The organism is Thermodesulfovibrio sp. TK110 (genome assembly GCF_054658355.1).
Genome location: NZ_BAAHNB010000002.1, coordinates 1 through 54046, shown reverse-complemented (window position 1 = coordinate 54046; position 54046 = coordinate 1). Strand labels below are relative to the sequence as shown.

At 33.1% G+C, this 54046-nt stretch carries 64 protein-coding genes and 1 pseudogene; 36 read left to right on the top strand and 29 right to left on the bottom strand.

Features of this window, described 5'->3' with window-relative positions; genetic code table 11:
- Positions 1 to 141 precede the first annotated feature (141 nt).
- The 3 genes from ACYQ3X_RS10365 to ACYQ3X_RS10355 all read left to right on the top strand — a co-directional run bounded on the left by ACYQ3X_RS10365 (position 142) and on the right by ACYQ3X_RS10355 (position 2581).
- Positions 142 to 1194, top strand: a complete 1053-nt coding sequence (locus ACYQ3X_RS10365) for a tyrosine-type recombinase/integrase (protein ID WP_460179815.1) — start codon at positions 142 to 144, stop codon at positions 1192 to 1194.
- 261 nt (positions 1195 to 1455) lie between these two features.
- On the top strand, positions 1456 to 2088 hold the full coding sequence (locus ACYQ3X_RS10360) for a hypothetical protein (RefSeq protein WP_460179814.1): 633 nt from the start codon (positions 1456 to 1458) through the stop codon (positions 2086 to 2088).
- Positions 2051 to 2581, top strand: a complete 531-nt coding sequence (locus ACYQ3X_RS10355; protein WP_460179813.1) for an SMC-Scp complex subunit ScpB — start codon at positions 2051 to 2053, stop codon at positions 2579 to 2581. The genes ACYQ3X_RS10360 and ACYQ3X_RS10355 overlap by 38 nt, the downstream gene beginning before the upstream one ends.
- Positions 2582 to 2630: 49 nt before the next feature.
- Here the strand turns inward: ACYQ3X_RS10355 and ACYQ3X_RS10350 are convergent, their stop codons facing one another.
- Together ACYQ3X_RS10350 and ACYQ3X_RS10345 are read right to left on the bottom strand one after the other, a co-directional pair.
- The gene (locus ACYQ3X_RS10350) at positions 2631 to 3128 is read right to left on the bottom strand and encodes a hypothetical protein (protein WP_460179812.1); all 498 of its coding nucleotides are present in this window, start codon (positions 3126 to 3128) and stop codon (positions 2631 to 2633) included.
- Positions 3129 to 3298: 170 nt separating this feature from the next.
- Positions 3299 to 3505 carry a hypothetical protein gene (locus ACYQ3X_RS10345; protein ID WP_460179811.1) on the bottom strand — a complete coding sequence of 69 codons (207 nt, stop codon included), beginning with the start codon at positions 3503 to 3505 and terminating at the stop codon, positions 3299 to 3301.
- Between the two features lie 208 nt (positions 3506 to 3713).
- Here ACYQ3X_RS10345 and ACYQ3X_RS10340 point away from each other — a divergent pair, with 208 nt between their 5' ends.
- Positions 3714 to 3878 carry a hypothetical protein gene (locus tag ACYQ3X_RS10340; protein WP_460179810.1) on the top strand — a complete coding sequence of 55 codons (165 nt, stop codon included), beginning with the start codon at positions 3714 to 3716 and terminating at the stop codon, positions 3876 to 3878.
- 44 nt (positions 3879 to 3922) lie between these two features.
- Here ACYQ3X_RS10340 and ACYQ3X_RS10335 read toward each other — a convergent pair whose 3' ends face one another.
- The 26 genes and pseudogenes from ACYQ3X_RS10335 to ACYQ3X_RS10210 form a co-directional block, all read right to left on the bottom strand.
- Positions 3923 to 4120: a hypothetical protein gene (locus tag ACYQ3X_RS10335; protein WP_460179809.1), complete on the bottom strand. Its 198-nt coding sequence runs from the start codon at positions 4118 to 4120 to the stop codon at positions 3923 to 3925.
- Positions 4121 to 4531, bottom strand: a complete 411-nt coding sequence (locus ACYQ3X_RS10330) for a GNAT family N-acetyltransferase (RefSeq protein ID WP_460179808.1) — start codon at positions 4529 to 4531, stop codon at positions 4121 to 4123.
- Positions 4503 to 5639 (bottom strand): class II glutamine amidotransferase, encoded by a 1137-nt coding sequence (locus ACYQ3X_RS10325; protein WP_460179807.1) that lies wholly within the window; start codon positions 5637 to 5639, stop codon positions 4503 to 4505. Before ACYQ3X_RS10325 ends, ACYQ3X_RS10330 begins: the two co-directional genes overlap by 29 nt.
- A gap of 50 nt (positions 5640 to 5689) precedes the next feature.
- Complete coding sequence (locus ACYQ3X_RS10320) at positions 5690 to 7510, bottom strand: amidoligase family protein (RefSeq protein WP_460179806.1); 1821 nt, start codon at positions 7508 to 7510, stop codon at positions 5690 to 5692.
- A gap of 99 nt (positions 7511 to 7609) precedes the next feature.
- The gene (locus ACYQ3X_RS10315) at positions 7610 to 8380 is read right to left on the bottom strand and encodes a RecB family exonuclease (RefSeq protein WP_460179805.1); all 771 of its coding nucleotides are present in this window, start codon (positions 8378 to 8380) and stop codon (positions 7610 to 7612) included.
- 227 nt (positions 8381 to 8607) lie between these two features.
- Positions 8608 to 8994, bottom strand: coding sequence for an SGNH/GDSL hydrolase family protein (locus ACYQ3X_RS10310; protein WP_460179804.1), 387 nt, complete (start codon positions 8992 to 8994; stop codon positions 8608 to 8610).
- A 25-nt stretch (positions 8995 to 9019) separates the two neighbouring features.
- On the bottom strand, positions 9020 to 9748 hold the full coding sequence (locus ACYQ3X_RS10305; protein ID WP_460179803.1) for a hypothetical protein: 729 nt from the start codon (positions 9746 to 9748) through the stop codon (positions 9020 to 9022).
- The gene (locus ACYQ3X_RS10300) at positions 9748 to 10002 is read right to left on the bottom strand and encodes a hypothetical protein (RefSeq protein ID WP_460179802.1); all 255 of its coding nucleotides are present in this window, start codon (positions 10000 to 10002) and stop codon (positions 9748 to 9750) included. Before ACYQ3X_RS10300 ends, ACYQ3X_RS10305 begins: the two co-directional genes overlap by 1 nt.
- Positions 10003 to 10041: 39 nt before the next feature.
- On the bottom strand, positions 10042 to 10341 hold the full coding sequence (locus tag ACYQ3X_RS10295) for a hypothetical protein (RefSeq protein WP_460179801.1): 300 nt from the start codon (positions 10339 to 10341) through the stop codon (positions 10042 to 10044).
- Positions 10322 to 11230, bottom strand: a complete 909-nt coding sequence (locus ACYQ3X_RS10290) for a ParM/StbA family protein (protein ID WP_460179800.1) — start codon at positions 11228 to 11230, stop codon at positions 10322 to 10324. Before ACYQ3X_RS10290 ends, ACYQ3X_RS10295 begins: the two co-directional genes overlap by 20 nt.
- Before the next feature lie 228 nt (positions 11231 to 11458).
- Complete coding sequence (locus ACYQ3X_RS10285) at positions 11459 to 11902, bottom strand: hypothetical protein (protein WP_460179799.1); 444 nt, start codon at positions 11900 to 11902, stop codon at positions 11459 to 11461.
- Positions 11859 to 12686 carry a phosphoadenosine phosphosulfate reductase family protein gene (locus ACYQ3X_RS10280; RefSeq protein WP_460179798.1) on the bottom strand — a complete coding sequence of 276 codons (828 nt, stop codon included), beginning with the start codon at positions 12684 to 12686 and terminating at the stop codon, positions 11859 to 11861. The genes ACYQ3X_RS10285 and ACYQ3X_RS10280 overlap by 44 nt, the downstream gene beginning before the upstream one ends.
- Positions 12687 to 12719: 33 nt before the next feature.
- A complete protein-coding gene (locus ACYQ3X_RS10275; RefSeq protein ID WP_460181743.1) occupies positions 12720 to 13220 on the bottom strand; it encodes a metal-dependent hydrolase in 501 nt (166 codons plus the stop codon).
- Positions 13207 to 13413: a hypothetical protein gene (locus ACYQ3X_RS10270; protein WP_460179796.1), complete on the bottom strand. Its 207-nt coding sequence runs from the start codon at positions 13411 to 13413 to the stop codon at positions 13207 to 13209. The genes ACYQ3X_RS10275 and ACYQ3X_RS10270 overlap by 14 nt, the downstream gene beginning before the upstream one ends.
- A 17-nt stretch (positions 13414 to 13430) precedes the next feature.
- Complete coding sequence (locus ACYQ3X_RS10265; protein WP_460179795.1) at positions 13431 to 13907, bottom strand: lytic transglycosylase domain-containing protein; 477 nt, start codon at positions 13905 to 13907, stop codon at positions 13431 to 13433.
- Positions 13904 to 14107: a hypothetical protein gene (locus ACYQ3X_RS10260; RefSeq protein WP_460179794.1), complete on the bottom strand. Its 204-nt coding sequence runs from the start codon at positions 14105 to 14107 to the stop codon at positions 13904 to 13906. Before ACYQ3X_RS10260 ends, ACYQ3X_RS10265 begins: the two co-directional genes overlap by 4 nt.
- 14 nt (positions 14108 to 14121) lie before the next feature.
- Entirely contained in the window at positions 14122 to 14541 is a 420-nt protein-coding gene (locus tag ACYQ3X_RS10255) for a single-stranded DNA-binding protein (protein WP_460181742.1), read from the bottom strand.
- A gap of 169 nt (positions 14542 to 14710) precedes the next feature.
- Positions 14711 to 14977 (bottom strand): HU family DNA-binding protein, encoded by a 267-nt coding sequence (locus tag ACYQ3X_RS10250; protein ID WP_460181741.1) that lies wholly within the window; start codon positions 14975 to 14977, stop codon positions 14711 to 14713.
- On the bottom strand, positions 14955 to 16895 hold the full coding sequence (locus ACYQ3X_RS10245; RefSeq protein ID WP_460181740.1) for a DNA topoisomerase 3: 1941 nt from the start codon (positions 16893 to 16895) through the stop codon (positions 14955 to 14957). Before ACYQ3X_RS10245 ends, ACYQ3X_RS10250 begins: the two co-directional genes overlap by 23 nt.
- Positions 16896 to 16955: 60 nt before the next feature.
- Positions 16956 to 17747, bottom strand: coding sequence for a hypothetical protein (locus ACYQ3X_RS10240; RefSeq protein WP_460181739.1), 792 nt, complete (start codon positions 17745 to 17747; stop codon positions 16956 to 16958).
- A gap of 259 nt (positions 17748 to 18006) precedes the next feature.
- Positions 18007 to 19440, bottom strand: a pseudogene (locus ACYQ3X_RS10235) (AAA family ATPase); the annotation flags it as partial.
- Between the two features lie 10 nt (positions 19441 to 19450).
- On the bottom strand, positions 19451 to 20047 hold the full coding sequence (locus tag ACYQ3X_RS10230; protein ID WP_460181738.1) for a hypothetical protein: 597 nt from the start codon (positions 20045 to 20047) through the stop codon (positions 19451 to 19453).
- Complete coding sequence (locus ACYQ3X_RS10225; RefSeq protein ID WP_460181737.1) at positions 20037 to 20690, bottom strand: hypothetical protein; 654 nt, start codon at positions 20688 to 20690, stop codon at positions 20037 to 20039. The genes ACYQ3X_RS10230 and ACYQ3X_RS10225 overlap by 11 nt, the downstream gene beginning before the upstream one ends.
- A gap of 75 nt (positions 20691 to 20765) precedes the next feature.
- Complete coding sequence (locus tag ACYQ3X_RS10220; RefSeq protein ID WP_460181736.1) at positions 20766 to 20918, bottom strand: hypothetical protein; 153 nt, start codon at positions 20916 to 20918, stop codon at positions 20766 to 20768.
- Positions 20919 to 20923: 5 nt separating this feature from the next.
- Entirely contained in the window at positions 20924 to 21211 is a 288-nt protein-coding gene (locus ACYQ3X_RS10215; RefSeq protein WP_460181735.1) for a hypothetical protein, read from the bottom strand.
- A gap of 14 nt (positions 21212 to 21225) precedes the next feature.
- The gene (locus tag ACYQ3X_RS10210; protein WP_460181734.1) at positions 21226 to 21432 is read right to left on the bottom strand and encodes a hypothetical protein; all 207 of its coding nucleotides are present in this window, start codon (positions 21430 to 21432) and stop codon (positions 21226 to 21228) included.
- Positions 21433 to 21513: 81 nt separating this feature from the next.
- On the opposite strand from ACYQ3X_RS10210, the gene ACYQ3X_RS10205 reads away from it, so the two are divergent.
- The 27 genes from ACYQ3X_RS10205 to ACYQ3X_RS10075 all read left to right on the top strand — a co-directional run bounded on the left by ACYQ3X_RS10205 (position 21514) and on the right by ACYQ3X_RS10075 (position 49841).
- Positions 21514 to 22242 carry a helix-turn-helix domain-containing protein gene (locus ACYQ3X_RS10205; RefSeq protein WP_460181733.1) on the top strand — a complete coding sequence of 243 codons (729 nt, stop codon included), beginning with the start codon at positions 21514 to 21516 and terminating at the stop codon, positions 22240 to 22242.
- A gap of 65 nt (positions 22243 to 22307) precedes the next feature.
- Positions 22308 to 22838, top strand: a complete 531-nt coding sequence (locus ACYQ3X_RS10200) for an ImmA/IrrE family metallo-endopeptidase (RefSeq protein ID WP_460181732.1) — start codon at positions 22308 to 22310, stop codon at positions 22836 to 22838.
- A gap of 548 nt (positions 22839 to 23386) precedes the next feature.
- Entirely contained in the window at positions 23387 to 24142 is a 756-nt protein-coding gene (locus ACYQ3X_RS10195) for a hypothetical protein (protein ID WP_460181731.1), read from the top strand.
- 17 nt (positions 24143 to 24159) lie between these two features.
- The gene (locus ACYQ3X_RS10190; RefSeq protein WP_460181730.1) at positions 24160 to 25587 is read left to right on the top strand and encodes a type IV secretory system conjugative DNA transfer family protein; all 1428 of its coding nucleotides are present in this window, start codon (positions 24160 to 24162) and stop codon (positions 25585 to 25587) included.
- A complete protein-coding gene (locus ACYQ3X_RS10185) occupies positions 25584 to 27185 on the top strand; it encodes an HD domain-containing protein (RefSeq protein ID WP_460181729.1) in 1602 nt (533 codons plus the stop codon). The genes ACYQ3X_RS10190 and ACYQ3X_RS10185 overlap by 4 nt, the downstream gene beginning before the upstream one ends.
- Positions 27186 to 27212: 27 nt before the next feature.
- The gene (locus tag ACYQ3X_RS10180) at positions 27213 to 28127 is read left to right on the top strand and encodes an HD-GYP domain-containing protein (RefSeq protein ID WP_460181728.1); all 915 of its coding nucleotides are present in this window, start codon (positions 27213 to 27215) and stop codon (positions 28125 to 28127) included.
- A 52-nt stretch (positions 28128 to 28179) separates the two neighbouring features.
- Positions 28180 to 28767 carry an OmpA family protein gene (locus ACYQ3X_RS10175; protein ID WP_460181727.1) on the top strand — a complete coding sequence of 196 codons (588 nt, stop codon included), beginning with the start codon at positions 28180 to 28182 and terminating at the stop codon, positions 28765 to 28767.
- 86 nt (positions 28768 to 28853) lie between these two features.
- A complete protein-coding gene (locus tag ACYQ3X_RS10170) occupies positions 28854 to 29024 on the top strand; it encodes a hypothetical protein (protein ID WP_460181726.1) in 171 nt (56 codons plus the stop codon).
- Positions 29025 to 29038: 14 nt separating this feature from the next.
- The gene (locus tag ACYQ3X_RS10165; protein ID WP_460181725.1) at positions 29039 to 29428 is read left to right on the top strand and encodes a hypothetical protein; all 390 of its coding nucleotides are present in this window, start codon (positions 29039 to 29041) and stop codon (positions 29426 to 29428) included.
- 30 nt (positions 29429 to 29458) lie between these two features.
- Positions 29459 to 29764 carry a type IV conjugative transfer system protein TraL gene (locus ACYQ3X_RS10160; protein WP_460181724.1) on the top strand — a complete coding sequence of 102 codons (306 nt, stop codon included), beginning with the start codon at positions 29459 to 29461 and terminating at the stop codon, positions 29762 to 29764.
- Entirely contained in the window at positions 29761 to 30336 is a 576-nt protein-coding gene (locus tag ACYQ3X_RS10155) for a TraE/TraK family type IV conjugative transfer system protein (RefSeq protein WP_460181723.1), read from the top strand. Before ACYQ3X_RS10160 ends, ACYQ3X_RS10155 begins: the two co-directional genes overlap by 4 nt.
- Positions 30323 to 31249 (top strand): hypothetical protein, encoded by a 927-nt coding sequence (locus ACYQ3X_RS10150; RefSeq protein ID WP_460181722.1) that lies wholly within the window; start codon positions 30323 to 30325, stop codon positions 31247 to 31249. The genes ACYQ3X_RS10155 and ACYQ3X_RS10150 overlap by 14 nt, the downstream gene beginning before the upstream one ends.
- Before the next feature lie 15 nt (positions 31250 to 31264).
- Positions 31265 to 32737: a TraB/VirB10 family protein gene (locus ACYQ3X_RS10145; RefSeq protein ID WP_460181721.1), complete on the top strand. Its 1473-nt coding sequence runs from the start codon at positions 31265 to 31267 to the stop codon at positions 32735 to 32737.
- Positions 32734 to 33489, top strand: coding sequence for a DsbC family protein (locus ACYQ3X_RS10140; protein WP_460181720.1), 756 nt, complete (start codon positions 32734 to 32736; stop codon positions 33487 to 33489). The genes ACYQ3X_RS10145 and ACYQ3X_RS10140 overlap by 4 nt, the downstream gene beginning before the upstream one ends.
- On the top strand, positions 33486 to 33926 hold the full coding sequence (gene traV, locus ACYQ3X_RS10135) for a type IV conjugative transfer system lipoprotein TraV (RefSeq protein ID WP_460181719.1): 441 nt from the start codon (positions 33486 to 33488) through the stop codon (positions 33924 to 33926). Before ACYQ3X_RS10140 ends, traV begins: the two co-directional genes overlap by 4 nt.
- Complete coding sequence (traC, locus tag ACYQ3X_RS10130; RefSeq protein ID WP_460181718.1) at positions 33904 to 36678, top strand: type IV secretion system protein TraC; 2775 nt, start codon at positions 33904 to 33906, stop codon at positions 36676 to 36678. Before traV ends, traC begins: the two co-directional genes overlap by 23 nt.
- The gene (locus ACYQ3X_RS10125; RefSeq protein WP_460181717.1) at positions 36657 to 37058 is read left to right on the top strand and encodes a hypothetical protein; all 402 of its coding nucleotides are present in this window, start codon (positions 36657 to 36659) and stop codon (positions 37056 to 37058) included. The genes traC and ACYQ3X_RS10125 overlap by 22 nt, the downstream gene beginning before the upstream one ends.
- On the top strand, positions 37048 to 37602 hold the full coding sequence (locus ACYQ3X_RS10120) for a hypothetical protein (RefSeq protein ID WP_460181716.1): 555 nt from the start codon (positions 37048 to 37050) through the stop codon (positions 37600 to 37602). The genes ACYQ3X_RS10125 and ACYQ3X_RS10120 overlap by 11 nt, the downstream gene beginning before the upstream one ends.
- A gap of 14 nt (positions 37603 to 37616) precedes the next feature.
- A complete protein-coding gene (locus tag ACYQ3X_RS10115) occupies positions 37617 to 38591 on the top strand; it encodes a TraU family protein (RefSeq protein ID WP_460181715.1) in 975 nt (324 codons plus the stop codon).
- Positions 38564 to 39439: a TrbC family F-type conjugative pilus assembly protein gene (locus ACYQ3X_RS10110; RefSeq protein ID WP_460181714.1), complete on the top strand. Its 876-nt coding sequence runs from the start codon at positions 38564 to 38566 to the stop codon at positions 39437 to 39439. Before ACYQ3X_RS10115 ends, ACYQ3X_RS10110 begins: the two co-directional genes overlap by 28 nt.
- The gene (locus ACYQ3X_RS10105) at positions 39429 to 40817 is read left to right on the top strand and encodes a hypothetical protein (RefSeq protein WP_460181713.1); all 1389 of its coding nucleotides are present in this window, start codon (positions 39429 to 39431) and stop codon (positions 40815 to 40817) included. Before ACYQ3X_RS10110 ends, ACYQ3X_RS10105 begins: the two co-directional genes overlap by 11 nt.
- On the top strand, positions 40802 to 43267 hold the full coding sequence (traN, locus tag ACYQ3X_RS10100) for a conjugal transfer protein TraN (protein WP_460181712.1): 2466 nt from the start codon (positions 40802 to 40804) through the stop codon (positions 43265 to 43267). The genes ACYQ3X_RS10105 and traN overlap by 16 nt, the downstream gene beginning before the upstream one ends.
- A 23-nt stretch (positions 43268 to 43290) precedes the next feature.
- Positions 43291 to 44115 (top strand): hypothetical protein, encoded by an 825-nt coding sequence (locus ACYQ3X_RS10095; protein ID WP_460181668.1) that lies wholly within the window; start codon positions 43291 to 43293, stop codon positions 44113 to 44115.
- A gap of 2 nt (positions 44116 to 44117) precedes the next feature.
- The gene (gene traF, locus ACYQ3X_RS10090; protein WP_460181667.1) at positions 44118 to 44996 is read left to right on the top strand and encodes a conjugal transfer protein TraF; all 879 of its coding nucleotides are present in this window, start codon (positions 44118 to 44120) and stop codon (positions 44994 to 44996) included.
- A gap of 85 nt (positions 44997 to 45081) precedes the next feature.
- The gene (locus ACYQ3X_RS10085; RefSeq protein WP_460181666.1) at positions 45082 to 46521 is read left to right on the top strand and encodes a conjugal transfer protein TraH; all 1440 of its coding nucleotides are present in this window, start codon (positions 45082 to 45084) and stop codon (positions 46519 to 46521) included.
- A 1-nt stretch (position 46522) separates the two neighbouring features.
- A complete protein-coding gene (locus tag ACYQ3X_RS10080; protein ID WP_460181665.1) occupies positions 46523 to 49501 on the top strand; it encodes a conjugal transfer protein TraG N-terminal domain-containing protein in 2979 nt (992 codons plus the stop codon).
- Positions 49502 to 49517: 16 nt separating this feature from the next.
- A complete protein-coding gene (locus ACYQ3X_RS10075) occupies positions 49518 to 49841 on the top strand; it encodes a hypothetical protein (RefSeq protein ID WP_460181664.1) in 324 nt (107 codons plus the stop codon).
- A gap of 2 nt (positions 49842 to 49843) precedes the next feature.
- Here the strand turns inward: ACYQ3X_RS10075 and ACYQ3X_RS10070 are convergent, their stop codons facing one another.
- Positions 49844 to 50161 (bottom strand): hypothetical protein, encoded by a 318-nt coding sequence (locus ACYQ3X_RS10070; protein ID WP_460181663.1) that lies wholly within the window; start codon positions 50159 to 50161, stop codon positions 49844 to 49846.
- Between the two features lie 423 nt (positions 50162 to 50584).
- On the opposite strand from ACYQ3X_RS10070, the gene ACYQ3X_RS10065 reads away from it, so the two are divergent.
- The 5 genes from ACYQ3X_RS10065 (at position 50585) to ACYQ3X_RS10045 (ending at position 53926) form a co-directional block, all read left to right on the top strand.
- Positions 50585 to 50845: a hypothetical protein gene (locus ACYQ3X_RS10065; RefSeq protein ID WP_460181662.1), complete on the top strand. Its 261-nt coding sequence runs from the start codon at positions 50585 to 50587 to the stop codon at positions 50843 to 50845.
- A gap of 85 nt (positions 50846 to 50930) precedes the next feature.
- Positions 50931 to 51296, top strand: a complete 366-nt coding sequence (locus ACYQ3X_RS10060) for a hypothetical protein (RefSeq protein ID WP_460181661.1) — start codon at positions 50931 to 50933, stop codon at positions 51294 to 51296.
- Positions 51271 to 51858, top strand: a complete 588-nt coding sequence (locus ACYQ3X_RS10055) for a hypothetical protein (protein ID WP_460181660.1) — start codon at positions 51271 to 51273, stop codon at positions 51856 to 51858. The genes ACYQ3X_RS10060 and ACYQ3X_RS10055 overlap by 26 nt, the downstream gene beginning before the upstream one ends.
- Positions 51855 to 52694, top strand: coding sequence for a tyrosine-type recombinase/integrase (locus ACYQ3X_RS10050; protein WP_460181659.1), 840 nt, complete (start codon positions 51855 to 51857; stop codon positions 52692 to 52694). The genes ACYQ3X_RS10055 and ACYQ3X_RS10050 overlap by 4 nt, the downstream gene beginning before the upstream one ends.
- A gap of 5 nt (positions 52695 to 52699) precedes the next feature.
- Entirely contained in the window at positions 52700 to 53926 is a 1227-nt protein-coding gene (locus ACYQ3X_RS10045; RefSeq protein WP_460181658.1) for a hypothetical protein, read from the top strand.
- The last annotated feature ends 120 nt before the right edge of the window (positions 53927 to 54046 follow it).

The following is a 54046-nucleotide window of genomic DNA, read 5'->3' as shown; positions in this document are numbered from 1 at the left end:
CCTGTCACGCAAGAGGCCGCGGGTTCAAGTCCCGTCCACCCCGCCAATAATATCAACTCTCCAGACACTTTTCAGGTTGACATTTTAAAACAAAATGTGGTAAAAATGTGGGCAAAAAAATAAGTTAGGGTGTAAATAAGCATGGCAGTTTATAAGAGAGGAAAATCATGGTATATTGACATAAGGATTGGTGGAGTAAGGATACATAGAAAGGCTGCAGATACAAAATCGGAAGCAAAGCGTATAGAGGAAGAATTAAAAACCAAATGGAGACTAAAAAAACTTCATGCAAGTGAAATTAAAGATGAACCTGTACCATTTGAGGTTGTGACTGAGATGTATCTGGATTATTGCAGTAAAGTTAAGGCAAAAAAAACTAACGAACTTGAAAGAATTAGTATAAATAAACATATACTTCCCTTTTTTCAAAACAAATATATAAATGACATAACAACGGAAGATTTAATTGAATATCAAGGTTTAAAAAAAAATCAAGGATTAAGCAACAGAACTGTAAATATTCACATATCTATTGTAAGAAAGATTATCAATTTTGCAGTTGATAAAGGAATTATTGTTCGGTCTTCTATAAAAAAATATCCAATGCTTAAAGAGCCAAAAAAACAACATGCCTTTTTAACTCCATCTGAAGTTAAGGCGTTGATAGACAATATAACTTGTGCTTTAACAAAAAAAAGAGTTTTATTTGGTGTTCTTACTGGGATGCGCCCTGCTGAGCTTGCTTATCTCGCATGGAACGATGTTGATTTTTATACCAAAACAGTAAAAGTGCAAGGCAAGGCTGGTTGGAAACCAAAAACAAGTGAAGAGCGAATTATTCCTCTTTGTGAAGATGCTATAAACATTTTGAAAGAGCTTTATAAAAATAGAAAATCACAATGGGTTTTTTCTAACACAGATAAGCCTGTTATTTCAATAAAAAAATCTCTTCGTGCTGCAGCAAAAAAAGCAGGCATACAAAAAAGGGTATCTCCAAACATGATAAGACATACTTTTGCAACAACTGCACTTCTTGCAGGTGCAAGCATTATGGAAGTTAAAGAAGTTATGGGTCACAGTCAAATAAAAACAACTGCAAGATATTTGCATGCATTGCAAGAACATCTTAAAAAAGCAGTAGAAAAAGTAAGTGATTTACTAAAAACAAGTGGTTTTTGTAAAAGCCTTTTTTAGCCACTTAAATTCATCAGGGTATATTTTACTATTTATCTTTACCTAAAAACGCCTTAAAAGCCATTCTAAGCAATCTAAGTAATGAAAAAATATGTATAGGTTCTACATGTTTTACCATAGAGGAGAAAAAATTTTATTTTTAACAAATATTATCTTTAACTCTTTAATATAATGTTCATTATATTAAAAAATATCCTTAAACAAGTATTTATGAGTAGTCATGTGTGTATAGTTAAAATTAATAGACATCAGAGGAGAAAGGTGGAAGTGGTTACTGTGTGTTTCTTAGATATTAAGATGGTTGATATAAAAGAAATAATTGCGCTTTCAGTTTACAAAACTGATTATATCTATCCACAACTAAAAGATACTGTAAAGTGTGTTTTGTATGATATTATTTTTTCAAAGACAGTGCTTGAAGGCAAGGCATCTGCAAGAATAAGCTATTCTGATTTTGCTTTTCTTTCTGGGTGTTCTCTTACGACTATTAAAACTGCGTTAAAAGAGATGCTTGCAGATGGATATATAAAGATTGTAGGAGCGTATTATTCAAGAATTGCCAATGAATATGCTTTAAACATTAAAATACCTGAAAATTTAACACCAATTTCAAATGTACAGCGTGTCCCGCAGAAAGTAGTAAAGTCAACTTTACATAGAAATGATGTATCTAAAAAGTATGAACTTACACAAGAAGGTCATGCGATAGTAAACGCAATAAAGTCATCTATGAGTCAACATGAAAGGAAGCTTTATGAAAAGAAAGCAATTGATGAGTTAATCATAGAAAACACAGAAATAACAGAGCAAGCAATAGAAAACAAAATAACAGAAATTATTGTAAGAAACTTTAGCAATGAAAAAAGAAAAAAATATGTTGTCTCATCTGAGTAATCTTATTCTTGCAATAATTGCATCAGCAGATAAAGAATTATATTTAAATGAAATTGCAAATAAAATTTCTATTACAAAAGAAGAATTACTTATTCATATCCAGGAAATTAAAGAGTATTTAAACCCTACATGTCTTGATATATCTATAACAGAAAACTCTGCTATGCTAATTATTAAGCCTGATTATGCAAAAAACATTCCTGATGAATATAGAAAGAAAAAACAACTTAGCGCACAAGCATTTGAAGTGCTTGCAATAATTTGTGCAAAACAGCCTTGCACAAAACAGGAAATAGACAGTGCAAGAGGTGGCATAGACAGCGAAAAAGTTCTTGAGAACCTAATAAATGCTGGTTTGGTAAAAAAGCTTTGCAGTCTTAGTATTCCTGGAGCTCCAGCGCTTTATTCAATTACAGAGCAATGCATTCACATGGCTGGGTTTAAAAGTTATGATGAAATGGTAAGCGTGCTTTTTGAAATAAAAAAAGCCTGAAGTAGTGACAGGTTTAAACCCATCACTGCTTCAGGCTTTTTTTATTTCCTTATTCTACTATGTAATCAATATCTTCGCTTTTCTCTACAGGTGCAGGTGGATGTTGTGTTTGTCTTCTTGGTTTTTCAAGTGAATATGGCAAAGCAACACTAATGTGTCTCATTAACTCTGCGAAATATAAAAAATCTGCCTTGTTAAAAGGAACATTAATTTTTTTCTCTGATCCATTCTCTTCTCTTTTAAAGACTATCGCAAAACCTGTTTTTTCATTTCTTTGCCACTTTTCAAATATTAAAGTAGCAATTCTTTCCTGTCCATTTTTGTCTGTTTTGTGAATCAACTTGTGTTGATTAAGATTTCCCTTAACCATTGTGTTACAAATCAACATAATATTAAATGCTTCCTTTACATCAACCATAAAAATTCCTTGTTCATTTCCATTTCCATTTCCAAAAGTAAAAAACCTTAGAAAGATTTTTCCTTCACCTCCCTGTACCGCAGTTGTAATTTCCATTCCTGAGTTTTTTGAATAAAATGTGTAAAACATAAAAAACCTCCTTTAAATTATTATTTTATGCACCAAAGGTGCTATTATTTGAAATTTGAATATTGAATATTGAATAAAATTAAAGGAATGAAATGAATGGATAGAAAAAGGTAGGAAAAAAGATATAGGACAACCTCACAAGTGAGGTTGTCCTATTAACTATTAAACAATCAAAAATAATTCATCAATGTTTCAATATCATTCTTCATTTCCCAAAAGACAATTTCCTTATTTTGAAATTTCTTTACTGTGGTAGCTACCACTAATCCATTGTTTGCAACTCTAACATCATATCCAATCATTTCTACAACCTTAATGAAATCAAACACGTTAATGTTTTTTTGTAACATCTCTTGATATGAAATAAAAATCTTCATATAAACCTCCTTTAAAAAGATTTTTTGGCTTTGGCAGGATTGCCATACCTCTCCAAAAGAGAGTCACCTATTGGTGAGAAATTATATTCTAAAGTTATAAAACTTCTAAAAGTTTGTCAAGTGCTAAATTTTGATAGTCATCTTGACAATATGAAGTTCACTAAGTTATTTTTATATTATCTTTATAAAAAAGGAAGGAGTGATAACAATGGTAAAAGAACTTACAAAAGAAGAACAAGAAAAATTAATAAGAATGCAGAAAGATATAATAAGAGCTCTGCAGATGGCTGGTGCCTCAGAAGATGTGGCTAAAGAAATCATAAAAAATGCAAAAGTGCTAACAGATGACAACAAAGAAGTAACATTTCAATAAAAAAAGCCAGAAAAACAATATTGTTTTTCTGGCTTTTAGATTCTTTAATTCCTTGAAAAACCAAAACTCAGTTTTTTTATCTCCTCAATATCGGTTTCTGTTCCATTTTTTTCAATAACATCAAAAAGCTGTTCTACAGGTAATTTTTTGTATATACTGTCACTGATTAGAAAGAAATAACTAAATTTGTTGTTAATAGTTATTTTTTTGTCTTTTTTTGACTTTATTACTATATACCCCATTTACTCCTCCTTATTTAAGTTTATAGTCCTTATTAACAAAAAAAGTTCGTGTTTTGTAACACGGTTTACAAATTTGCAAACCGTGTTAAACCCATTGAATTCAAAAACCTTTAAGCTTGCCACATTTTCTTTAACCACTGTTGCAGATACAAGAGGAGTATCTATAATGTTTAGTAACATCCTGATTATTATCTTCCCTACCCCCTTTCCTCTTTCATTGTGTTTCACACAGATACTTCTTATTTCTGTGGTGTGCCAGGCTATTTTGTATAGCCCAGCAACACCGATAAGATTGTTGTTATTATAGAAACCAAAACACTTAATCTTGTTTGGTAATGTGCTACTATAATTGTTGTCTTTTAAAAAAAGTATCATTTCATTTTTAGAAAGGCTCTTCATCTCTAATTCCATTTTTTACTCCCCCATTATCTTCATTATCACTGTTATCACTGCCGAAGAACCTTTCTCTGAAACTTAGCTCGTACTCAAGTTCAACCAGCTTAGATTCAATCTCAATTCTGTCTTCCTCAGGAATTGTTCTTTCATTGTAATATAAATCTGTAAGTCGCTCCATCACAGACTGTAATTGTCTTGTTGTAAGTTCTTCAACATTAAGCTCAAGCAAGTGCCTGTACTTAGAATTATTTGATATGATTGAATATTGTTTATTGTGTTTATTATTAGGTATTTGTCTCCAATATGTTCCATCCCATACCCAGTCTGCATACGAACCAGAAATTTTCTTCTTTGTCTTCTTTGGTTTACTTTTGAGCTCCCTAACTACTTCATAGCAAACTTTCTTTTCTTTTCCTTTGAAAGTAATTTTGTATAATTTAAAAACCTGAACCTCATGATATTGAATCTTTTCTGTCTTCAAACCTGCAATATGACTTGCTTTCTTGAACATTTCCAAAGTAGATGCATAAAAAATAGAATTTCGGTAAAAAATTAAATTTAACGGTCTTGCATCATTTCTCCATAAATATAAACCATCAGGAGACAAAAGCGTAAAGGCAAAATCTCCATCCGATGAGACCTCATAAGTTACTTTCTCAATAGCATCTTCAAGTGATACTCCTTGCCTTAATAAAGCTGTGATACTTCTCAAAAAAAGCTCTGAATCAACCTTGGCATCAGAGAGTTTATTAGCTCCAAACTGCTGTGCAATTTCTTTCATTTTGCCACCAAGAACTCCATTATGTGCCAGCCAATACCATGTATTGTTAGCTTGTGATCCAAAAGGATGAGCGTTTCTGTCACTTTGCTCTCCTGTAGTTTTGTATCTAACATGCCCCATGATAATTTTATGCCCTTTTTCGTTCCACAAAAAATCTGCAAAACCTTGTGCAATGTAATGCAACCCTCTTAATCCTTTCTTTTGAATTTTAAATCCTCTTTTATCTGCAACCAAAATCCCTGTTCCATGAGGGTTGCTGGCTTCTTCTGATAATATTAGCCCTCTTAAAATTCTTATAATTTCCTCATTAACATTGCCTATAAAGCCAAACAATCTACACATAAAACCCTCCTTTTAAAGAATTAGGCACACCAAAATGGTGTGCCTTTTTGTTAATACGAAAACAATTCTCTTTCAACTTCTTTTGTAATAATCAATTTTCTCGCAAGAGATATAGAATGAATACATTTGTGACCATTTCTTAAAAAACTTCTGCAGTTGCACCAAATCTCTCCATTATCTTTAACCGTACACTTATACCTTTGTTCAGAGCAAGATGAGTCATCAACAGAGACAGAGATATACTCTCTCGGAGAAGGAACAGTAACAGTATAAGTATTTTCAGACTCCTGAACAATATTTTCCCATGCAATTATTTTTCTTCTCAGAATGCCATTTGTGGTTCTTAGAATTGATGCAAGATTGTTGATATGATTTGTAGGTAATGCAGAATCTCTTTCGCTAAGAGCCAGTTCAGGATTATAATAAATACTCTCTAATTTCTCGTTTCTGTATCGCTTTATAAGATCAACATCAAGCTGAGGTAGTGAAAATTCCTGATCTGTTGAGAAAAGGTTATATCTCTCTAAAAGGAACTGTCTTGCCTGAGCAACCAGTGGAATTGCATTTTTGGTAATTCCTAACTTATCAAGAACTTCTTCTACTGTAGGGTTTTCAGAAAAGTCTGAATATTTCAACCCTTCTTTTACTTTTTGAATTAATTTTAAACAAAAGATCACCCAGTTTATAACTTTTGTTGAGTTCAGAGTGCCATGATGTAATCTAAACTCAACTGTTTTGTACTCCTGAAATGCCCTCAGGTTAAGAGCATAATATCTTTGATCTCTGTTTATTCCCAAATCTGCAAAACCTGCAAGCACTTTCCCGACAAAATGCTGACTTTTTCTTAATGAAATGCAATATCGGTTTTCTCTTCTACTTGGAGCAACAAAATAAAAAACTACTGGCTCAATTTTTGTCCACACCAGTAACAGCCTTTTTAAATCATCAAGAGTGTAATTCCACGCATCCACATGAACATGAAAGCCACACGAACTATTAACAGCACCACCTATCTTATTCCACGTAGATAATACTTCTTTGATTGCATTAAATCCTTCATTACCAAACAGTTTTGGGCTCGTGACCTCAACGCTTTGATATTCTCTTTGTTCTTCATTGCTCATATTCCTCCTTACTGAGCCATCGTCACCAAGCTTCCAAAGCTCATTGCCCATTTCATGGTTATACCCTGTAAGCAGGGTCTTAAACCCTTTCTCTTTAAGCTTTTCATTAAGCTCTGTTCTACTTTTAACCAACCCTTCCAGCTCTACACCGAATGAATACAAAGGCAATAATTCATACTTAGGGTTTTCCTTAATAAGAGAAACAAAATCTTTGTATTTAACACCTATCTTGCTTAAAATATCATTAATAATCCAATATGCTTGTTCCTTGCTAAGTTGCTCATGAGGAGTGATACCAAGTTTTTTCATCAGCACCTTTTGCCACTCCGTTATTTTCTTAAAGTTTGTCTTTAATGTTGCTTCCCTAAATGATGATGAATTGATGTAAGACCTAATATGTTTGCAAGTTACGATTCCTCTGTCTAACTTAACTCCTCTTTGAAACAGGAAAGATAAACAATTGCAACCCAGAGAGCCATCAGAAAGACCATAAATTGTGTATTTACCATTATAATTTTGGCTCTCTACCACAGTTAAAATTGTCCTCTGTGAATTGTATCCTCTGTTAGGCGCAACTTTAATTACTATTCCACAATTAGGACATTCATATGTGTTTTCTGTGATTACTATTCCACAATTAGGACATTCATTAGGACATTCATTAGGACATTCATATGTGTTTTCTGTGATTACTCCACCATCAATAAAAACATCATCAACAAATAACTCACTAATTAATGTTGTCATAATATCCCTCCTTATAATTGTTTTTTTTAAGTTAAATAAAAGATAAAAGAAGTGGTTTTGGTTTGAATTTAAGAGATAAGATTAAATGGCGAGATTAATTTACTCTTCAATATGCTTATCAGAATACCTATCAGAAACTACTATGAACTTTTCTTCTACATCTGCATCTTCACCAATACAAATAGGCAAATAATCACACCACGCACATGATACTCCTGGATTTTTGTAAAAATGTTCTTCTTCAATGTCTTTCCAAACCTTTAACACAATTTTTTTAAAGTTTTCTAAATCTTCAACTGTTCTTGTTGCAAATAAATACTGAATCTCAGGACTTTTCTTTTTGATAAATACTCCAAAACCTACACGCTCTGGAGTCTTCTCGGTTTCTGCAAGAACATAAGCATAAGCTGTTAATTGCAAATCCAACTTTACCTTGTGTTCTGAATATCTTGCGTTAGCAGTTTTCCAGTCAAGTAACATATCCTTTCCCACAAAATCAATCGTGCTCCAAAAAGGAACCTTTCCCTCAATTTCAATATACCTCTGTTCTTCAACAGAGATATACTCTCTTGGAGTATCAGGATGATTTTTCCATTTTTTAAGAATTTCTTCACCCATCTTCAGTAATATGGTATGTGTGTCTCCATTAGAGTACTCATACTCTGTTTCCTGTTCAGCTTGCCATATGTTTCTAAATGTTGTCTCAGGTGAAATCCCTTCAATAAAAAATTTCTCAATGCTGGCATGAATTGTTGTTCCAAAAGCAATGCTTGCCTTCGGAACTTTTCTCCTTAACTTTTTAATGTGCGATAAATAAAATTTGTAAGGACAACTTAAATAGGTTTTTAATGCAGTTGCAGTTAAATACATAAAACACCCCCTTTTTTTATTTTTGGATTTAATTAAAATTAATGGATTTAACAATGATTATTTGTGTTTGTGGTAGTATTTATGGCAGGATTGCCATACCTCTCCAAAAGAGAGTCACCTATTGGTGAGAAATTATATTCTAAAGTTATAAAACTTCTAAAAGTTTGTCAAGTGCTAAATTTTGACACACAAGAGGATTTACCCTCTTGTGTGTCATTTAGTTTGTCTTACACTTTTATGTCGTCTTCATCGCCATCACTACCATAAGCAAGTTCCATCTTTTTGTCAACTTTTGTGTCCTTATCCATCTCTTGTTTTGGCATAAGCTCTCTCGGTGGAACATAAGGAATCCCTGCTTTTTCACAAATTTTCTGCGCAGCGTCATTTAGCCTTCTTACTGCCTCAAAATACTCTTGTAGAAGTTCCGAAACTTCATCAGCATTAAACCTAAATAACAAGCCCTGCCTGAGAATTCTAATGCCCCTGTCTGCATTCCTTGCAATTCTTAATGCAACTTTTGTGTCAACAGTCGTAGCACGAACTACCCATGAAGTTGCCTCTTTTGCAAGGCTTACTTTTCTTTCCACAATCCTTTGCGTTCTGTCTTCTGCCATGTTTTTTTACCCCCTTTCTTGTTTTTTAGTCTTCAAGTTCTTCTTCGCCATAAAGCCACTCAATAAGAATGTTTTTTATTACCCTTCTCCATGAAATAACTACAAAGAGAAAGCTCGTAAAAACAACAAAATATGATGCAGGAATAAACACCTTTCTAAATTCAGTTAAAAATGTTCTTACAGAATCGCTTGAATCAATATGCACTATTGCTTTAATTATTTGCCCTTTATCAAAAAAAAATGCAATTTTGTCAATTGTTTCTGGTGTAAGCTTTACATAAATATAATGAAACAACAAAAAAATAAGAAACGCTTTTATGAAGGACCCAACTGTTAAGCTAAACAATAAACTCTTAATTTTACTTCTTGTTATTGAATATTTTTTTCTCCAAAATTTCCCTACTTTGCTAATAAAAATTGCATAACCAATTGAAAAGCCTATAGATAGAAAAAAAATATATATTTCATCCACAATGCTTGTAGAATAACTGCCAAAAACAGGAATGATCTTCTCAAAAACCCCCATCATAATAGGGCTCATTAGCGCAGTAAATAACCCAGACACTAAAGATGCTTTAATCCCTACTTCAACAAATTTTACCCATTGCTTTGTCGTAAAAAACTCAGAATCTATTGTTTGACCTGACGATTCACTTGCAGCAGTATATTCAATGTTGCTTATCGCTTCAAAAAGATTCGTAACTTTTTCTGTTGCCTGATTTGTCACATATATTGGTGAATCTTTATGGCTCATTACTTACCCCCAAAAAAACCAAAAAGCCTGGCAAATATCCATCCATAAGCAAAAAGAAATGCAAACAAATAAAACCATATTCCTGCTAAAAGTTGATCTCTTCTTATCCAGAACCACAAAGAAAAACCAAGACAAATAAATCCTAACGCTCTTGCAAGCCACCCATTTAAAAAAGTGTTAAATAGAACACTAAAAAAATTTACATAGCTTCCACCAAAATATTTTGATACATCAAAAAAATCTACAATATTCATTTTCCTCCTCTTATAATAAGAGATATCATAGTAACCAAATTATTCCCAAAAGCCAGACGCATCTATTTTTATATCATTGTTGTTTTGAAGTTTTTGAACTTTAAAGCTTTCATTAACCCTCTCTGTCTCTTCAAGTTTTTCTTTGATAAATCTTACAAGTGCATCTTCTCCACTTTTTATATATACCTGTTGAAGTTCCACAGGAGACACTTTTTGAAGAAGTAATCCAAATAAAGTCTCTATAACAATTCTATTAATTCCTTTAAGAAGAGAATATGCTCTGTAAATTTCTTCATTTTTAATTGATACTATTATTTTTCTATCTTTGCCCTGCAACATAATAGCCTCTTGCTTGAGAAAACTCTGGCTCGTTGGGTATATATACTTTGCTTCCTAAAACTTTACTCTCTAAATAATATGCCCCACCGCCAGCAAGAATAATAAACTCAACATCTTTATAAAAATCTTTTAACTCCTGCTTTATCTTTGAAAATAAAATCTCAGAGTAATTTAAAATTGCCTCAGTTTTATAATTTTTTAAATCTATCTTTTCTGTCTCAAAATGCATATATCCCTTTTCAAAAACTTCAAGTAATCTTGCTGCAGACCAGTTCTTCACTATAGCAAACCTTTCAGGTAAAATTGCTCTCATAAACTCAACAGCTTTTATTACTCCATACCCTTCAAGCGTTATAGCTATCTTCTTTTTCCATGTATTATCAACTCTCTCTGCCACAAGACAGTCAACAGTATTATATCCAGCATCTATTACCATAGTATCTCCACTTATTTTTTCTGTGCTTACTACATCATATAGAATTCCAAGTCCTTGAGGTAAAACAATTACTTCAGAACTCATTGCAACGCTTTTAAGGCTTTCTTGAAACTTTAAAGCATAAAACTTACAATTAGGTGGTAAACCAGATACAATAATGTCAAACCCACCAAACTTGTCCAGAATATGCTTTAAAAAAGCAGGTGCATACCTTATCAGTTCCTCAACTGTCGCAATCTCTATTCTAAAAGAAGAATACTTCGTATCTCTGCCTAACACATACTCTCTGCCTGCTATATTTACTTTTTCTACTTCCATATTTGCATCTTCAGACACATAAGCAATCTGCGTTGGTATCTTATACTTTACCCCATCAGAATAAACCTTAGTATGACCAAAACCAATGTCTATCCCTAAAACCTTTGCTTTTTTAATTTTAGATTCTTTCTCCATTTTTCTACCCCCCCTTTTTTTAAAAGTTTAAATAAAACTATTTAAGTAACTTATGTCACCAAAGTAACTCAAGTAACTCAAGTAACCTAAGTAAAAAAGTTACCTTGTTTACCTAAATGAAATTGGCTACCTTGTTTACCTAAGTAAAAAAAATTACCTTGTTTACCTAAATGAAATTGGTTACCTTTAAATAATGTTTAATTACAAGCACCCGATTTGTCACATTTTCTATATACAAGCACCCGATTTGTCACATTTTGAAAATTGCTTTCTTAATTGTATTCTTATCCTCTTAATTTCAAGGGCTATGTTTTTTTTAACAAAATATGTGTTATTTAAATTAAATCTTCTTATGGCTTCTCTAATTAAAGTTTTTGCGTGTATTTTTTTGTTAGCGTCTTTTGCTTCCTTTAGTCTTGTGTAAAGCCATGAGGAAAGCTTATTGTTGCAATTTACTCTTGATTGTTCAACTATTTTTTTAATTGTAGTTTTTTTATACCCTGAAAGTTGTAGTTTAATAAAAGACTCTCTTCTCCAAACGCTATGAATCGCAGAAAGCTTTATAAAATCTTCCTCAGTTAATGGAAATTCTATTATTTTATTTTTTATGAAAAACTTAATGTCTTTCTCACGAAACCTTCTGAAATGTTTTATAATGTCTGGTATTTCCATTTGTATAAATTTCAAGCTCAATTATTATCACCTCCAGATCTTTCTTTTTATTCTTAATTATTGACTTTTTGTTGTTATACCAGGCATCCAATAGTTGTTCTGCAGAATACACTCCATGCTCTATATACCACTCTTTTTTATTTTCATAATACTCTGCTACTGCTTTCTCAAATAAAACATATATTTTATGCCATCTCTTTTTGTGTAACTCTAAAACCCCCTTTCTGCAAATAAATGGGCATACTACGCAGCCAAGCCTTGAAAAGCCTTCATCATAAAGAGATGGATATGGCAGTTTATGCATTTCAATATAGTCCCATATATCTGCCTCTGTCCAGAAAAAAATCGGATAATAATCAATCGTCTTTGTTTCAGTGTTTAAATTTATTTTCTCTCTTCTTGCACGCTTATATGACTCTTCCGCACGCACTCCTAAAACTATATGCTTTGAACCTTTAAGTACTCTATGTTTAAGCTTTGAACAACACCATCTTTTTTGTTTTGTTGGTGGTCCTACTCTTTTAACATACTCAAAGAAACTTCTTAACGGACGCAACCATTTTACTTCTGGATAATACTTCAAGATAAACCTCGTTAGTTCTGGTGGATCAATTGTGGTGAAATTGTAATATACCCGATGCTTTACCTCTGCTTTTCTTACCAAATCATATGTAACAATGCTGTCTTTACCACCTGAAAACTTTACCGTATAGCCCTCAGCAGGTTCATTGGCTTTTAAAAAATCAATAGCTTCTTGAATTTTATCTGTAAGAAAAAGTGTCATATAAAATATGACTAAAAAGTAACCTCAAAACTATTAAAAACAACAAAAAAATGTGAAAGCTGCCAAACCAAAACTTATCAAATACTCTACTAATGATCCTGTCGGAATTAATCCTAACCCAAATACTCTTTTTGTCGGATGCAGCAATGGAACACTGGAGCTTAACGAATCTTCAAGAATATGTAAAATACAGCCAAAACAAAAGAAAAAACCAATATAAAACATAAAATAAATCAGAGTTTCAGAGTTAATTACCTTAAAAACAGAAAGAAACTGAGAAAAAGATACAGTCTCTATACTAATACCTGTCTTTGCTTTCACCATAAACCATAAAATAGAGGCAACAATAAAGTATCCTAAAAACCAGTGGCTTAATCTTCTATGATTTCTCTTCCATCTTTCACTTGCATAATTATGCCCCTCAATGGCATCAGGAAAAATACTGCCTACCATAGCAAAAACGGAAGAAATCACATCGTGTGTTATAAAATAAACAACCGAAAAAGTTGCTACCTTATGGTTAATCCATTTCATCTCTATATCTTCTTTTTACATTAACAATTTTGCACCCTGTTGCTTGTTCTTGTTGTATAAGCATATGCACTCCTTCTTCAATTGCATCCTGCCAGTTGTCCGCCCAAACAAAAAAACTTTCTTGTCCCCCATCTTCTTTTAAAATTGTTATTTCCCACTGAAAACATTTTTTAAAATCTTCACTTTGAAACATAATCCACCCCTTTCTTTTTATTCTTTTTTGATATAAGACTGATAAGGCTGCAACTCCTTCCACACCTTTTGACTGTATCTAACCCTCTTTACTTTTGAACTTGCATTGTAACAACCCACTGCGTCCCATGTATATCCAAATTTTTTAATGCACTGGCTAAGAACCCAAGCTCCTACATGAATGTTATAGCAAGGATTCCAAAGATGCCTTGGGTCCGTTAAGCCATATGCTTTTAATACAGGTATCCATGATGAATTAATCTGCATAATCCCTATATCATAAGAACCGTTAGCGTTTTTATTAATAGCATAAGGATTGAACCTTGACTCTACCTTTGCGATAGCCCAGAGAAGATTTGGATGCACTCCATATCTATTGCCTGCATCTATAAAGCATTGGTTAATGTCTGTGTGATCTGAATCTGAAACATCTGTATTTGCCAAATCAATGAAAACTAAAACAATAGCAATAGATAAAACAAACAGCTTTATCATTTACTGCCCTCTTTTTTGATAGCATTATAAATCGCTGTTATGCCTTTTTCGCATAATGCGCAAATTTTTTTAGAATTGTAAGTTTTTGTACCACAGTAAATACAACTGTATTTCTTTTTCTTAATCTCATCCTTTTCAAACTTTTCTGTTGCTATCGCAGCACGCCTTTTCTTTTCTTTTTCAGAAAGCCTTAAAGACATAAGTTTCTCCTCCATTAAAATGGTTCGTATTCAAGATCATCATAATTAAAAGACGGTTTCTGTGCAGAAGAATTATTGCTTACAGATGTTTTTTCCTTTTTGTCTTCTCGGTTCCCATTGCCGCCCACAAACTTCACAGTGTTTGCAATAATCTCAAATTTGCTTCTTTTTTGCCCTTCATATTCCCATTTTCTTTCCCTTAATCGTCCTTCAACCAATACAGTTTTGCCTTTACTTAAATACTGTGCACATGTTTCAGCTTGACTACCAAAAACAATAACATCAATAAAAAGCGTTTCTTCTTTGATTTCATCTCCTTGCTTGTATTTTGTATTAGTGGCTATTGGCATAACAACAACAAATGTTCCAGACTGAGTTTGTCTTGTCTCAGGGTTTTTTGTAAGATTGCCAAGTAGAATTGCCTTGTTATACATTTTATTTCTCCTTTCTTTTTTGTTATTACTTATATAAGTATCGCAGGTAACCATTCATATCTTTGTTGAAAACTTCTCAGTAGTAAAGCTTAAAAAAAAGAGGTAAGTGCTTTTTTGTGCTTTTTTGATAGCTCTTGCCAAGGAGGGTTGCACTTACCTCTTTTAAGTGTTATAAATTGCGCAACTCTAAAGTAGGTGTAAATCGTAGTAATTTTTTCTGAGGCACTTTTACGAGCTCTCCTGTTTTTGGGTTTCTGGCATTTCTTGCTTTCCTTGTTACAACCTTAAATGTGCCAAATCCTGGCAGTTTCAAAGTGTCATCCTTTTTTGCAAGTTCTTTGATTGTCTCAAGGACAGAATTTACCACTTTCATTGCATCTTTTTTAGTAATGCCACTTTTCTTTGCAACCGTGCTAATGAAATCTGTCTTTGTCATTCTTTTTCACCTCCCTTCTTTCGTTGTTATCTTGCCTTTTGATACTTCTGTATTTTTTAGGCTTAACAGTAACTTCCCCTTGATAAACCTGTTTTTCTTGTTTAATTTTATTAACAAACTGTTGCACATATTCTTTGACAGCAGTTAAAAACTCTGAAATATCCTTTTTTTCTCCTCTCGCAATCTTCTCAAGCTCTTGTTCCCATAAAGCAGTATATTCTACTGATGCTACTTTTTCTCCATCAAGTATATCTATTAAATGAAACGCTTTAGAAGTAGGAATATAAATTTTGCCCTGTTTAGTTAAATACTTTCTTTTCAAAAGTGTTGAAAGTATTTGTGCTCGTGTGGCAGGAGTGCCAATACCTGCATTTTCTTTTAAAATTTTCTTTAACTCTTTATCGGTTACTACTTTGTGAGCATTAGCCATTACACTTAAAATACTTGCATCCGTATATCTTGGTGGTGGTTGGGTTTGCTTTTCAACTATTTCGGCATTTTTTACTGTAAGCTTTTCTCCTTGAGTAAGCTCAGGTAAAACCTCATCTGCCCTAAGTCCACCATAAATTTCTCTCCAGCCTGCATCAAGTAAAACTCTGCCTTTAGCTATGAAATAGTAATTGTCAACTTTTATTTCTACTGTTGTATTCCTAAACTTACAGTCAGGATAAAAAGCAGAAATAAATCTTCTGCAAACCAGATCATAAACTTTCCTTTCATCTTCTGAAAGACCACTTTTTGGCACTCCCTGAGGAATTAATGCATGATGATCGGTTAGTTTTGATAAGTCAAAAATTCTTTTGTTTGAACTATTTAAATTACATTTTGAAATGTCAAATTTTATGTAGGATTTTATTTGTTCAAGTATTCTTTTACACATTCCTGCATACTGTGGATCAAGATATTGAGACTCTGTTCGTGGATAAGAAAGTAAATGCTTTTCATAAAGAGATTGTGCTATTTCAAGCGTTTTTTCTGCAGTAAAACCATACAATATGTTTGCTTCTTGCTGTAAAGTTGTAAGAGAAAAAAGTAAAGGTGGTTTTTCAGATGATATTTTGCTTGTCACTTGTTTTACTACTGCAGTTTTATCTTGAACTTCCTTTGCAATTGTCTCTGCAATATCTTTTTTTGTAATTGCAAACTGAGAATTAATCCCTTTATTAGTCTCATTTTCCACTTCTTCTTCGTTGTCATTACATTGAATTTGTTTAACATAAACACCCTTAAACTCATCTTGCCTCCTTTTAAATATCGCTAAAACATTCCAATATTTTTGTGGCTTAAAATTTTTTATTTCTTTTTCTCTTTCAACCAATAACGCTAATATAGCCGTTTGAACTCTTCCAACACTAAATAATTCGTTATTGTTTTTTACTGTTACCGCTCTCGTTGCATTAATACCTACCAACCAATCTGCCCACTGTCTGGCTAATGCAGACTGATAGAGTCTATCAAATTCTTTTACAGGTTTTAATTTTTGCATTTCCCTTTGAATAACATGAGGTTGTAATGCTTCTGATGTCCAGAATCTATATACTGGTTTTCTATTACCTGCAAGATTTAATATTAACCTTGCTATTAATTCACCTTCACGACCACAATCAGTAGCTATAACTACAGAAGATACATCAGTTTTATTTAATAAATTTTTTATTATTTTAAACTGCTTTGCACCTTCTTTGATAATTTTATACTCAAATCTTTGAGGAAAAATTGGAAGTGTTTGTAAAGACCATTGTTTTAATTTAGGATCATAATCGTCAGGCATTTTTAATTCACATAAATGCCCATATGCCCAAGTTATAATATATTTATTGTTTTCAAAATACCCATCTTTTTTTATAAAATTATTACCAAGTCCTTTTGCGAAATCTTGAGCAACAGACGGTTTTTCACAAAGTATAAGTTGTTTCATCTCTTTACTTCTCCTAAAAAGTTTTTCTTAAAAAAAAGATATAAATGGTAACTACAACATCTATTCAGGCTTATAATCAATTGCTATAAGTTTTGAATTTTTTTTATAAAGAATAATGACTCCGTTGCTGTTGTTCTTAACGACTTTAATTGCAAAATTTTCCCAAAAATATTCTGCATATTCAATAAGAGTTTTTCTGATTTTTCTATAATATCTCTTTTGAATGCCACTATATCCAATCAGTTCAAGAATAGATTCAAGTGTCATATTTATTTCTTCGTGCGTTAAACAAAACCTAACAATCGCTTTCAAAAAATCATGTGGCAGGTCAATGATTGCCTTAACTATTTTGGGCGTTGCCCAAATAATATAGTCTTTTTCATATAGCTTTGAAAACTCTTTAGAGAAAACAATTAGTGCTAAATACCCCTGTCTAAATCGGCTTTGATTTTTTGGTAAATTTTTTGGTTTATAAGAAACTATAACGTGCGAAACAATATGCCCAATTATCTCATATCTTTCTGTTTTGATGGTCAAAACAATCTCGGCAAGACTTTTAAGTTTTTCTTTTAACCATGTATCATTAGCATGATTTTTGTGCCCAAGGAACCTTAAGACCTCAGAAAAGTCAAATAAATAAGCCTTTTGTCCATCTTTTTCTCCATGAACACCAGTGGCTGCAATTGCATCAAAGATGTCTCTATCGGTTTGCGACAGAGGCTTAGAAAGTTTGTAACTCCCATATATCGTAAAATGCTCTTGTTTTTTTGTAAAAACTGCCAGCCTGTCAATGCTTTTGGGCATAAGCCTTTTTTTGTCTGCAAAAACATTATATTGTTTTTTATTCTTCAAAATCAAAAGAAACTCCTTTCTTATACAACCCTTGCATGTTTTCGTTGTTTTTCGGTTTCTGTTTCTTTTTTACTTGTTTTTTGTCAATGTCTGTAGTATCTGCGCTAAAAACAAAAGGAACAAGCTCAATAGGTGCAATCAACTCTGAATCAAAATCAAGAATATTCTTTACAATGAAATCATTATTCAGGTGAAAGTAATTGTTTTTTAGCGTAATAACTTCAAGATGCCGTATATCTTCCTTTAACCTACGAACAAGCATAATGTGCTTCACTGCATTTGCCAGCGCAGATGCTCCCCTTACAGCCTCATACAAATCTTCTTTGGTTAACTCTCTGTCTTTTGAATTGCCCATCAAATATTTCTTCGTATGATGCACAAGAATTAGATTTTTGTTGTATTTTTGGACAATAGTTGTTAAGGTTCTAACAAGTTTTGCAATCTCTGAATTATCATTTTCGTTTCTTAGCAACGCAGCAATTGGATCAATGAAAACCACATCGTGGTCAGTAAAAGCATCTTTTAATAGCTCAGATATGTTTTCATCTGAATCTGTATACTCAACAACCGTAAGAATTGAGTTTTCAGGAATTTTTTTTGAAAAACGATGAAAAATATGACGAAATCTTTTTTTAATTTGCCGAATGGAATCCTCTAACGAAACTATCATAACATTTTTCCCTTCAAAAAGCAGCTCGCAAGCTAAATATATGCTTAACATACTTTTCCCCACTCCACCTGTTCCAGCTAAGAGTGTAATTACGCCCTGGGTAATTTGAAAGTTTCCTCCTATCCGAACATCTTCTGTCTCATCTTCCTCTGAAATAAAGTCGTACACAGAGCCCGAAAACATTCTTTTTTCAAATACATTTTCGGAAAGAATGAGTGCATCAGAAAGAGTATGCTCCTCAAGAAAATCTGCGATATCAAACCCTTGCCTGTAATTCTTAAACTGAACTATATCTATTTTCTTAACCTTCAATTTCTTAAGCCATTCAATAACTTTTTCAGCTTTTTTTCTGCCTATTTCGTCGTTATCAGCAAAAATTACGGATTTTCTGCCGATAAATAATTTACAAAATTCAGGGTACAAGCTAACTAAGGACTCAAATTCTTTATCGCCAAACACATATCCCAGCACTACAGCGTCATAGTTTTGTTCACTTTGCTCCATTGCCATCAGTATCGCCTCCACACACTTTTCTCCTTCTGCAAACCAAATCTCTGTTTCATGGTTTTCACTAAGTGCAGGCAAAGCAGGCAACCCATAAAAATGTAAATTCTTGTTTTTATTTCCCTCATAAAACTCAATCAAAAATGTTTTCTTAGGAATATCATCTCTGCGTGGATTTTCATATCTATGCTTTACATATAATTTTTCGCCTGTGGGTGAAAAATATATGTATTCAATATGTTTTTGATAATCATCAGGAGACGCTTTTTTTCTTCCTGGTTGAACATTTTCATCTTCTGTATCTTTTGGTTCTTTTTCTGGGTCTTTAATTAGTCGCAGAAAATCCGCAAAGTTACCGCTTTTCCCACACCCGAAGCAATGAAACCGTCCTGTATCAGGATATATACAAAAGGACGGATTACTTTCAGCATGAAAGGGACATAGAGCAAAATAATTCTTGCCCTTTTTGATTAAATCTTGCCCTAAAAGGCGTTCATATTTTTTTATGTACTCAGACATTACAACCTCCTTACTTCAAAATAAAATTAAAAATTGCATCTGTTTTTTGCCGTAAAATCTCTTCACATGCCGAAAGCGATACCTCGTCAGAAATGACATGCAAATACGACGCAAGAAAATCGTCCAGTAGTTTGTTCTTTAGCTCTGCAGGCAATTTTTCTATGGAGTTTTTAAGGGCGAATATACTTGTTTCAAAGGAATGAAAAATCATTTTTTTCAGTTCCTTGTGTATATTGCCCTTCTTTAAAAAACTTAAAAAATATTCTTCATCATGCGTATACACATATATGTTCTGAGACACAGACATGATATCGCTGCAAACACGAAAAAACAGGTTCTCATTGATTTTTTTTGTATAAAAGAAAAAAACCCTCTCATTTCGCTCAAACATAGGTGGAACAACTATTTGCGCACGATATGTTTTTTGTATAACTTTCGCAAAATTTTCAAAAACGACATTTGAATCTGTCACTATTACTGCATCTATTGCCTCTTCTTTGTCTTGTTTTAACGGGATACTCCTGTTGCACGAAGTACATATTGTAATATATTTGAAAACTCTTGCTTTGCCCTTACAAAATGGACATTCTGTGGTTTTATACACCATACTCGCTCCTAATTTTGATTAAACTTCTTTTGATCAACATATACACGCCTTGTTTTTTTGCGTAACCCAACTTCTGCATTACAACTTGTATGTCATATCCGGCCAAAAATAACTCCCACGCTTTTCTTTCCTTGCCGCTCAAAGTTTCACATCTCTCTATTTTTTCTTTCAATGCTTCTCTCTCTTGTCTGAATTCTTCTTCTCCATCCACATCTTCTCCATCCACATCTCCAACAACGCAAAGTTGATGCGTATATCTTGGATTCTTGTATGTCGCAAGTCTGTGCTTTTCTCCGTTGTCGCCGTCATCGTTTTCTATATACGGGACTATGGCATATTTTCTGTTTGAAACCTTTTGTTTTTGAAATCTTCTTTGTGCTTCACGCTGTAATGCACCCTCAAATGTGCTGCACTTTAGAAACGCACAACTACTGCATTGTTTTTCATTTTTGCACTTGAGCAGTGCCTCCGCCACAATCATTATCGCTTCATACTCTATGTCTTCGTTTGATATCATTCGTCCTGAATATTGCATTGCATACCTTACTTGTCGCAGCATGCCTGGAAAATTTATATATACGTCTGATATTTGTTGCCATTCCTGTTGCGTTATTACGCTTTTTACTGTTGCTTTTGTTTTCATTTTTCCCTCCTTGGCATTTCATTTTTTATACATATATAACAAGTTATGTTATATTTTGTCTAAAAAAAATAAAAACTATTTTCTATATCTTTTTTTTACCCTTTTTTTAAGCTCTCTCTTCATTTCCTGCTCTTCTTCCTGGTGTTCTCTCATGTATTTTTCCCATATCTCATCTTCATCATATTGGTATTCGTCGTATTGTTCATGTATTGCTTTCTTTTTTTTCATTTCTGTCACCTCCTTTTTTCTTTCAAATTTTTCTTTTGAACTTCTTCAAACATTTTTTTTATTTGCATCTGCCTTACATTTTTTGATACCTCCTTTTGCATTGCCTTCATTTTACTGCGCTCTGCTTGCTCGTGCAAAAAGTTAATTACTTCATGTAAAAAAAACATTCTTGGTTTTCTCTTTATTACTCCCATTGCCCTTGCGTGTTTATTTATGTAGCTTCTGCTCAACCCAAGCTTGCTCATCAAATATTCCTCGCTTACTATCTTTACATCATCAACGCTAATTTCCAACAGCTACCTCCTTTTTACGCATTTTTGCTCAAATAATTTATAATTTTTCTGATTGTTATCTGGCCTGGAATGTTTTTTTTGCAATACAGTATTCGTCGCAATGTGTCTATACTTACTCCCGATTCCACTGCAATTTCTTCATACCTTTTGCCTTGCGCACGCAAGTTTAAAATCATTTCTTTTATTGTCTCTTTTTTTGCAAGCCTTTCTTGCTTTGTCATCTCTCCCTCCATATGTATTATAACATATCTTGTTATGTTAATTTAACATATCAAAAAAGATTTGTCAAGCTTTGCAATTTTATGTTATATTTTTTTACTGTTTTTTTATATATAAGCAAAAGAGGTAACCAAATGATTACTCCAGAACTAAGACTTGGAAAATTCATACGGGAACTTAGGCTTGAAAAAGGCTTAAATTTGCAAGAACTTGCAAAAAAAGTAGGCGTAAATTATGTTCATATTTCATATATTGAAAAAGGACTTCGTATTCCATCTGAAGAGCTACTCGTGCAACTTGCAAAGGTATTAGCAAAAGATGCTAAACATGAAAAGGAAATCAGAGAAAAAATGCTTTTTTTATTGACACAGATTAAAGCACCTAACGAGTTAAAACATAGGTTAATGCTTAAAAGTGAAGACGAAATTGTTTCAGAAATTTCTATGCCAGAAGAATTTATTTCAATGTTAAAAAAGGACATACAAGGCATCAACCCTTCTGTTTTTGAGAAATTTGGAATTAATTACAAACTTATCCAAAAAGTTCTGGATGGAAAAGCTCAACTTAGTAGAATAGATGTCATTAAGATCGCTCATCTTTTGCATAAAAATGTTGATGAATATTTGTTAAAAGCAGGCTATATTCCTGAAGAGTTTAATGAATTTTTAGAAAAACAATCTGTTTTCACGCTCATGAGAAGTTTAAGAGAACTTCCAGCAGAAAGCCTTGATAGTATTATTACCGCAATTGAAACAATTTTAAAAACATTCAAAAAAAATCAAAGCCAAAAAAGGCAAAAAAATGAAGAATGATTTTTTCTGATAAAATTCTGATAAAATATAACAAATCACAATATGCGTTCTAAGGTGAAAACAAATTGTATAATACTCACCATCAAATATTTACAACGAAGTATGAAGATGTTAGATTATTCGCCAGACAAATACTAAAAAAGAATAACATTACAGAACCACCTGTTGATATTCTTAAGATTGCAAGATTTTACAATGCAGAAGTTATTCCTATTTACGCTGAACAAGATTTTTGTGGATGTGTTTTGCCCATTAAAAAAAAAATAAAAAACAAACCTGCTTATCTTATCTTAGTTAATATCGCCGGACAAACAGACGGTAGAAAAATTTTTACAATAGCTCATGAAATTGCACATATTGCGCTTGGGCATGACAAATATGCAACATATGCAACAAATCTTTCATATAAAGCTAAAAATAGAATGGAAAAACTTTGTGATATTTTTGCGTCCGAAATTCTTATGCCAAAACATTTTGTGATTAAATATTTTTATAAACACAAAAAAACAGAAAACATCGTAGAAACCTTATCTGAAATATTCTGTGTGTCAAAAGAGGCAATTCAAATTAGGCTTAAAGAGCTTGAATTAAAATAGTTTTTAGAGAAACCTCGGCTCATCTACAGAAATTTCCAGAAGAGGAACTCATTTAATCCGAAGAGGAACTCATTTAATCCGAAGAGGAACTCATTTAATCCGAAGAGGAACTCATTTAATCCGAAGAGGAACTCATTTAATCCAGACAGAAAAACGACTCTTATTTTTTAGTAAAACCTTGAAAATAAAGGAAATAAAGAAGTATAAATGTGCAAAATCGGGAGTTTGTTATATTAATAAGGTATATATCAAGAAAAATTTTTCATAAAGAAAAATTTTTCTTGATATATTTTCTTGATATATATATTTTCTTGATCAAGAAAATATTTTTCTTTTTTTTCAAGAAAAAAATTTTTTTCAAGAAAATAAGCGGGCAAATTTTTCTTTATGAAAAATTTGCCCGCTTTTCTTTTTATTTTTTTTTCTTTTTAAAAGAAAAAAGAAAAAAAATAAAGTTACCACAGTTAGACTTATCCTTATAAGATACTCTTTTTATAACAAAAAAAAGAAAATGACAGCTAAATCTGTTATTGTGGATAAAGAAAATTGTGGATAAAGAAAAAGTAGAATTTTTTGGGCAAATTGTTGATGCAATAGAACTACTTGCCGAAAAATACGAACTGTCTTTTGACGAAGCAATTGAGCACGCTGAGTTTGCGTTAAGTTATAGTTTTAGTGATAGTTTAAACGCTGATGTTCAAGTTTACCTTAAACCAAGCTGTAAAATTATTGTTTTTTACAATGATACACTTAAAGAATTAAGCCCAAGGCAAATAAGTAAAGGCGTAGTTAAAAAAGCAAAAGCTTTTCTTGAGTATCGTTTTCAGTGTTTACATGCGCATAAGATATATATTGATGCAAAAAAAGTTATTAGAACTATTGTGTGGGGGCAAATTATTAAAAAAACAACTAATAATGCACTATATGTGAGATTTACAAACCCGTACGCTGTAACAGAAGGTGGCAGGGTGTTGGTAGGGGTTTGCCCTCTTGAGCATCAAACACCGAAAGAAAGAGGGCAATATTGGGAGGGTCTTTACTTGCACTTTTTTGTTACAAGCGTACGGGGCATTGTGGTTGATAAAATACCAAAAGTAGTTATAACCGTAAGTAGAAATTCAATTTCTCTTCCTGAGGCTTTATTAAGAAATATTTTAATTGAAAATGGAGTTTTTATAGAAATAAAAGCTACAAAGCGTATTGCTGGCGCATACACAGAAATAAAAGCACAAGAAAGAATTCCAAAGGAGTATATAAAAAAAGTTTCTGAAATACTTAAAGAGGGGATCATTGTAAAATATTAAAAAGAAAGGGGCACATAATGGCAAGCACTTTTTGGATGATTTTTACAAGAGTTTTGAAGGGGCTTTTAGGGCTTTCTATTAGTAAACAAACAGGAAAAAAATATCTTCAGTCTAAAGAAAAATGTCTTTATATTGGCATAGGTAAAAAATTAAAAGACCCAGAAAAGCAAAAAACAATAATTAAAATTCCAGACTCACATAGAAAAGGACATATGTGGTGTTTTGGTACAACGAGGGCTGGAAAAACAAGGAGTATAGAGGCTATGGTGGAACAAGATATTAGAAAAAATTATTCTGTTGTTGTTATTGACCCAAAGTGTGATATTAAGCTTTTTTCAAAAATAGTTCAAGTTGCATTTGAAGAAAATAGGTATGAAGACCTTATTTTTGTCACTCCTATTTTTCCTGAGTATTCTGCTGTTATAGACCCTCTGGCATATTATTATATGCCAGAGGAGCTTGTAAGCCATATTATTTCGGGGGTACCAGTTGATGATCCATTTTTCTACAAAGTTGCGTTTGAAATCAGTATGGTTTTAGTGCAATCTTTGTTGATTAAGGCTAAAGCAGAAAACAGAAAGCATAATTTCAATATCAATGAAATAAAAGACCGAATGAGCAAAGAAGACCTTGCAGAACTTTTAAAAGAAATAGAGATGATAGATTTACCAGAAGCAAAAGATGTAGCGAAAAATTTAAAAAAGATTGTGTCTTCACCACAGGAGTATTATTCAAAAATTTCAACATCATTAAGAGTTGCATTAATGCAGTTAAGCTCTGGAAATATTGGTAAGATTGTAGGGAAAGCAGATGAAAACAGGTTTATTAAAAGGCTTGAAGAAGGTAAAAGAGTAATCCTTGTTGCACATCTTGGCGCAATGCTAACAGAGGATGCCGCAAAAGTGCTTGGTAAAGTAATAGTAAGCATGATTAAAACTTTTGTTGGGCGAGTGTTTTTATCTGGGTTACAGGTTGATCCACCACTTGCTGTTTATATTGATGAGGCACAAAATGTGCTTTATTATGGAATAGAAGATTTGTTTGCAAAAGCAGGTGGTGCTGGTGTTTGGGTGCATGCCTTTAATCAGTCGGTAAATCAAATTTTTAAAGAAGTAGGGCGTGATTTTGGCCGTTCAATTCTTGATAATGCAAATACGAAGATTTTTATGCGTGTTCCTGATATTGATACTGCAGAGTATGCAGCTAAACATTTTGGCACGATAAGAAGATTTTCTCCTGCTATATCTCCTGATGGAAGTATTATCAATAAGGATGTAGAAGAGCCACTTGTAAAACCTGAACAGATTTTAAATTTACAACCACGCAGATTTTATATGATGACTTATACTGGGCAGTATTATGGGAAAACAATAGATGTGGATGATACATATATAGAAATACAATTTCCGAAAATTTCAGCTGAAGAACAGGTAGTTGGTGTATGAAAATTTTATTTGGGCTCATTGGTTTAGCATTGGTTTTATGGAGCTTGTCTAAGCTCATAAAACCTAAGTTTACAGAAATAAAAACAACAAGTCCTGATTTTTCTTCTAATAGCGCTCCTGAAACTGGAAAACAAATTTTATCAATACAGGATATTTCTGTAATTTGGGCTAAAAGAAAGGAAGTAAAAATTAAACTTGAAGAACTTGCAATTTTATGGAAAAATATGCAAAGCCAGCTTAATTATGGTGTTGAAAAAGTTCATTTTTTTAGCCCTGTAATTTCTGATTTCTATAAAAAATATCTTGATGGCAAACTTTACTTTACAGGCAATGTTAAAAAAGTAATTATTGATATTTTAACTTTGCTTGATACAGAAGGAGAAGTTTCAAGCGTTGTTTCAGGTCAATCAGAGACAGAAAGCAAGCTACCTCAAAATACATTTCAGATGCTTTCTAAAATATCTTTAACAGAACACACCATTCATGTAGCCGAAGAAATTTTAACAATAGTGCCTTTTGGTGCTAATGCTCCAAAGGCACTTATTGCTGCACTTGGGCATGATTTAGGCAAGCTGCCAAAGTTTAGAAACCAATATTACACATTAGGAGATCATCCTTTTATTTCTGTTACAGTACTTGACTCAATACAATCATTTAAAGAACTTGTTTACGCAGATGATATTTTGAAAGCAATTAGAGACCATCATTTAAAACCTAAAGATTTCTTAGGGGAGGCATTGAAAGAGGCAGACCAACGAGCAAGAAGGCGTGAATTAATTTTTGTTCAAAAAAATATTAATATATATAAGCCCACCGAAGAAGAACTCAATCAGTCTGACCCAAATGTGCCAGAGCCAGATGTGCAGTTTGTTGAACTTAATAAAGATGAAGATAAACAAAATCAAACAGAAAATCAAACCCAACAATCAAACCTTAGAAACAAACACCATTTTCTCCATCAAACTCATCAAACCATTTCCAAAGACATTTCTAAAGAAGCGCCTATTCCAAATGTATTCCTTACAGATTCTTTTTTCTCTAAAGACAACAAACAAGCCATACCTGCAAGCGATATATTTATTTCTACAACTGATGAAGGCAAAGAGTCTGTTTGTTTAAAAGAGCTTGAGTTAAATTGGTTTAATGTAGAAGAGTTTTTACAAATTTTGTTGTCTTATGTTAATCAAGTAATTTCAGGAAGATGGCTTGCTTGTAGTATGCCTGATGGATTGGTTTATGTTCAACCGAGACTGATTTGGATGATACTTAAAGAAATGGCGTCTCAAAAAGGGATACATGATTTGCTTTTAGCTGAAAATGATGAATCTCAAAAGAGAGATTATATTTACACAGTTTTAAAGCAGATACAACATCATAAAAACGCAATAGAAACTTCCTTAATTCAAGATGGGTATTTTTCTGCGCCATTTATTGTTCAGATGAAATCTGGGCAAAAACACAGGGCGCTATATGTGCCTATTAAAGCACAAGAAGCTTTTGGTGTTTTTGCAGGAGAACTTGAAGCAAAGAAAGAAGGAAAGTTAAGAGAAATAGAATCTATTATTCCACCTTATGCTTGTGAAACCTTTGAAAAATAAGGTTACTCTTTTTCACGCATATTGTATATGCAACTTATTTGGCTTTGTTTTGACAAAACATTTCAAGAAAGGAAAAATAGTGTTCCTGTTGGTTTACAGGAAGACTATGATATAGTTTTGCTTAGTGCCTCTTTAACTCAAGAATTTATAAAGAGAGATGGAGATATTATAGTTATTGAGGGAAAGTTTTTAACAGAGCCTTTGTTACAGGTTTTACCAAAAGATGGTCATGTAGTAATTTTTATAGAAAATGCAAAGCTTGATTACAACACATTGTTTTTTCTTAAACAAGTGTATTTAAATGGTTTTGTATTTTTTATGAACATGGAAGATCTTGTTTTTTATTTACACTTCATAAAGACATTGTATGATTGTAAAAATAATGGTAATGAATCAGATTTAATGTCAATAATTGATTGGATGAATCATTCTAAAAAAGTATCAGAAATTGTTTATTTTTTAGGACTTAGATTTGGTTTGGATAAGGCTACTGCAAATGTAATTAGCAAGGCATCCTTGTTTCACGATATAGGGAAAAAGTGCATGCCACAAAGTATTTTAAACAAACCAGGCTGGTTTAATTTTGTTGAAAAAGAGCTTATAAAGTTTCATGTTATTTCTGGATCGCATTTATTGCAAAGACTTGTAACATGTTTTCATGACAATGCATTGCATTATATGTCCAATAATCTTGCGTTATACCATCATGAAAGAAATGATGGCTCAGGGTATATGCATGGAAAAAAAAATCTTCATCTTTATTTAAGGATAGTTGCTGTTGCGGATGTTTATGAGTCATTAAGAAGTGACAGGCCTTATCGGTCTAATTGTGACAGAGATTTAGCTTTATCTTTTATAAAGCAAAAAGAGCCTGGTTTTGGGAGTGATGTTGTATCTGCATTAGAATCTCTTATTAAAGACGAAGTTCTTGAGTGGTTATAAGTTACTTTGCCTCTCTTTTAATTATAAAAGCTTTTTTATTAGGGGGTAAAATATGTTTTTTTCAGTTTTATTTTTAGCGACAACGATGCTTTTACCTGCCCAATCAGAACAAAAGGATGTTGTTTATATGGTTTATCCAGGGTTTCAGCAATATTACTATACAGAGAAAGCGTATTTTGAATCTAAAGCGTTTTTAACAGATGGTAATGAAGAAGAAGAGTATTTTGCTAAAAAACAAAGACCTGTTAATGTTTTTACTAAAGAAGAAATTCTTTCTATGCTAAAACCAGAAACAGAAAAACGGCACCAGGAGATTAAAAAGGAAATTAGCATCACTACAGTTTTTTTTGATTTTGACAGTTTTGTTTTAAGGGCAAAGGAAAAGCAAAAACTTCTAAGTCTTATACCACAAATTAAGCAATCCAATGTAGTAGAAATAAAAATTAACGGATACACAGATAAAATTGGAACAAAGCAGTATAACGATAGTCTTGCTTTAAAGCGTGCAAACACTGTGAAAGAGTTTCTTATTAAAAATGGAGTTTTATCTGAAAAAATAACAGTTTCAGGTCAAGGCAAATGTTGTTATATATCAGATATAGATGCAGATAATAGAAGAGTGGAGGTGATTGTAAGATGAAAAAGTTAACTTCTTATTTTATATTTTTTTTGTTTCTTTTTGGTTTGGTTACCGCGAGCTTTTCTTATACTCAGGAGGACATACAAGTGTTACAGCGTGCAGCGTATCATGCAAATGAACTTGAAAAAGAGATAAGCAATAGTTTTGTAAAAGACAAAGATATTTTACTTAAAAAGGTTAGGTTTATCAAAGAAAGGTTAAAAGAAGAAATTATGGGAAATCCATCAGACATTAAAACTTACAAAAAAATTAACTAAAAGGAGGTGACAAAATGAAGTTTAAAGACATTCTAAGTAAGGTATATCTGTGGATGTGTGAAGCAATGGTCAAAGCAAAGAATGGCGAAAACGATTTTATGGCAGTTGTAGTGCTTTCTCAAGTTATAGGGTTAGTTATCGCATTGGTTTTATCTTTAGTTTTGCCTGCCATTTCTCATGCGGATGCATTGCAGCCTATCTATGACAAGGCGAAATCTGAATGGGAAGGCTCTGGGGTTCTTGTAGCAGGATTGATAGGAGTGGTTGTAGGGGTAGTAGCACTACTGCTTGGCAGAGGCTGGATGTCTTTAGTATATGCATTAATTGGAGCATTTCTTGGTGGTGGAGCAAGTGGAATAGCAACTTCTTGTGTTAATACTGGCAAGGGTGTTAATTGGGGTTAATTTGTTAATTTACAAAAAAGGAGGTGGAACATGCCACAGCAAACACAGGAAAAAATAAGATACATACCAAAAACAGAGTATATTGATAGCATTCCTGAGGTTGGAGGGCTTGTTCCTTATGATACTTTTATGGTTTTTGTAATTGGTTTTTTTGCGACGGTATTTATTCTTCGCAATGTTATGTTCGCACCTGTGTTTGCTGTGGTAGCTGCTTTATTTTATGACAGGTTTAAAAAAAGATTTAACAGAAATTTTTATTTAACCATTCCATACTGGTTTGGTTTTAAGACTCCAAAGGGAGTTCCGCCAGTTACGGAAAAGGAGTTTGTAGAATGATTAAAGGCATTGAGCTTTGGAATAAGTTTGATAGAACCGTAAAAGTTTTATTAATTATTGTTGTAGTATTGGCTTTGTTTAATTGGGTTGAATTATGGATTATAGCAAAGCTTGCTTTTAATAGAAATATAACAATTACTTTTCCATCTGGCACTTATGAGAACACATCAGTTGTTGCAGGCAACAATAAAGGTTATATAGAGCTTTGGGGAAGGCATTTTATAGATGTAATTTCTGAATATAGTCCACAAAACTTTGAAGCAAAAGCAAATTATTTATTGAGATACACAAGCTCAAAAGGTGACAAAAACTTAAGACCAAAACTTCTTTCTATTCTTGATGAAGTAAAAAAGACAAATGCTTATCAAGAGTTTCATCCTGATGAGGCAACATGGAAGGTAACATGGCTCACAAGAGAGCTGTGGAGGGTTGAAGTGGAAGGCGATGTTGCAAGGGAGGTTTCTGTATCAGGGCAAAGCGTTAAAAACAAACAAAGAAGACTTTATTATGTTGACATAAAGTATAGTAAAGACGGAATACAATTGGAGGATTTTGGCTATGTGGAGAAGTAGTTTAGCAGTAGCTTTAATAGCATCATCATTAATGTTAAGCAACATTTATGCAGCAGAGTTTTCAAGTGAAAAGCTAATAGGTCAACAGTTAGAGCCACAAGCAGTGCAAACTCAATTAACCAAAGAATCGCAGACAAAAGCTTGTCCTGTTTCTGTTTCTTCAATTGTGCCTTTAACGGAAGTTCAAGAAAACAAAAACAGCAAGATTGTAGTAAAATATCGTGGAGTACCTGTTACAATTCCAGCATCAAAAGTAACAAATGTTATTGTGTTTCCATATCAGATTGAAAGCGTTGGAAGTTCTAAGTTTTGTTCAGATAATAAATTTGGCTCTAACTGTATAAATTCTGAATCTATTGGCAAGGGAGAAAAGCAGTTTTCTGTTGTTCCTGTTCAAGGTCAAGATACAGATTTTGTTGTAACGACTTCAAAACAGACATATGTTATCACATTAAGACCACAGTTTGACACTCCATCTTATATTGAAATTATTGATGAGAGTGAAAGCGTTAGTTCTACAAACACAGAATGTATGTCTGAATTAAATTATCCTTATGTTGATTATCTTATTGACCTGATAGGGAAAGCTATTAGAGGAGAAAAACCAGAAGGTTTTTATTCTAATCAAATTTCTCAAGTTTATGAAACGCCAGAACTACTTTTTGTATTCAAAAAGGAAATTGTATCAACTAAAGAGCCTGTTAAGGTGGTTTTTATTGATATCATAAATAAAACAAAAAATGTGTTGCAAATAAGGGAAGACTCAAAGTTGCTTGAGGTAGTGATCTCTAAAGTAGCAGGCAAGCCTTTGGCGGTATCACTAAGCAGAGAATTTATTCAACCTATAACTTCTGAAAGTGAAAGGAAATCTGAGCAAATTTCAACATGTGTTGCTGTTGTTAGAAAAAAATGAACAAGAGGTGAGGGAATGATAAAAAGAATTTTAAAAAAGTTTATCAAGCCTGATAAGAAAACTATTCAAAAAGAACATAAAGAATATATTCAGGCTACTCAAACATTAAACAGACCAGAAGAAGAGCAACCTAAGTTTGGTTTATTTTATACATTTGACGAACAAAAAAAAGAGCAAGAAAGTACTGCTAAAGCAGTTAGCGATAAACATAATGAATCACAAAGTGAGAAAGAAACTGTATATCCTCAGGAGATAAAAATTCAAACAGCAGATGAAAGGTTGGCATCTTTAAGAAACAAGGTAATAACGATAATTATTGGAGTTGTAGGCTTAATGTTTCTTGGGTATTCGTTAAAAGACATGATTATTCCTGTTTTTCACAAAAAGACGCAAGAAGAACAAAAACAAAAAGCAAAGCTAATAGAAGCACCAAAGGATGCAAAAAGAGGAGAGATAGTGAATCCACAAGCTTTGGAGCAAGATTGGAAGACATTAATAGAGAAAAGAATATCAGAGCAAGATAAGGCTTTAACAGACATAACCAAAAAGCTTGATGACATTTCTACCAAACTTGAAAAAAAAGAGAAAGAAAAAGTAGAGCTTGAAAAAGAGAAAAAATCTGCAAAGGAATCAATGCCTGCGGTGCCACCACCACCACTACCTGGTAATGCAGGAATGTCAATTAAAGCTGAACCACAAGTGCAACCTGTTTTTAAGAGCATAGACTTCAAAAAAAATAACAAAGACAATAAACAGTTAAGTTCTCCAGATACATCCAAAACAGACAATATCAATCTTCCAATGGGTATTGCTGTTGGCTTAACTTTTACAGGAATGGATGCACCGACTTTCCAATGGGGGCAACAGGAACCACAACCTATGTTAATTTCTCTTGAGTCTGCTTTAGTGACTGCAGGAGGCAAAGAAATAGACTTGAAGAACTGTATGGCACTTGCCTCAGGGTATGGAGCAGTATCATCCGAAAAAGCAATGCTTAGGTTGATATCAATGCAATGTAGAGATAAAAAAGGCAATCTTTATGCTGGTTCAGTTGAGGGGTGGGTGCTTGGCGATGATGGGAAAGTCGGTGTGACAGGGCGTCTTGTATCAAGACAAGGTTCAGTGATTGCAAAGTCTTTTTGGGCTGATGTATTGTCTTTGGGTGGATCTGCGTTAAGAGCTACTGCAACAACCACAGCCGTTTCTCCACTTGGTTCTCTTGAAACAACAACAAAAGACAGTGATATTTGGAAGTCTGCTGCAGGTCAAGCAGTTGAGAGAACAACAGGCAGAATTGCACAGTTTTTTATAAAGATTGCAGAGCAAATTTATCCAGTAATTGAGGTTCAACCAGGACGAAAAGTGACAGTGCTTATAAAACATGGCGTACTTAAACGAGTTACTCAGGATAACTTCTATGATATAGTGGCGTCACAGATGTCACAAACTCAACAAGCAAAACAAGACACAAAGGAGGAAAAGAAATGAAGAAAGCTTTAGTATTATTTGCAGTTATATTTGTTTTTATTGTAATGACAGGAACAGTTATTTTTGCCGAACAAAAAGAACAACAAAGTGAACAAAACAGCAATGAGCAAGCAATAAAGGCAATGTTAATCAGGAACAATGCTACAGTTGAAAGCATAAAAGATATAGGAGACTTATACGAAACAGTTGTTAATTTTAGCGGGCATAAAAATATTGTCTATATAACAAAAAATTTGCAGTATATTGTTATTGGTGCAATTTTTAATCCAGGAACAATGGAAAACTTAACAGCAGCTAAGTATCAAGAAATAAATAAAGTTGATTTTTCTAAGATTCCATTAAACGATGCAATAACAATTACAAAGGGTAATGGCTCTAAAAAACTTGTAATGCTTACTGATCCTGATTGTCCATTCTGTAAACAAGCATTTCAATGGCTTATGACTCAGAACAACTTCACTCTTTATGTTTTTCTTGTTCCAATTGAGCAGTTACATCCACAAGCTAAAGCGAAAAGCGTTCAAATACTTTGTTCAAAAGATGCAGTTAAGGCTTTAAAGGAGATTGAGGAGGGAAAAACTCTTAAAGAAAAACAGTGTGAAGAAGGTTTAAAAAAGCTTGCAAAGCATGCGCTTGTGGGGGAGATACTGCAATTACAGGGGACGCCACTTTTTGTTTTAGAGAATGGACAAAAGGTAGAAGGGTTTATCAAAAATGTGCTTGAAAAATATTTTAAAGGAGAATTGAAATGAGACAATTTTTAATTTTTGTATTGTTTGCCTTTGTAGTTTCAGGTTGTGCATCTATGTTTACGATTGGAGAAGAAGATTTTGCTTGCAAAGGTAATGCAGTAGGGGGAGTTTGTGGGGACCCTATGGGTATATATAAAGCTAAAGAATCAATTCTTGAACAGTATGAAAAAGATAAAACAAAGCAAAATTCAAAGCAGGACAACAAAAGCGTAGAAATTAGAGATGATAAGGCTGGTAATGTTAATAGTGGTAATTATTCTATATTTCCTCTACCTGTTCGTAAGGCAGAGGAAATAAGGCGTGTATATATATATCCTTTTCAAGACAGTAAAAACAACTATATCATGGGTTTTTATGTTTTTACAATTGTAAACAAAGGTCAATGGGTCATGCCTGATGGCAGGGAGGTAGAGAATGCTTTTGAAATTAATCAATAGAAGGCAGGATATCAGCAATAATAAAGCAAATATACAATACAAAAGCTTGAATCATCTTTTTAGGGCTATTTTTGAGTCAACAGGGATTTCTGATTTTTTTACTTATTTGTGGGCTGAAGACGATAAAGAATATACTTTATTTGAAACAATAGAAGGCATTGGTTTTGTTTATAGGGTATTTATTCCACCATTTGTGGGGGATGTGCATGAAAACAGGTTTATGCAGATTTTTAAGTTTTCTTATCCTATTGATACAGTTATTCAGTTTTTCTGTTATGCATCTGAAAACATAAAGCCCTATATTGATGCATATAGGGCTTTTCATTCTTATACTCCAAATGTAGATAATCCTGGGATAATAAAAGAAATCATAGAAAAAAGGGCGTCTCTTTTTGAACAAGCTGCAAAAAAAGGTTTTTGGGAAGGGATAAAATTTAAACCAAGAGTTTTTCATAATTTTATTTCTTTTTTAATTCCTTTTTCAGCTTTTGGGAACAATATTGAACAGACATATAGAATAGCAAAATCAATAGCAGCAAATGTAAAAGGAATGCTCAAGGGACTTGATTTACATCCTGTAAAAGTTTCTGCAACGGAGTTAAGAACTATTTTAAGAGAAATTTTTAACTGTGACACACAGGGAATATACGAATATGATTCACAAAGAGAATTTCGAAGGCAAATTGTTTCTTTAAATACAGAAATAAAAATTATAGAAGACTTACACTTCAATACAGACTTGCAAATAAGACAGAATGGGCAAGAAAAATATATTAGAGTTTTTACAATAACAAAGTATCCACGCAAGTTAAGTTTATGGGATTTTAACAACATACTTTTTAGGTGGGATTCAAGAGAGATTGAACCACCTCTTTCATGCCCTTTTGGTTTTTGTCTGTCTGTGAAAATGACAGATTGGAAAAAAACAAAGCTAAAAATAATGGCTAAAACGGCAGAGAATATAAGGCAGTCTGAGGGCAATGCGCTTGCAAGATTTTTTCCAAAAATTGCCAAAAAAGCAGAAGAAGCAAGATATGTTGCACACTTAATTGAAGAAAACGCTATACCTTTGCCGTCTTATTTGACTCTTTTTATTGCTGATCAGACAAAGCAAGATGTAGATTATGTTTCTCAGGTAGCAATAAATAAGCTTGCACAAGAAGGGTTTGAACTTGAAAGAGAAAAAGACAAAAACATGGTTGCTGCTTTACTTGAGTCGTTGCCTTTAAACCATATAAAGGAAAGAGATAAATTTTTAAATAGAAGAACTACACTTTTTGATGCAAATCTGGCTACCATGATTCCTTTGATTAGTGATGTTAATGGATCAAGTTACCCAGATGAGCTTTACATAGGCAGAAAAGGTGGAATTGTATTTTTTCACCGATATGATTCCGCAACAAATTTTAATGTGTCTATTGTTGCGGAATCAGGCGGTGGAAAATCTTTTAATACCTCAAACAGACATGTTCATGCCCTTGCATCAGGAAGGCGTGTAAGAGTAATAGATATTGGTAGGTCATATGAGTTTTTATGCCAGGAGATAGGTGGCGAATATATATATCTTACAGAAGAAAGAAATCCTTGCTTTAACTTTTTTACAAACATTATAGAAGATGCAAATGGCAATATTGATTCTGATGAACTTGATAGCATCGTGCCTTTAGTTGGTTTTCTTTGTGGACTTGACATTTCATGTCAAATTGCAAAAACAGGTGAGGATAATGTTTCTGCAAGATATGCGTCTATTATTATTAAAGCAGTTAACATGGCATATCAGAAAAAAGGCAAACAGGCAGGGCTAAGGGATGTAGCAGATGCTTTTCTTGAGATTGCACAAGATTACAAAGTTGATGATCAGGCACCAGAGAAACTTTACGAGAGCATATATCCATACAGTCATGGACCTTATTCTAAATATTTTAATGGAGAAAATAACATATACTATACGAAAGATTATGTTGTGCTTGAATTAGAAGAAATTGCACAGAAAGACATGCGACTTAAAGCTGCCATTTTGTTTTCTTTGATAATTCATATTATGAGAGAGGTTTACATTGAATGGTCAAAACATGAAAGAAGAACCGATGTTGATATAGATGAGGCATGGATGTTGTTTACACTTGCTACTGCATCAGAGTTTATGGAGTCTGCGGCAAGAAGATTTAGAAAATATGGTAGCTCTTTATGTGTTATTACGCAGGGTATTGATGATGCATATAAAAATCCTACGACAAAAGCAATTTGGGAAAACTCTGCACATAAGATATACCTAAAAATGAAGCATGCATCTATTGAGCAGGCAATAAAAGAAAACAAGCTCAGTATGGCAGAGTTTGAAAAGGAGTGGTTTAAAACTCTGGTGACAGACCCTGGCAGATTTTCTGAGATTTATTTTGAAACTGCACCTTTGTATGGAGTAGTTAGGCTTGTTGTAGATAAATTTTCTTATGGTTTTTTTACAACCACTGCAACAGAAAAACTAAGCGTAAAAATGCTGGCCAAACAAAAAAACATGACAGTTCAGGAAGTTATCAGGATGCTTACTGAAAGGGAATCAATAGAAAAAATTCTTATGCGTTATTTTAATGTGTCTGCCTTTGCAATTGAAGTTGCAAGACAGATGGCTTTTAGACTTGGAATATCAGTAGAAGATGTACTTGTTAGATTAGGATGTATATCAAAAGATGATATAGAAAAAGCAAAAAAAATGCAGGAGGAACAGCCAACATGGGAAACAATTTTAAAGTAAAATTTAACTGGATAGCGGTAGCTGCGATTTTTGCGTTTCTACTTGGTGTTGTTAATACAATTATGTTAAACAGGACAAAAGAAGTTCGTGTTTGCACAATTGATGTATGGGAAATAAGCAACAAAAAAGTGCTTGAAATTGCTCAAGATGCTTTACAAGACAGCAATCAAAATACGCAGTCTCAGGAACAAAAGCAAAGTGCGACCATACAAACCCAACAACAAGTGCTTTTAAAACTGAATGAGTATCTAAAAAAGGTAAATGCTAAACTGTCTAATCCATCTGATTATGGTTGTAGTTTTATTGCCATAAAAGGAAGTGTAGTGCAAAGTAAAAATGTTAAAGATATAACTGAAGCGATAATGAAAGATGTTAAGTAGTTTACTTATAGCATTAATCATAAATCTTGGCACATATGGGGCTACATATCCAATTGAAGAGCCTGATATGATGGCTCAGATTGAACAGGCACAGGCATTAGTGTCTTATGAGGACATATATAAAGCAATAAAAAATTCATACAGGGCAGATATTTATTTGCCTGATGTTAAAACGAAAACAAAAAGGAAAATGTCATTTACATATACTGTGCCTGAAGATTTAATAATTGATGGAAAACTTATAGCACAAAAGGGGCAGACAATAGATGTTTTGCAAAACATAAAGCTTAAATCAAGATATTTATTTTTAAAAGACTATCAAATGCCTCTTTTAAAAAAACTTTATGCTAAACATAAAGATATTGCAGCAGTTATTGTGCAGGGAGACTTGTTGGAGTTACAGAAAAAATATCCTAATTACAGGCTTTATATAGCTAATCAGGCACTAATAGAAAAGTTTCAAATAACAGGAGTGCCGACCTTGATATATCAGGAAGGGAACCAAATTATTATAGAAGAAATTCCTTTTATTACAGGGCAGTAAAGGAAAGGAGTAAGATGAAAAAAAGTTTGCTATTATTTTTAGCTTTATGTTTTTGTTTAGTTTTTTTTACAACAAATTTATTTGCAGAAAATCGTCCTTGTTTAAATCCTTTTTCAACTGTTGATTGGAAGTTCTTTTTTGACAAACTTAAGCTTAAAGGGACATGTGTTTGCTCAACAGACAACAAAGTTAAAATTGGGTTAAAATGGACAGTGCCAGAACCTATTGGTTTTGTTGAAGTGGTTAGGCAATCATATTACTATCCATGTTTAGGCGCACAGATAGGCTCAAAATCTTTAAAGATGTCTGGCACAAATTATAGCAAACATGGCACAAAGAAGAATGTTCATTATATTAAATATCCTGTTTTTGGAATTTTAAGTCTTTCTATGGATTACCTTTGCACAGACAAATACACTCAGTTTGACATAGCGCCACCAAGCGAGCTTGATCCAAGACAAAACGATGATGGTTTAGCTATACTTTTTCAACCAGACAAACTTCTGTATGCAAATCCAATTGCACAAGCGATATGTTTTGCAGATTGCATTGCCGCAACTGCAGGACAACCAATTAATGCACTCTATTGGTGTGCAGGATGCTGGGGCACAATAGGTTCGCTAACAACTACAACAAGAGGTGCAGACCCTGTTATTGAATCTGCTTTACAGGTAGTAAAGCAACTTGACTTGTTACATGCTGATTTTCAGCTATGGAAGTATTCAGATGCACCAGAACTTGATTATGTGGCACAGGCAAGCAAAGCAGGAGCGGTGGTAGACACAAAATGTTCTCCAAGAATTTTTCCAAGAATTATAAAAACTCAATACTATTTAAACCTTGCATATCCTGTCTCATGGAAGGCAATTCCTATTGGCGATTTTGGGCTTTTGTGGAGCTTTTTTAAACAATATCCTGGTTCGGGAGAAGATTTTATCTGGACAGTATGGAGGATAAGAAATTGCTGTGCAGGTTTTCAATTTCCTTAATTTTAGTTTTATTTTTTATATCAACAGGATTTTGTGTAGAAAAAAGATTTATAGATGCACCTACTACCTGTCATGTAGTGGAAAAAACTGAAGGCAACAAAGTTTATCTCAGAACAGATAAAAACAAACTATGCATACAGGCTTTAAATAAAGTTACTGTTATGTTGCCATCTGATATAAAGATGGTGCAAATTTTTGTAGATGGCAAGTTCTGGAAAACTCAAGATTTAAGCAAACAGGAATTTGAGCAGTTAGTGGACAAACAAAAAACTCAGGAAGTAGAAGACAAATATAGCAGTCTTTTCCAGGAAAAGTATATTGAAGAGGCAAAAAAATATGAAAAACTTAAAGAAAATATGAATTTACAAGAAATACAAAGATTAAAAAGCAAGCAAAGCAATAAAGAAATAGATTTAAAAGAAGTTATAAAAAAGAAAGAGAACGATAAAGTGTTAAGTATTTTTTATCTTTTCTCTTATAGTGTGCCTGATACAGTTTTAGATACTGTATTTTTGTCTGCAAAGAAACTACCTAAAAGCGTTGCTTTTTATGGAATACTAAGAGGTATAGATAAAGATAAAAAGATTTTACAAAAACTTACAATGTTAAAAAACTTTGAAGAAATAGAAATTAAAATTCATCCTTTTATTTTTAGAAAACTTGATACCCAGAGAGTGCCTGCGATAGTTTTTGCAAAATGTCCACCATCAGATATTTTTGAGTATGAACAATGTGATTGGAAATATGTTTTATATGGTGATATTTCTCTTGTTTCTGCTTTAGAAATAGTCTCTGAAAAAGATATAGAAATAAAAAAGGTTTATGAGACAGTTAAGAATGCTTTTTAGCATTATACTTTTTATACTTTTTTTTTCTACTACTGCTACTGCCTTTGATATAAACTCTTTTGCAGGGCAGATACAACAGAAAAATACGCCAGAACAGTGGATAAAGAAAAACCAAATTCCTAATTATAATGAAGATTATTTGCAAAGAAAACAATATAATTCATATGAGAATCAAGACTTTGCACAAAGGTTACAAGACCTTGCAGCACAGATGTTACAATCTCAATATACTTATACCTGTTCTTTAATTAGGAAAATAGAAGACAAATCTCTTTATAAATGCCTTGCCGATGGCTCAATTTACCCTACTATGGAACTTTGCCAAAACAATTGTTATATTACATACAGTTGCAATCAAAATCCATGTGCATCGGTAAATATGTGCTCACCTTTTCAAACTTGTCCATTAGGAAATTACCCATGTATAAACAATACATGCACACAAACAGGAACCTGCTCTTCACAGCAAGTTCCTATCACTCAATATCAGTGCCCTGTTACAGGACAGGTTTACAGTGATTTAAATCAGTGTAATGGTGCATGTTTGCAGACGGCACAGTGTAATGCACCAAGTGTTTCATTGTCGGGGGGGTTAGATTATGCAGTATGTTGGGATGAACTATCTTTTATAGCTGGTCAAAATTATATGGCATTTTGCGGGAATTGTGGTTGTAGTTTTTTATATTTGTTATCTAATTGTTCAATTTTAAATCCTACAAGTGTGTATCTTGGTAGTCGTCCCTATAGAGTAGGTTTATATATTTATGCTACAAGTAATAACAGCTTGGATATTTATGTTGATAATTGGGGATCAGTAAGGTTTGTAACCCGTTTGTATACATCGTGTCAAGTTTCAGGTTATTCAAGTGCTGGAATATATGGTTGTCCTGTAGCTGTGGCGTCGGGAAATATAGTATATCCCCCTTCGTGTGCAAACCCTAGGTCTGGTACATTATATTTTATAGGGAATTACATCTGTCCTCTCTCAGGTGGTTCTGCCTGTTCAGGCAATCCTCCAACCTGCACTAAAGGACAGGCATGTGTAACCAACAGCACAACAGTCACCAAATGGCAGTGCTCTTTAAATGGAGTTCAGTATGATACACAGGATCAGTGCACCACATCCTGTTACAGAACTGCTACATGCAATACAAATTATAAATGCACTTATGAAAGCAGTGTTTATTCTGATTTTAACACATGTTTGCAGAATTGTTCGTATTATCAATGCCCTGTAACAGGAGATGTGTTTTTTTCTCAAAGCAGCTGTCAAAATGCCTGTCCGTCTTTTGTTTGTTCCCATAACAATGCAACATATTCTACGATGTATGACTGCGTTAATGCCTGTAAGGAGGCATCATCATGCGTAAAGCAATAGCAATAATTGTCCTGGCAATTTTTTTAACAGATAACAATTTGCTTTTGCCTTTTATAAAATTATTAGAGCCAAAGAATGTTTATGCAGAGATAGTTGAAACAATAGAGAACACCTGTCCTTCAGACCCAACACAAAATGGGAGATGTGCATTGATAAATACAAAAGTAGATGGTTATGCTTGTAAAACTGTTGGTGGGGAACAAATATGCAGAGATTGGTGGAGAAAAGACTTTACATACAAATGTTCAGGACAGTTTGATCCTGATACAATTCTTGCACAGGTAGGTAATAAGTATTGTGAGTATAAAAATCAATGTTCAGAATGGATTGATGTGGAGAAAAATGGTGGCACTGTAAGTTGTAGAATTTATATAGACATAAACAGACCTGGCTGCTCTGCGGATAATTATAATTGGAGTTGCATTGCGAATGATTGTGGAGACCTTTTTGATAGATGCACGCTAAAGCAATATGTTAAATATTCTGATATACCCGATAGAGCTAATATGTTGCCTCCCATTGATTGCGATCCTGCATCGGGTAATTGTTCGGAACAAATACTAAGCAGTTCTAAAAGTGGAGTAAAGCTCGGTGTTTACACTTTTTCCTGTCCATCAGAGGTGCGAAAAATTTGTAAGTCTTATACGGGCACACTTGTATGCCCAGATGGGAAAACTCAGGTGTGCAATAAAGTAAAAACCTGCAAGCAACAGGCAACAGTTGTATCCACTGCTTATGAAGCAAAATCTTGTGTTGTAAGTAGAAACATGCAAACAGTTTCATATTTAAAATCCTGTAATCCTTATGGATGCCAAAGCAGCGCAGATGCACAAAACGCAAAAGATAATCCGTTGTGCATAAAAACAGGAGAAGTTAATTTATGTAATCCTGCAAATGGATGTTCAGATGAAGGTAGCTATGGAATCGGTGCATTTGTAAGAAATGGTGGAACTTTTAATTGGCTTGGTGGTTGGAATGCATGCGACTGGGGATATGCAGAGGTAAGAGGGCAAGGAAATAACACTGTAAACATTCATGCTTTTGCAACGGGATGTGAAGGGCAATGCGGCGATCTCTGGGTTAATATACCTGTAAATACTCCACCGGGAACAGTAATAGGATATGTTCATCCACATTGGGAAGGTTCTTGTGTTACATTGTCTGTTACATACGATGGATACGATTGTTCAGGTGGAGGATGTGTATATAAAATAGGGTTTCATGGAATGGGTGCAGGAACTGTTTCGGTTCCAGTTGTAAAAATAGCAGAAACTTTCAATTGTTATCAAAACAGTTTCCAAGACTGCAATTTTGGGGAAGGACTTCAGTGTAACAGGCTTTCTTCTTCAAATATAGATGATCTTGAATGTGTTGAATATGATATAGATGTGGACGATTCAAGGAAAGCAGAATGTAAAAAATACATAGTAAACTATGAGTGCCCAAAGCAAAAAGAAACAACGGAGTGTGCTCAGTATGAAGAAGTTCTTAGGTGTAATGATGGAGTATATCCTATCAGAGATGTAAGACTTGAAGGGATGGAGTTTGCTGCAGACTTTTACAAAGCTATGGCATATGCACAAGCAGCAAACGAACTCAAACATGTATGGTCTGGTGAGTCTTACAGATGCGAATCAGGGTTGTGGTGGTTATTTGATCAAATGAGCCTTGGAGACTACTTATTGAGTAAAGCAATGGGGTTTGCACTTTCTTATCTTGGAAGTCAATTATTTTCTTTAATAGGTGGAGGCTCTGCTATTAATCAAGCTCTGGGGTGTGCAAATAGCCTTTTTAAAACAGCACTAAATTTTTCAGGGACAACTCCTTTTGATAGTGGAGATAAAATAACTTTTTATGACACGGAGGGGAGTCAGGTTGGCGAATTAAGCACTACAGGAGTAAGAGGATGTTTTAATGCAATAGGGTTAAAAATTGCTCAAACAGTAGGATTAACTGCAGAGCAAGCAAGTAAAATTTTAAACTTTTTTGGAGATCCGATTGTTCAGTTTACAATTGGGTTTGTTATAGACATAGTTACTTCTATTAAAAAGTGTTCTACGTGCAGTAATGAAAAATGCGCAATAAAATACAATCAATACAAAGAATACTCTTTGATATCAAATAGATTATGTCACTATGTAGATAGCAAATGCACATGGAAATTAGACCTTGGAATCATAAAAAAATGCTTACGCACAGGTTATAGATATTGTTGTTATAACTCTAAATTTGCCAGAATACTTGTTGAACAAGCATACAAACAACTTGGTTACTCATGGGGTGATTATAATAATGCACAATGCACAAATTTGACTTTTGATGATTTAAGTAAACTTGATTTTGATAGTATGGATTTTTCAGAATTTATAGAAGAAATAAAAGCTAAAATGAAAGGTAAAATAGACGAGAATAGTCTAAACCAAACAATTAGAAATAGAATGGGAATGTAAATAAAATAAAAAGGAGGAAAGTAATGAAAAGATTTTTATCAATTTTTCTTTCATTGTTGTTAATTACATCACCTTTATTTGCCGAAACAAAAACAATAAAAACTCCTTCAGATTTGCTTGAGTTTGCTAAAAATTCAGAAATGCAAGATAAGGTTCTAATTGAAAATTATCAAGGATTGAATCAATCCTTAATCACAAGGATATTTTCTTCCGAAAGAGGTAGTGTAACTGTTAGAACCATAAAAATATATCAAAATAAGTTAAATAACACAAAACTATTAGAAGATGCTACTTTGATTTGTAGTTGTGATGAAGAAATTAAACCTGAATGCTGTGAAGTTATTTTTAAAAAATCAGAAATAGAAATAGAAAACAATAAAGAGAAAATCCTAAATGCTGGAAGATATAAAATCACAACTAATAGTTCAACCAACAGTCCAAATATAGACTATTTTTTTGACATTCCTTTCACATATAAAATGATGTGTCGTTCTATTATCACAAGAGATTTTGCTAAAGAAAAACAAATTGCACTTGAAACTTTAGATGTTAACAAACAGGAAAAACCATCAATTTTAACAGTTTTGTTTGGAGTGCCGTTATTTGTTCTTTCTTTTGCAGCACCCGTTGTGGCTCCTGTTGTTTCTCCAGTTATCACAGGTGTTTCTCAAGCTGCAACAACTGTTGGCATTGGTGCTATGAGTGCAGCAGTTCAGGGTGTAGCAGGTGGAGTTGGAGCTAATATGATTGAAGAAGATGTAGCGAACAAAATAAATACGAATCAAAGTTCGGATGTCACAGTTGTTCCTGAATGTGTTTTTGAAAATTTTGAGAAATCTGAAAAGTAAAAATGGAAGTAAAGAGAGATTTTAAAAGACAATTACTGATTTTAATCCGCAATACGATTATCATAATTGGTGTTTTCTTGCTTTTAATAATGATAATGTTTTTCGCAAGAGTAAAATTTGTTCATGCGGAGGCATATCATGGAGATAAGCCACAAAGAGGCTGGTTTTTTTACGAAGACCCTGCTTTAAAGCAGGAGCAAGAGACAAAACGGGAAACAAAACAAGAAAAAACAGAACAAAAAAAGAAAAAAGATTTTGAGTTTCCTGTCGTTGAAAATGCGCCAGAACCAGTAAAACAGTTTCTTTTAAATCCAAATGAAGATACTGCCAGAGCATATTTGCTCTGGCAGTATAAATACTTTGAACACTTAAAAAAGCTTGGATATACTCTTAGAGATGCCTATATTAAGTTTGGTTCTGAGGTATATCCTATTGCAGGATATTCAGAAAATCCTGCAGCATCTCTTGCTTTTTTAAGCGCAAGAGAGAAAGCAATAGAAAAAATACTGTTATCTGCAAGAGACAAGATTGGTATAATTTACTTTTACAAGTATGGTTGTCCTGAGTGTAAACTTCAAAAAAATGTTTTAAGAATAATTTCAGAAAAATATCACATTCCAATAAGAGCAGTTTCTGTTGATGGGCAACAAGACCCTGATCTACCGTTTCCATCAACATATAATCCATCTTTATTTGAAAAATACAACATAACTGCAGTGCCAACTTTGCTTGCAGTTATACATCACAATGGGCAAACTCAGATCGCAGGTCTTGGAGTAGGCTTTACTTCTTTAGACCTCATAGAACAACAACTTATAGGTATGCTTATTCAAGCAGAAATAATTAAAGAAAAAGACTTAAATCCACGCTATGGAAACTAAGACAGATAAGGTTACCCTATACTCCACATAAATTAGAAAATTTTTATTTATACATAGAGAACTTTTATTTATAGAGGTGTTAAATATGCTTAAGATAGTAAGAATATTTTTAGTTTCCTTTTTATCTGTGCTTATTCTAATTAATCCAATTGCAGCAGATATTGACTCAGTGCTTGATAATATTGTAAGTGGCGTTTATGTTCAAGGTCCTGGGCTTTATAAATCTCCTACGACTACTACTTTAAGTTTTGGCTCTCTTTCCTTTAGACTAAAAAATGATTTACTTGGAAGACCTATCGTAAATTTCCGAGCACCTCAAGCATCACTGAGTTGTTCTGGAATGGATTTTGACGCAGGACTTTTAAGTTTGCTAAATCTTGATATGTTTGGACAAATGCTTAGTCAAGCAGGTGCATCTCTTGCATGGGGTATTATGATTGGATTGGTATATTCTTTGCCTGGCATTGGAGAAGCATTTCAAAAACTGAATGAGTGGGCAAGAATGTTACAACAACTTGGAAGAAGCCCATGTGAGCTTGGTAAATTTATTGGCACTCAACTTGGAGCACCAATTGGGCAAGCCATTTCTGATTCACTTGGACTGAACAAAGTTGAAGAAGTAGTGCAGCAGACAGGCAAACCTTTTGAGGAAGCGCTAAAAAAAGTGCTTGACTACATTAAGCTTTCGGATTTCTACAGAACAATTCCTTATGGTGTTTTAAGTCAAGTAGGGCTTTCAGACAGAGAGATGCAGGATTTATTTGCAAGTTTCTTTGGGGTGCTTGATATTTATTTAGTGGACAACAATGGAAATCCTGTTTCATACAATCCGTCTTTAAAAATGAGTAATGCATGTGGTGGAGACCCTTGTAGTGAGAAAAACATAAAAGTAAAAATTTTTACACCTCTTACAAAGTCTCTTGAAGACATTTTGTATGGTGGAACTGTTATGCTTTATAGCTGCTCTAACCTTGAGTATGGTCAGAGATGTTCAGGAATAACAACTTATACTGCAAATGTTACAGGGCTTATTCCTAAATTTGCAAGCAAATTAAATATGGCTGTTGATTCTCTTGCAGAACAAGGCACTGTTTCTTACTCAGAAGAATTGAATGCGTACTCAAAAATGGTTCCTCAACTGTTGGACATGATAAGTTTTGCAGTGTTGTTAAAAAAGAATGTATCAGATGCTGATGCAAAAAGAATTGTTAACACAATGTCAGAGTATCTTGCACTTGTAAGCGTAGCTTATCTCATTGAATCAATGAAAGGCTATATAGGTGCAGCACTTGGTAGTAATGTAACAGATGAGGTAGCACAAACTATAAAGCAATACCAGGATATGATGAATCAGGGAGAGACTGCTTTATATGAAAAACTTAAAAGAGTAAACGAAAGGTTTATTACCATTCAGCAAGCATTTGAAAACTACAAAGCAATTAGAGCACAAATAGACCCTACAATAGGGCAAGTATTTGGTAAAGGTGCAGTTGTTTTTGGTAAAAATCCATTAGGAGCAAAGTAATATGACATTAGATGTATATACTGTTGGTGGAATAGAATTTTTAAGTCAAGTCTATAAAGGTATTGTGATGATTCTTGGAGACTCAGGCTTTGAGTCTCTATTAAGACTTGCTGCGTTTTTTACTGTTGTTGCAAGCGTTCTTGCTTTAATTGCAAAACAACAGTTTGAATCTTTACTTAAAAGAATGGGTATGATATTTTTTATTTCTGCAATATGTTTTGGTTTAAGAGCTAATGTAAATATAATTGATACAAAATATCAACAGACCTATGTTGTAAGCGATGTTCCTATGTTGCCTGCGTATGCACATAGTTTTCTTTCATCTGCATCTTACTTTTTGACAAACACTGCACAAAATGTTTTTCACACAGGCACTGTTAATGTTTATAATCCTGGAGCAATGGCTAAAAATGCATGGAGCAGTATTAATCTTGATTACAACAAAACAGGTTATGGTGGTTTTTTTGATATAGTTTCGTATATCTCCAAGTTTGACTTAAAAACTGTAAGTAAAGCAGACATACAAGAATACTACAACTATTTACTTCCTTTTATGAAACAATGTATAGTGCCAAACATAGGATATATGGATTTCCAGAAAATCAAAAAGAACATACTGGAGTGTAATTCTTTAATAAATTGTTTTGATATAAGTTCTAATAGTGATTTTGCAAATCTATTTATTAGTTACAATGGACAGACATATGATTGTGCAACATTTTTTGTGAATGAAATTAAACCACGATACAATAATTTAGTTGCTTATGGTAGTGATCCAACCAGTTTAATTGCATTTGGAATTCCTCCAACAGATGCACAGGCACTTTCTGATGCATTTGGCAGTTTGCTTTCGGCTGGTGCAGTTTCTTTAAGCGATATGATAGGACAAGCAGGAATGCTTTATGCTTTTTTAGATGGAGTTGATGCGTTTTTAAGTGATAGCCCTGATGCTTTACAAAACTTTGCATACAAATACGAAGCAGGGAGAAATATAGAAGAATCTAAGCAAATGGGTAAGACTCTTGGTATTTATGCAAAAGAGACAATTCCACTTATGAAAAATGCCTTTGAAGCAATTATGGTAGCATTTATTCCAATTTTCTTTCTAATTATTATGTTTGGTGGAGCAAAAGCGATTAGAAATGTTTTTATATCTATGGCATGGGTTTATATGTGGGACCCTGTTCTTGCTACGATAAATGGTATAGGGAACATTGCTGCAATAGCAAAGGTAAATGCTGCAATAGCACAATCTGGACAAATTGGTGCATTAACTTACAGTAGCTTAAATACTATTTTTCAAAATATGGATTACTTTCCTGCTGTAATGGGTTATCTTGCCATTTCTACGCCTGGACTTGCATACATGCTAATAAAAGGTGGAGAAATAACTATGGCAAACATAGCAAGTATGATGGCTACTCCTGTTATGACGACGCCAATACATTCTGAAGTTGCTACATCTGCAGAAACACAGAAGATTGCATCTCAAACAGGTCTGAGTTTTGGGCAAGTAGAGTATGCATATAATGCACAAGGACAAGCAAAACTGCATGCACTTGCATTTCAGCAAGGGTTAGCACAACAGATGAGTTATGCAAAACTTTTACAAGCTGATATAGGCTCACAACAAATGGGTTATACAGATGGCTTAGCAGCATCCAAAGCAATAAAAAAGCATGGATTAGAAAATATAATAGACAGTAAAACAAATTTATTATCACAAACTATTGGTAGTGGAATAGGGTTTGGCAATCAAGACAGAGCATTTCAAACAGGCTTGGTAAATACACAAAGAGCGGTTGCAGAAGCAGAAGCTTTTGCATCTGTAGCAAATAAGTATGGTGGTGTAGAAAAACTTGCCAATCTAATTGCTACACGCAATTATACACATCTTAGTTCTGCTTTAAAAGAATATGCAGAATTAAGAGGAATATCTATTATGGAGGCAGCAACAGAAATGGGATACTTTATGGGTGAAAAAGATGCAACCAGTGTAACTGGTTATGCTAATGCATCAGAAACAGTTGGTAAACAACAGATTGCTTTTACAGAGGCAAATAAAATACTAAACGAAACAGCAAAATTTGAAATGACATATCAATTTGCTCATGCAGCAGGATATGCAAAAAGTAAAGATGATTTTCTTGGTGTATATCTTGCACATCTAAGACATCATGCAGAAGAAACATGGACTCTGGATAAAACATCTGCAGAATTTTTGAATCAACAAATGGCATCGCTTGGTTACAAAACAAGATTTAAAGCAGGCGATAGAGTAACAATGGCAATGGATGAATATGGAAACATAACACTTGCTAAAGGTGCACATGGAGCATCAAGAGAAGTGCTTGATATTACTAAGGCTGTATATGGGCGTTCAACAGATATATATCATGGAAATGTGAATCACCATTTAGGGCAAAACTGGTCTACTGGAAACGATATAGTATATGCAGTTGCATCAGGGGATTCAAAAGGTTTTCATCGGTTCTATGGTGGGCAAATGTGGTATAACATGACAGCAGGGCAGGCTATTACAAAGCAAGTTGCAGATGCTTTACAATCATTTGGAAACTTAGGTGCAAATTTACAAAAAATATCGTCACTTGGTTTAAAAGTTTCAAGTCCACTTGGCTTTAAGGTTTTAGCAGCATTAGGCGTTCAGTTTTCTGAATCAGGCGAAATAAGAGGAGCAGATAATGTTGATGCAAGTAAACTTCAAATAAAGCTACAAGAGGCTTATAAAGATTTGTATTCTAATAAAAATCTTACATCTTATCAAAAGACTCAGATGTTTATACAGGGAGCTAATGAAATATATTCCTTGTTCCAACAAATAACAAAAGAATCACCATCAAGTAGAGTTAGTGATGCAGCTTTAGACCCTCAAGGTAAAAGTAAAGATACAATACAGTATCAAATGATAAGAAGTGTAGATCAGACTTTTGCAACAAAACCTGAAGATTTAAAATTATAAAAAAGGAGAGAAAAGCATGGTAAAACTAAAAATATTTAACTTAGATATAACAATAGAGATTCTTTATATAAACAGAAAAGAAACCATTGAAATTAAACATGGTAGATATAAAGATAAGGAAGAACTTTATCACGAGCTTGTAATAGCTGAGGGTAAACTAATTCTTCAGGGAGATGATACAAAAGTAATTGCAACACAGGCAGATGTGGTAAGTATTGTAATTAAAACTCCTGTTGACAAACTTGTAGAGCATTTTCAAAATCCTGAAATTTATCTTAGTAAAGCAGATGCAATTCCAGCAGAAAAAACAAAAGAAGCATTAAAAATAGTGCTGTCGTGAATTTATTTTCTTTTGTATGTCATGTCATCAGATAAATCAAGACTTCCTATTTTCCATATGCTTTCCTTTAATTCATTTTCTTCTATTCTCTGTTCTTCTTCTAAGACTTTATGAAGATCAATATCAGAACTGAAACCAAAAATATTTTTTTCAGTTGAAAAGCTAAAAAAATCTGTTGATGATTCAGCTTTACCAGTAGGAGCAGGTGGAACAAGTTTTTGTGATTCTTTTTCATACCAGGTCAAAATAAAAAAGTTTATCACCGTAAGAATAACTAAAATTCCTAAATCCGATGTGAAAAAAGATAAAATCTCATTCATTTTTTTTGCTCCTTTCTTCTTTTTCTGTTGTTCCATAAATATTACTTAATTTGGTAACCGAAAATCAAACGCTATCACTAAGATTGACATTTTTTGATATTTTTTTTAAATTAATATTAGGTTTTCTCACCAATAGGTGACTCTCCTTTAGAGAGGTATGGCAAAATTAACGCCACAAATGCCACAAATCAATCTATCCATACCATAATCTGTTCTTCATTTAAAGAAAATAGTTTGTTTTAATTCATGCCAATAATATCAAAACAATCAAAATAAAGGAGGTGTAATTATGTTTATGAATGATCTTTTAAGTTTTGCTGTTATAGCTGGATGGGGAGTGACGCTATTAGGTTTCATTATCTTTTTTGTGATTTTTATTTTAATTTCTGAATTAGTAAAGTAAATTAGTAGGGAGGTAAAAAAATGATAGGATGTTCAATCCAACATGAAACAGGAATTTATTTAAAATTTCAGTTTGAAGCTAATGAAGTTAATGACATCGGAGAAAAAATTGCTTTGTTAAAACAAATTCTAACACAGTATGGCAAAGTGTTTGTTGCAAAAGACACTGTATTTTTAAAACCTACGCCCGAATATGAAAACCAAAGAAAAACATTGTTGAAACTTGTAATTAGCGAATTTTATTTTTTGTGGGAACAGGCTAACAAAAAGCCAGAGGAGTAATCCTCTGGCTTTTTTTGTTTGGTTACTTTTGTTGTCATATTTTATAAATAACACAAAAATTTACCAAAAAAAGGGGGCTAAAACATTGCAGGAACTTAAAGAATTTTTAACACAAGAACAAATCAAGCAAATTCTTGAAGATGGAGGGCGTTTCATTTCCAGGGTTCGTTTTCCTGTGGAGTGCAACCTTAAACGCTTTTGCGATGTTTGTTTAATTCATTTACGACCTGGACAAGAGATATATGTTTTAGTTTATTTTCTACCTCTTTTTCATGATAAATATATAAAAGCGCAAATGGAACAGAAATGGTATGTAAGAGAGATGCTTTGCGAAACATGTGGAGAACTAATGTCAAAAGACAGCGTAGTTTGTGATAAAATAATTCCATCTCTTCAAAAATATTTTGAAAAACTTTTAAAGCGTTATGAACATATTTGTTGGCAAGACTAAAAAAAATATAAAAAATTTTTTAAAAAAATTTTTAATTTGGCATGTAATTCTTACAGTTGTTTTTACAACTACAATGGTTTCTACACATGCTGTGATAAAAGGTTTTGATTTTGAAAAGAAATACAAAGAGCCTGAAACTAACAAAGTATTAATTATCACGATAGGTGTCATTAATGTTTATACTGGATGGCTTTTGTATGCTATAAATCCTGTATTGCTTGCAGTAATTGAACATTTATATGGAGATCCAATGTTTTACGGAGAGTGTCGGGTGAAAAACATAATAAAAAATGGCATACTTAGAGTTGGAACAGCAACAGTAATGGGTGGCAGAGAAGAATTTCATGTGTATGGCGTAAATCAAAATGGGCAAATTGTAGAAAATGTTTGTTCATTTTGTCCGAAACAAATGAAGGTGCATTATGAAATTAAACTTCAAAACTATAAACCCGTGGAAACTATTTTTTACGATAAAACGGTGTCGTTGTCTAAAGTGTGTTCTTACGCATATCTAAGAGCTGCGCTTAAAATTGAGTATTTAAAGGAGAGGTTTTCGTTATGAAACTAAGCAGTGCAATAGAAAAATTTAAGGAATATCTAACTGGAATATACTCAGGTGCAACTGTTAAGACATACACAGTTGCAATGAATCGTTTTTTAGCTATTATTGGTGATAAAAAAGTTGATGAAATAGATTTTAATGATGTCCTAAAATACAAGTCATATCTATATGAGAACCAAAATCTTAGTTCTTCTGTTTGTGTAGCACTATCTGCAATTTCATGTTTTTTTGAGTTTTTAAAGAAAGCATATAAAATTTCAAACATTTCTCTTGAAGACTTAAAAATACTCAGACCTAAAGTGCGACAGAAAGTGCCAGCATATCTCAATAAAGCATCTATTCAAAAGCTTATAGATGCCTGTAAAGATATAGAAGAAGAAATCATGGTTAAAATGCTTTTTATTACAGGCATGAGAGCATCTGAATTGCTTAATTTAAAGAGAAAAGATATTCTTTGCGATAAAGAAAGCGTTTTTATCCACATTAGAGGTAAGGGAGGTTATGAAAGGGTTATTCCTGTTGATGTTATTAAAAATGAACTATCAAGATATATGGAATACCTTCAAATTAAGTATTCAAGCAAAGAAGAAAGGCTTTTTCCTTACACATATCATACTCTTTATTACAGATTGAAAAAAATCGCTCAAAGAGTAGGTTTTGATGAGATATCTCCTCACTGGTTAAGACATTCATGTGCAACAGAATTACTTGCCCAGGGGGTTGACATAAGGGTTATTGCAGAAATTTGTGGGCACAGGTCTTTAAACACTACGATGCGATATGCGAAGGTTAAACCAAAACTTGCTAAAGAAGCTATAGAAAAGTTAAAAATATAATAGCGATGCATGAACCTATAAAATTACAAGAATATCTGGAAAACAACTACCCTGAAGTAGTAAGGCTTTTATCAAGCAGACTTCCATTTTTTTATAAAACAGAAGTGTTGAATGAAAAAAAATTGTCACTTTTTAGCAGTGAACCAAAAATAATTAGAGCAGTTCGCAAAGATGATGTTCCTTATATAAAATATCATGATCAAGGTTTTCTTGAATATTTAAAAGATTTAAAAGTAATAACAGATAAAGAGATTAATTATTATCTGACCAATCTTCAAAAACAATATAAACACCTTAAAGCATTTATTACTACTAATTATAATAATTCATTTAAATCAGAAAGCAATGTTGTAGCAGTAAGTAAAGATGTTGACATAAATGATATTTTACATGCATTAGCAATGTCTTATTTTTGGTGCGGATATCTTTTGTGGAACTCAGGTGCAGAAGTAATTTTTAACAAGATCATATATGGTGAAAATCAATTTAACTTTACAGAAGCAGTTATAGAAGGATACCTGAGGTTAGTGAAAAGCATCTGGTTTTCAGAAGAAAAAGTAGTAACCTTTATAAAAAAAACACTTGAAGTCAACAAAACTCTCAATAGAGATTTTATTAATGGTTGTAATTACACAAGAGAAAAGCTGTTACGCTTTGCATATACATTAGCAAATGAGATAGATATGACTACACCAACAGGAGAGATTGCAAGACAAATTATTGTTAAGCATATCACTAAAAGATTGCTTGAGTTAAAGATTGTAAAAAAAGAAAACCGGATTGCATCGCTTTTATCTTTATCGCAAATATCATCAAATGAGTTGTCTATATTTCAGGAAGAAAGAGAAAAAACTATAAAAGAACTCACACAGGAAATAGCTGAATGTAAAAAACAGCTTAAAATTTTACAACTTTACGATAAAAAGAGCATTAAAAATCAAATTAAAAATTTTATACAGATGGAAATCCAAAATCAAATAAATCCAGATTGTAGTCATTGCGAAAATTTTGGTGCATGTGATTATCTTTGCTCAATGTTTATAAAAGACGAAGAACTAAGAAAAAAAACTGAATGTTTCAACTGTCCACACGAAAACAAATGTTTTGAGTTTCAGATGCAACAAAATAAAGACAAAGACTGCCCTTATTTTGTTGCATCTGAATTCAGTTGTTCTCAAAACTATCAAAAAATTTCTTTCCTGGTTAATAAATATAACATCACCGACCTGTAAAATCTTTTTGGTTTTAGCTGTGGGAAAAATGTGGGAAAAATTTTTAAAAAATAGTCTAAAAATGGTGATTTTGAGAATATAAAACATAGAAAAATCAAAGACTTTAGGTATACAACATTG

What these genes read in the sequence shown, in the direction of transcription:
- ACYQ3X_RS10365 (WP_460179815.1), top strand. Translation starts at nt 142, where the DNA reads ATGGCAGTTTATAAGAGAGGAAAATCATGGTATATTGACATAAGGATT.
- ACYQ3X_RS10140 (WP_460181720.1), top strand. Translation starts at nt 32,734, where the DNA reads ATGAAGAAAGCTTTAGTATTATTTGCAGTTATATTTGTTTTTATTGTA.
- ACYQ3X_RS10255 (WP_460181742.1), bottom strand. Translation starts at nt 14,541, where the DNA reads ATGTATAACAAGGCAATTCTACTTGGCAATCTTACAAAAAACCCTGAG.
- ACYQ3X_RS10115 (WP_460181715.1), top strand. Translation starts at nt 37,617, where the DNA reads ATGAAAAAAAGTTTGCTATTATTTTTAGCTTTATGTTTTTGTTTAGTT.
- ACYQ3X_RS10280 (WP_460179798.1), bottom strand. Translation starts at nt 12,686, where the DNA reads ATGACACTTTTTCTTACAGATAAAATTCAAGAAGCTATTGATTTTTTA.
- ACYQ3X_RS10070 (WP_460181663.1), bottom strand. Translation starts at nt 50,161, where the DNA reads ATGAATGAGATTTTATCTTTTTTCACATCGGATTTAGGAATTTTAGTT.
- ACYQ3X_RS10265 (WP_460179795.1), bottom strand. Translation starts at nt 13,907, where the DNA reads ATGATAAAGCTGTTTGTTTTATCTATTGCTATTGTTTTAGTTTTCATT.
- ACYQ3X_RS10310 (WP_460179804.1), bottom strand. Translation starts at nt 8,994, where the DNA reads ATGGCAGAAGACAGAACGCAAAGGATTGTGGAAAGAAAAGTAAGCCTT.
- ACYQ3X_RS10095 (WP_460181668.1), top strand. Translation starts at nt 43,291, where the DNA reads ATGAAAAGATTTTTATCAATTTTTCTTTCATTGTTGTTAATTACATCA.
- ACYQ3X_RS10120 (WP_460181716.1), top strand. Translation starts at nt 37,048, where the DNA reads ATGTTAAGTAGTTTACTTATAGCATTAATCATAAATCTTGGCACATAT.
- ACYQ3X_RS10085 (WP_460181666.1), top strand. Translation starts at nt 45,082, where the DNA reads ATGCTTAAGATAGTAAGAATATTTTTAGTTTCCTTTTTATCTGTGCTT.
- ACYQ3X_RS10080 (WP_460181665.1), top strand. Translation starts at nt 46,523, where the DNA reads ATGACATTAGATGTATATACTGTTGGTGGAATAGAATTTTTAAGTCAA.
- ACYQ3X_RS10160 (WP_460181724.1), top strand. Translation starts at nt 29,459, where the DNA reads ATGCCACAGCAAACACAGGAAAAAATAAGATACATACCAAAAACAGAG.
- ACYQ3X_RS10210 (WP_460181734.1), bottom strand. Translation starts at nt 21,432, where the DNA reads ATGACAAAGCAAGAAAGGCTTGCAAAAAAAGAGACAATAAAAGAAATG.
- ACYQ3X_RS10345 (WP_460179811.1), bottom strand. Translation starts at nt 3,505, where the DNA reads ATGAAGATTTTTATTTCATATCAAGAGATGTTACAAAAAAACATTAAC.
- ACYQ3X_RS10350 (WP_460179812.1), bottom strand. Translation starts at nt 3,128, where the DNA reads ATGTTTTACACATTTTATTCAAAAAACTCAGGAATGGAAATTACAACT.
- ACYQ3X_RS10155 (WP_460181723.1), top strand. Translation starts at nt 29,761, where the DNA reads ATGATTAAAGGCATTGAGCTTTGGAATAAGTTTGATAGAACCGTAAAA.
- ACYQ3X_RS10330 (WP_460179808.1), bottom strand. Translation starts at nt 4,531, where the DNA reads ATGGAATTAGAGATGAAGAGCCTTTCTAAAAATGAAATGATACTTTTT.
- ACYQ3X_RS10055 (WP_460181660.1), top strand. Translation starts at nt 51,271, where the DNA reads ATGAACATATTTGTTGGCAAGACTAAAAAAAATATAAAAAATTTTTTA.
- ACYQ3X_RS10150 (WP_460181722.1), top strand. Translation starts at nt 30,323, where the DNA reads ATGTGGAGAAGTAGTTTAGCAGTAGCTTTAATAGCATCATCATTAATG.
- ACYQ3X_RS10305 (WP_460179803.1), bottom strand. Translation starts at nt 9,748, where the DNA reads ATGAGCCATAAAGATTCACCAATATATGTGACAAATCAGGCAACAGAA.
- ACYQ3X_RS10320 (WP_460179806.1), bottom strand. Translation starts at nt 7,510, where the DNA reads ATGACAACATTAATTAGTGAGTTATTTGTTGATGATGTTTTTATTGAT.
- traC (WP_460181718.1), top strand. Translation starts at nt 33,904, where the DNA reads ATGCTTTTGAAATTAATCAATAGAAGGCAGGATATCAGCAATAATAAA.
- ACYQ3X_RS10225 (WP_460181737.1), bottom strand. Translation starts at nt 20,690, where the DNA reads ATGAAAACAAAAGCAACAGTAAAAAGCGTAATAACGCAACAGGAATGG.
- ACYQ3X_RS10205 (WP_460181733.1), top strand. Translation starts at nt 21,514, where the DNA reads ATGTTATATTTTTTTACTGTTTTTTTATATATAAGCAAAAGAGGTAAC.
- ACYQ3X_RS10105 (WP_460181713.1), top strand. Translation starts at nt 39,429, where the DNA reads ATGCTTTTTAGCATTATACTTTTTATACTTTTTTTTTCTACTACTGCT.
- ACYQ3X_RS10045 (WP_460181658.1), top strand. Translation starts at nt 52,700, where the DNA reads ATGCATGAACCTATAAAATTACAAGAATATCTGGAAAACAACTACCCT.
- ACYQ3X_RS10315 (WP_460179805.1), bottom strand. Translation starts at nt 8,380, where the DNA reads ATGTATTTAACTGCAACTGCATTAAAAACCTATTTAAGTTGTCCTTAC.
- ACYQ3X_RS10075 (WP_460181664.1), top strand. Translation starts at nt 49,518, where the DNA reads ATGGTAAAACTAAAAATATTTAACTTAGATATAACAATAGAGATTCTT.
- traF (WP_460181667.1), top strand. Translation starts at nt 44,118, where the DNA reads ATGGAAGTAAAGAGAGATTTTAAAAGACAATTACTGATTTTAATCCGC.
- ACYQ3X_RS10270 (WP_460179796.1), bottom strand. Translation starts at nt 13,413, where the DNA reads ATGTTTCAAAGTGAAGATTTTAAAAAATGTTTTCAGTGGGAAATAACA.
- ACYQ3X_RS10335 (WP_460179809.1), bottom strand. Translation starts at nt 4,120, where the DNA reads ATGGGGTATATAGTAATAAAGTCAAAAAAAGACAAAAAAATAACTATT.
- ACYQ3X_RS10275 (WP_460181743.1), bottom strand. Translation starts at nt 13,220, where the DNA reads ATGAAATGGATTAACCATAAGGTAGCAACTTTTTCGGTTGTTTATTTT.
- ACYQ3X_RS10340 (WP_460179810.1), top strand. Translation starts at nt 3,714, where the DNA reads ATGGTAAAAGAACTTACAAAAGAAGAACAAGAAAAATTAATAAGAATG.
- ACYQ3X_RS10230 (WP_460181738.1), bottom strand. Translation starts at nt 20,047, where the DNA reads ATGGTGTATAAAACCACAGAATGTCCATTTTGTAAGGGCAAAGCAAGA.
- ACYQ3X_RS10300 (WP_460179802.1), bottom strand. Translation starts at nt 10,002, where the DNA reads ATGAATATTGTAGATTTTTTTGATGTATCAAAATATTTTGGTGGAAGC.
- ACYQ3X_RS10355 (WP_460179813.1), top strand. Translation starts at nt 2,051, where the DNA reads ATGAAAAAAGAAAAAAATATGTTGTCTCATCTGAGTAATCTTATTCTT.
- ACYQ3X_RS10180 (WP_460181728.1), top strand. Translation starts at nt 27,213, where the DNA reads ATGCAACTTATTTGGCTTTGTTTTGACAAAACATTTCAAGAAAGGAAA.
- ACYQ3X_RS10145 (WP_460181721.1), top strand. Translation starts at nt 31,265, where the DNA reads ATGATAAAAAGAATTTTAAAAAAGTTTATCAAGCCTGATAAGAAAACT.
- ACYQ3X_RS10290 (WP_460179800.1), bottom strand. Translation starts at nt 11,230, where the DNA reads ATGGAGAAAGAATCTAAAATTAAAAAAGCAAAGGTTTTAGGGATAGAC.
- traN (WP_460181712.1), top strand. Translation starts at nt 40,802, where the DNA reads ATGCGTAAAGCAATAGCAATAATTGTCCTGGCAATTTTTTTAACAGAT.
- ACYQ3X_RS10250 (WP_460181741.1), bottom strand. Translation starts at nt 14,977, where the DNA reads ATGACAAAGACAGATTTCATTAGCACGGTTGCAAAGAAAAGTGGCATT.
- traV (WP_460181719.1), top strand. Translation starts at nt 33,486, where the DNA reads ATGAGACAATTTTTAATTTTTGTATTGTTTGCCTTTGTAGTTTCAGGT.
- ACYQ3X_RS10050 (WP_460181659.1), top strand. Translation starts at nt 51,855, where the DNA reads ATGAAACTAAGCAGTGCAATAGAAAAATTTAAGGAATATCTAACTGGA.
- ACYQ3X_RS10325 (WP_460179807.1), bottom strand. Translation starts at nt 5,639, where the DNA reads ATGTGTAGATTGTTTGGCTTTATAGGCAATGTTAATGAGGAAATTATA.
- ACYQ3X_RS10175 (WP_460181727.1), top strand. Translation starts at nt 28,180, where the DNA reads ATGTTTTTTTCAGTTTTATTTTTAGCGACAACGATGCTTTTACCTGCC.
- ACYQ3X_RS10245 (WP_460181740.1), bottom strand. Translation starts at nt 16,895, where the DNA reads ATGAAACAACTTATACTTTGTGAAAAACCGTCTGTTGCTCAAGATTTC.
- ACYQ3X_RS10185 (WP_460181729.1), top strand. Translation starts at nt 25,584, where the DNA reads ATGAAAATTTTATTTGGGCTCATTGGTTTAGCATTGGTTTTATGGAGC.
- ACYQ3X_RS10190 (WP_460181730.1), top strand. Translation starts at nt 24,160, where the DNA reads ATGGCAAGCACTTTTTGGATGATTTTTACAAGAGTTTTGAAGGGGCTT.
- ACYQ3X_RS10125 (WP_460181717.1), top strand. Translation starts at nt 36,657, where the DNA reads ATGGGAAACAATTTTAAAGTAAAATTTAACTGGATAGCGGTAGCTGCG.
- ACYQ3X_RS10260 (WP_460179794.1), bottom strand. Translation starts at nt 14,107, where the DNA reads ATGTCTTTAAGGCTTTCTGAAAAAGAAAAGAAAAGGCGTGCTGCGATA.
- ACYQ3X_RS10220 (WP_460181736.1), bottom strand. Translation starts at nt 20,918, where the DNA reads ATGAAAAAAAAGAAAGCAATACATGAACAATACGACGAATACCAATAT.
- ACYQ3X_RS10165 (WP_460181725.1), top strand. Translation starts at nt 29,039, where the DNA reads ATGAAGTTTAAAGACATTCTAAGTAAGGTATATCTGTGGATGTGTGAA.
- ACYQ3X_RS10295 (WP_460179801.1), bottom strand. Translation starts at nt 10,341, where the DNA reads ATGTTGCAGGGCAAAGATAGAAAAATAATAGTATCAATTAAAAATGAA.
- ACYQ3X_RS10065 (WP_460181662.1), top strand. Translation starts at nt 50,585, where the DNA reads ATGATAGGATGTTCAATCCAACATGAAACAGGAATTTATTTAAAATTT.
- ACYQ3X_RS10285 (WP_460179799.1), bottom strand. Translation starts at nt 11,902, where the DNA reads ATGGAAATACCAGACATTATAAAACATTTCAGAAGGTTTCGTGAGAAA.